This window comes from Streptomyces graminofaciens (assembly GCF_030294945.1).
GTDB classification, from domain to species: domain Bacteria; phylum Actinomycetota; class Actinomycetes; order Streptomycetales; family Streptomycetaceae; genus Streptomyces; species Streptomyces graminofaciens.
Genome location: NZ_AP018448.1, coordinates 1,312,045 through 1,368,546, shown reverse-complemented (window position 1 = coordinate 1,368,546; position 56,502 = coordinate 1,312,045). Strand labels below are relative to the sequence as shown.

Here is a 56,502-nt window from a genome sequence, read left to right as displayed (position 1 = left end):
GGAACCGTCAGGTCGTACTTCTTGAAGAGGTCCTCGCGGTAGTAGAACATCATCGGCCCGATGTCCTGCGGGATCGCGTAGACGGCGTCCGAGCCCAGCGTGGTCTGCTGCCAGACGCCGTCGGCGAACTTGCTCTTCGCGTCGCCCGCCTCCTTCGCGATGTCGGCGACCGCGTCATTGCTGACCAGCGTCGGCAGCGCCTGGTACTCGGCCTGCACCAGGTCCGGGCCCTTGCCCGCCTTGTGCGCCGTGAGGATCTTGGTCACGAGCGTGTCGCCGGAGGCCTGCTTCTTCACCGTGACGGTGATCTGCTGCTCCTTGCCGGGACCCTTGTTCCACAGGTCCACGACCTTGTCCATGCCCGGCGTCCAGGTCCAGTACGTCAGGCTCGCCGGCCCCGACTGGGCCTCGCTGTCGTCGTCGGACCCGCCACAGGCGGCAAGTGCGGTGGCGCCGAGCGTGACGGCGACGGCGGTGGCCACAAAGCGCCGGTGCTTGGTGATGTTGGGCATGGATCTTTCTCCCCTGACCTGGGTCCTCGCCTGCTGCGAAGACCATGCCATGCTTCTGTGAGCGTTCACAGGTACTGCGTCTGTGAGCGTTCACAGTAGAGAAACATCCCGGACACTTGTCAATGGTTGTTGCTGTGCGGTTATGTTGGGCTCGCACCGCCGCCGCAGTGTGTGAACGTTCCCAAATGATCGACTAAACGGGAGAAATCCATGCCGGAGACCACCCCCACGGGCCTCACCAGGCTCGCCTTCGGTGGGGACTACAACCCCGAGCAGTGGCCGGAAACCGTCTGGCACGAGGATGTCCGGCTGATGCGCGAGGCCGGCGTCACGATGGTGAGCGTCGGCATCTTCTCCTGGGCCCTGCTGGAGACCTCGCGCGGCGCGTACGACTTCGGCTGGCTGGACCGCCTGCTCGACCTGCTGCACGAGAACGGCATCCGCGCCGACCTGGGCACCCCCACCGTCGTACCGCCCGTCTGGTTCTACCGCGAGCACCCCGAGGCGCTGCCCGTCGCTGTCGACGGCACCCGCTACGAGTTCGGCTCGCGGGGCGCCATCTGCCACAGCAACGCCGACTACCGGGCCGCCGCCGCGAACATCACCACGAAGCTCGCCGAGCGCTACGCCGAGCACCCCGCGCTCGCCATGTGGCATGTGCACAACGAGTACGGGGTGCCCGTCTCGGCCTGCTACTGCGACTCCTGCGCCGCGCACTTCCGCCGCTGGCTGGAGCGCGCGTACGGCGACGTGGAGGCGGTCAACGAGGCCTGGGGCACCGCCTTCTGGGGCCAGCGCTACACCGACTTCGCGCAGATCAACCCGCCGCGCGTGGCGCCCACGGTCGGCAACCCCGGCCAGGCCCTCGACTACAAGCGGTTCGCCGACGAGACCATCCGCGAGAACTTCGTGATGGAGCGGGACATCCTGCACCGCCTGGCGCCCGGCATCCCGGTCACGACGAACTTCATGACCGCGCTCAGCCAGTGCGACTCCATCGACTACTGGGCCTGGGGCCGCGAGGTCGACATCGTCACCAACGACCACTACCTGATCACCGACGGCCGCCGCACCCATGTGAACCTCGCGATGGCCGCCGACATCACGCGCTCGGTCGGCGGCGGCGCCCCCTGGCTGCTGCTCGAACACTCCACGTCCGGGGTCAACTGGCAGGCCCGCAACCCCGCCAAGGCCCCCGGCCAGATGGCCCGCAACTCCCTCACCCATGTGGCGCGCGGCTCCGACGGCGCCATGTTCTTCCAGTGGCGGCAGTCCCGGCGCGGCGCCGAGAAGTTCCACTCGGCGATGCTGCCGCAGGCCGGCACCGAGTCGAGGGTCTGGCGCGAGGTCGTCGAGCTGGGCGCGTCCCTCGACTCGCTCAGCCAGATCCGCGACAGCCGGACGGTCGCCGACGTGGCCGTCGTGTGGGACTGGCACTCCTGGTGGGCGCAGAGCCTCGCCTGGCGCCCCAGCGAGGACCACGAGGCCCGCGAGCGCGCCGACGCGTTCTACGAAGCCCTCTACGACCGCCACCTCACGGTCGACTTCGCCCACCCGGAAGCCGACTTGTCGGCTTATCCCCTTGTCGTCGTCCCCGCGCTGTACCTGATGACGGAGGCGGCGGGGAGCAACCTCAAGCGGTATGTCGAGAACGGCGGCACCCTCGTCGTCTCCTACTTCTCCGGGATCGTCGACGAGCACGACGCCGTGCACGAGGGCCCCTACCCGGGTGCCCTGCGGGACGTGCTGGGCCTGACGGTCGAGGAGTTCAGCCCGCTGCTCGGCGGGGAGCGCGTGCGGATCACCGGGCCCGACGGCTCCGAGCTCACCGGTGACGTGTGGACGGAGTTCGTGGTGCCGCAAGGCGCCGAGACCGTGTGGACGTACGCCGACGGACTCGCCGCCGACCGGCCCGCCGTCACCCGGCACCGGCTCGGCGAGGGCTCCGCCTGGTATGTGTCGACCCGCCTCGACGCGTACGGCCTGGACGCCCTGCTCGGCTGGGCCGCCGACGACGCGGGCATCGCGCCTCGCGCCGATCTGCCGCGCGACATCGAAGTGGTGCGCCGGGCGGGGGAGTCGGGTGACTTCCTCTTCGCGATCAACCACACCGCGCTCGACACGAAGGTGCCGCTGGAGACGGACGGCACGGAACTCCTCACCGGTGAGCGGGCGGCGGGCCACCTGGCCGTGCCCGCCGGGGGTGTCAGGGTCGTACGGCTCGACGGCTGACCCGACGGACCCTCATGACCCGACGGATCGGTCGAACGGCCGATCGGCTGAACGGCCGATTGGTCGAACGCAGACGCGGTGGGCGGGGGCCCGGTCACAGAGTCGTACGACGTGACCGGGGCCGGTCCACCGGGCCGCACGGGGTGCGGCCGTACCGCAAGCCGGACTGCCCGACGGCCTTGCGGAACGGTCGCCCCACGTGGCGGCCGAGCGAGAAGGACGCCGTGAGCGGCGGTCGTGCGGCAGGGCCACCACCCGGTGTGGTGGCCCCGCGAATCGGCTGTCCCGAGCGGTGGCCCGGCAGGACGGCCGCATCGGACGGCCACGCGAGACGACCGTCCGGGGGACGGCTGTACCAAGTGGCCCTCCGGTGCGGCGGCCGCGCCGAGCAGGCGCCCGTCGCGGTGGCCGCGCAAGACGGTTGCCCGACGTGGCGGTCACGTAAGACGTCGTCCGACGCGGCCTTGAACGAGGGTCGCCCGTCGCGGTGGCCGCGCAAGACGGTCGCCGGTCGCGGCGGCCAAGCAAGAGGGCCGTCCGCCGCGACGACCGAACCCGGTCCGGAGTCGATCACTGACCTCGGACCACCGCGCCCGGGTCGGCCACCGACTCCCCGGCGCGGGCCCGGGGCCGACCACCGGCCCCGGGCCGCCCGCCCGAGGCTGTTCCCCCAGCCCCGGGTCACCCCCCGACCCCGGCCGGATTCCTGGGGACGTCCGGTCGGTCAGGGCGGTGCTGCGTCCATGACCTTCGGGCGCGGCGCCGCCGCCAGTACGGCTCCAACAAGGTCCCCGTCCTTGTCGAAGGGACGACGATGTTCCACGCGAGACGCGCCCTCAGGGCCCTGCTGATACCTCTGTTCGCAGGCCTGGCGCTCACCACTCTGCCCGCCACGTCGGCACAGGCCGCCTCCACGCTCACCAACGGAGGCTTCGAGTCCGACGGCACCGGGACCGCGACGCCGGCCGGCTGGTCGACGTACTCGGCGGCCGGCCAGAACTCCGCCTCCTTCACCGAGTCCGGTGGCCACGGCGGCAGTTACCGTCTCTCCCACTACTCGGCCTCGGCCTACAAGGTGGAGACGTACCAGTACCTGTCCGGGCTGACCAACGGGAACTACAAGCTCACCGCGTGGGTGCGCTCCGGCGGCGGCCAGAACTCCGCGTACATCGCGCTGAAGAACTGCGGCAGCGCCGAGCAGCGCACCGACATCCCGGTCTCCTCCAGCGGCTGGGTGCGGATCGTCACCTCCATCGCGGTGACGAACAACCAGTGCACCATCAGCATCAACTCCGATGCCAACGCCGGAAACTGGATCAACGTCGACGACCTGACCTTCGCGTCCGGTACGACGGGCCTGTCCATCAAGGGCTCCGACGTGTCCTCGCTCATCAAGAGCGAGGCCAAGGGCGGTGTCTACAAGAACAGCTCCGGCACGACCGGCGACGCGCTCGCCATCCTGAAGAGCGCCGGTCAGAACTACGCGCGCGTCAAGGTCTGGGTGAACCCCGCCGACGGCTACAACAACAAGACGCGCGTACTCGCCGCCGCCAAGCGCATCAAGGCGCAGGGCATGAAGCTGCTGGTGGACTTCCACTACTCGGACACCTGGGCCGACCCGGGCGCACAGACCGTGCCGTCCCCGTGGACCGGGCACTCCTACAGCCAGCTGAAGACGGACGTCTACAACCACACCTACGACGTCCTGAACGCCCTCAAGTCCCAGGGCACCACCGCCGACATGGTCCAGGTCGGCAACGAGATCAACGGCGGCATGCTGTGGTCCGCGGGCTCCACCTCCAACTGGTCGCAGCTCGCCGGTCTGCTCAACTCCGGCTACGACGCGGTCAAGGCGGTCAACTCCTCCACCCAGGTGGCGCTGCACCTCGCCAAGGGCGGTGACCTGTCCGGCACCCGCTGGTGGTTCGACAACGCGGTGTCCAACGGCGTGAAGTTCGACGTCATCGGCCTGTCGTACTACGGCTACTGGCACGGAACCCTCGCCGAGTTCCAGACGACCCTGGACGACGCGGCCTCCCGCTACAGCAAGCCGGTCTTCGTCGCCGAGACGGCCTACCCGTTCCGTCTCGACAGCGAGGACTCGCACGAGAACATCATCGACCTGAGCAGCGAACTCGTGTCCGGATACCCGGCCACGACCGCCGGTCAGACCCGCTGGATGAAGGACGTCGCGAGCATCGTCGAGGCCGTCCCGAACGGCCGTGGTCTCGGTGTCTTCTACTGGGAGTCCACCTGGACCGCCGTCAGCGGCAACGGCTGGGACCCGACCGACGCCTCCTCCGGCAACGGCTGGGAGAACCAGGCCCTGTTCGGCTACGACGACAGGGCGCTCCCGGCGATGGCGTGGTTCAGTCACCGCTGACCGATCGGGGAGTGTCGAGGAGGGCCCGTACGACTTGGCGTACGGGCCCTCCGGCCGTATCAAGCCTCGGCGGTGCTCAGGAAGCGGTGCAGCGAGGCGGCCATGGCCTCGACGAAGGCGTCCCGGACGGGCTCGGGCACCCGGTCCAGGGAGAGATAGGGATTGAGGTCCTCCAGCTCGACCAGCAGGAGATCACCGTCCCGGGTACGGCAGGCGTCCACCCGCTGGATGCCGTGGTCCAGGGTGTTCCAGTCGACGAACCGCCGGGCGAAGCCGAGGTCGGCGTCGGTGGGCTCGTAGGGCTCCAGGACCCAGCGCCGGTCGGGGTCGGGTGCGTACAGGGCGTACTGGAAGCCGTCGTCGACGAAGTAGAACGACACCTCGTAGCGGAAGTCGACACGCGGCTGGACCAGGACATCGCCGCCCCGGGCCAGGTCCGCCAGCCGCTCCCGGGGCACGAACTCCAGGCCGATCGAGTCCGCCCCGGCCTTCGGCTTGACCACGTACAGGTCGGCCCGCGGCAGCCGGTCCAGGTCCTCGGGCCGGTCGACCGTGGGGATCACCGGGTACCCGGCGTCGGTCAGGTCCACCAGATACTGCTTGCCCGCCATGTCGCCCCGGCCGATGAGGGGGTTGTAGACCGGGGTGCCCTGGGCCAGGGCCCGCGCGCGGAAGGCGTCGTACTCGCGCCGGTAGTGGATCACCGGGCCGCTGTTGCGTACGACCACGGCGTCGAAGGCGTCCATCAGCGCGGCGGCGTCCAGCGGGTGGCACAGGGCCGGGTCGAAGTCCGCGCGCAGCCGCGAGGTCAGGAAGATGTCCTCGTCGCAGTAGCGCCGGCCTCGCGCCGGGTAGGCGAGATCGGTCACGTACAGCAGGCGGGGACGGCCGGGCACGGGGCGACTCCTTGATCGACGGCCGTCAATGTAACCCAGGCTCCGGCGGGTGTGCCTGGGAGGATGGTGCGCCGTAGACGACGGGAGCACGGACATGACGTACGCGCAGGGCACCGGCCTCGCATCACACGCGTTCATCGGCATCGGCGGGCGCGGCCCCGAGGACGTGATCGCCGACGACCGGGGGCGGATCCTGACCGGCGTGGAGGACGGCCGAGTCCTGCGGTTGGACGGGATCGCGGATCCCGGGCGGGCCGGGGTCGAGACGATCGCCGACACGGGCGGCAGGCCACTCGGCCTCCAACTCCTCCCCGACGGCGACCTGTTGGTGTGCGACGCCCGCCGCGGACTGCTCCGCGTCACGACCGGCGACGGGACGGTACGCGTGCTCGCCGACGCGGTGGCCGGTGAGCCGCTGCGGTTCTGCAGCAACGTGGTGGCGCTCTCCGACGGGACGGTCTATTTCACGGTCTCCAGCCGCCGTCACCCTCTGGAGCACTGGCTCGGCGACCTCGTCGAACACACCGGCACCGGACGGCTGCTGCGTCTCGCGCCGGGGGACCGTGAGCCCGAGGTGGTCCTGGAGGGGCTTCAGTTCGCCAACGGCCTCGCGCCCTCGGCGGACGAGTCCTTCCTGGTCGTCGCCGAGACCGCCGACCGCCGCCTCACCCGCGTCCGGCTGAGCGGGACGAGGGCGGGGGAGCGCGAGCCGTTCGTGGCGGACCTGCCGGGCATGCCCGACAACATGTGGCGGGGCACGGACGGACTGATGTGGGTCGCGCTTGCCGGCCCACGCATCGGCGCCCTGGAACTGGTGCACCGGGCGGGCCCGTCGATCCGGCGCGCCGCGAGCCGTGTCGCGGTCCGGGCACCGTACCGTCCCCAGCGCTACGCCGGTGTCGTCGCCGTCGACGACGAGGGCGAAGTGGTCCACGACCTGGCGAACCGCCGCTTCCCGTTCCGCATGGTCACGAGTGCGTGCGTGGCGGAGGGGCGACTGGTCCTGGGCAGCCTGTGGGAGCGGGGGGTCGCGGTGTGCGAGCTGCCGGGGAAGGTGGGGTGACGATTCTGGCGGGGTGAGGGGTGAGGGGTGAGGGGTGAGGGGTGAGGGGTGAGCGTCGCGAGGTGAGGGGCGCGGGGCCAGGAGGCCTGAGGCCGCGGCCCGCAGCCGGGGCCTCACCGCGGGCCGGGAGCCGTGGGCCGGAAGGTGACGAGCCGGAAGGTGACGGGCAGGCACCGCCACCGACCAGGGGGCGCTCAAAGGCCGGCCCCTCGGGGCCGAGTACGACGCCCGTGCCCCCGGAGTTACCCTGTTGACCAGCCGCGATCCCGCACTCCGCGGGCTTTCGTGGCGCGGTGGTGGGGCCCGCCGCACACCGACCGCGGCAGCGCCGCCGCCAACGGTCCCTGCTTGCGAGAGCGTGCCCGGCAGGCGTCCGGGCCCGGCGAGTAGGAGACGTACACCCATGACAGTCCCGCACCCCGACCACCGGACCGAAGCCCCCGCCCCCGGTATCGGCGGCGCGGCGCCCCGCCCGTCGCCCTGGCACGGACAGGCCCCCGTCGTCGCCGTCGTCGCGCTCGGTGGCGGGATCGGCGCGGCGGCCCGCTACGGCGCCGCGCTGTCGTGGCCCGCGCAGCCCGGCGGCTTCCCCTGGACCACCTTCTGGGTGAACGTCGTCGGCTGCTTCGTGATCGGCCTCTTCATGGTCCTGATCACCGAGGTCTGGGCGGCCCACCGGCTCGTCCGGCCGTTCTTCGGTACAGGGGTGCTCGGCGGCTTCACCACCTTCTCCACCTACGCCGTCGACATCCAGCGCCTGGTCGACGACGGTCACCCCCGAACCGCCCTCGCCTATCTCGCCGCGACCCTTCTGGCCGCCCTCGCGGCGGTCTGGCTCGCGGTGACCACGGCACGCCGGACCCTGGCACGGAGGCGACGATGACACCGCGAACGACCCATGCCCTTCGCCTCACCGTCCTGATCGGCGAGCACGACACCTGGCACCACAGACCGCTCTACGCCGAGATCGTGCACCGGGCCCACGCCGCCGGTCTCGCGGGCGCCAGCGTCTTCCGGGGCGTCGAGGGCTTCGGCGCCTCGTCGATCGTCCACACCTCACGGCTGCTCTCGCTCAGCGAGGATCTGCCGGTCGCCGTGATCGTCGTCGACACCGAGGACCGCGTACGGGCCTTCCTCCCCCAGCTGGACGAACTGGTCAACGGCGGACTCGTCACCCTCGACCCCTGCGAGGTCGTCGCCACGAATGCGAACGGCAAATCGCCAACCGTGAAGGGCGGACCGACCCCGTGAACTGGCTCCTCGTCATCCTCGGCGGCATGGTCGGCGCCCCCCTCCGCTACCTCACCGACCGCGCCGTACAGTCCCGGCACGACACGGTCTTCCCCTGGGGCACCCTCGCCGTCAACGTCGTCGGCTGCCTGGTGCTGGGGGCCCTCACGGGGGCTGCGATGGCCGGTGCCGCAAGCTCCCACCTGCAACTTCTCCTCGGCACCGGACTGTGCGGTGCCCTCACCACGTACTCCACCTTCTCCTACGAGACGCTCCGCCTCGCCCAGGACGGCGCCCGCTTCCACGTCGTCGCCAATGTGGTCGTGAGCGTGACGGCGGGGCTGGGCGCGGCCTTCGCGGGAGTGGCGTTCGCGCAGGCCCTGTGGTCGTAGATCCACTGCGCGACCCCTTGACAGCCCCCTCTCGTCACCCGCAGGATCACCCCCGTGAACCTGTCAGACAGCCAGACAGGTGGTTCGGCACCTCGGCGCGTCAGCGCCATGGAAGCGGTGCTTCTCCACCTCCGCGCGGCCATCGAGCGCGGCGAGTACGCCATCGGCGACAAGCTCCCCTCCGAGGCGGAGCTGTGCCGGCAGCTCGAAGTGAGCCGGCCGGTGCTCCGTGAGGCGCTGCGCGCCCTGCAGGTGATGGGGCTGACCCAGTCCCGCACCGGCAAGGGCACCTTCGTGATCGCCAACGCCGTCGAGGACCCCACCTTCGGCGACTACGCGGCGAGCGACCTGCTCGAAGTGCGCCGGCATGTGGAGATCCCGGTCGCCGGGTACGCGGCGACGCGCCGCACCCCGGAGAACCTGGACCACCTGGCCCATCTGCTGGACCGGATGGAGCGGGAGACCGACACCACCGCGTGGGTCGCGATGGACACGCTCTTCCACCTGGCTGTGGCCGAAGCCGCCCAGAACCCGGTGTTCCGCCGGGTCATCGAGGAGATCCGGGACGCACTGGCGCGTCAGTCGGCCTTCCTCAACGAGCTGGGCGGCCGGCGCGAGCAGTCCAACCGCGAGCACCGGGCCATCGTCGAGGCGCTGATCGACGGTTCCGAACACGACGCGGTCGAGGCCATGTCCCACCACCTCGACCGCGTCGAGACCACCCTCACCCACATCGTGCGTTCCCCACGCGCGAACAGTTCCACGGAAGGCGGACCCGAGGCGTGAGCGAGCAGCACCTCAAAGAAGAGACGCGCACACCGGCCGCAGTACATGTCGACGCGGGCGACGAGGGGTACAGCAAGTCCCTCAAGGCCCGGCACGTGAACATGATCGCCATCGGCGGCGCCATCGGCACCGGCCTGTTCCTCGGTGCCGGCGGCCGGCTGGCCGACGCCGGGCCCTCCCTCTTCATCGCGTACGCCGTCTGCGGCGTCTTCGCCTTCCTCGTCGTCCGGGCCCTCGGTGAACTGGTCCTGTACCGGCCGTCCTCCGGTGCCTTCGTGTCCTACGCCCGGGAGTTCCTCGGCGAGAAGGGCGCGTACACGGCCGGCTGGATGTACTTCCTGAACTGGGCCACCACCGGTATCGCCGACATCACCGCCGTCGCCGTCTACACCCACTACTGGGGCATGTTCTCCGACGTACCGCAGTGGGTGATCGCGCTGATCGCGCTCGCGGTGGTCCTCACCGTGAACCTGATCTCGGTGAAGATGTTCGGCGAACTGGAGTTCTGGTTCGCGATCATCAAGGTCGGCGCGCTCGTCGTCTTCATGTGCATCGGTATCTTCCTGCTGGTCACCCAGCACGAGGTGGACGGCACCACCCCCGGCCCGGCCCTGATCACCGACAACGGCGGAGTCTTCCCCAACGGCATCCTGCCGATGCTGCTGATCATCCAGGGCGTCGTCTTCGCCTACGCCTCCGTCGAGCTGGTCGGCGTCGCCGCCGGTGAGACCGAGAACCCCGAGAAGATCATGCCGAAGGCGATCAACTCGATCATGTGGCGTGTGGGCCTGTTCTACGTCGGCTCGGTCGTCCTGCTCGCCATGCTGCTGCCCTGGTCCTCGTACAAGGCCGGCGAGAGCCCCTTCGTGACCGTGCTCTCCAACATCGGTGTCCCGGCGGCGGGCGGCGTGATGAACCTCGTCGTCCTCACGGCCGCCATGTCGTCGCTCAACTCGGGCTTGTACTCCACCGGCCGCATCCTGCGCTCGATGGCGATGTCCGGTTCCGCGCCGAAGTTCACCGGCGTGATGAGCCGCAGCCAGGTCCCGTACGGCGGCATCCTGCTCACCAGCGGTATCTGTGTCCTGGGCGTCGGCCTGAACTTCGTGGTCCCCGCCGAGGCCTTCGAGATCGTCCTCAACTTCGCGGCGATCGGCATCATCTCCACCTGGGGAATGATCATGATCTGTCACCTGTTGTTCTGGCAGAAGACCCAGAAGGGCGAACTGACCCGGCCGAGCTACCAGCTCCCGGGCTCCCCCTGGACCGAGCTCGTGACGCTGTTCTTCCTCGCGTCGGTTCTGGTCCTCATGTACGCCGACGGCGGCGCCGGCCGCACGACGGTGCTGTGCATCCCGCTGATCGCGGGAGCACTTGTGGCGGGCTGGTTCGGCATACGCCGCCGAGTCGCCCGGAAGTCGACCGGAGTGGATGCGTGAACCAGGCAGTGACGTACGACCCCTCGACCACCGGCGCCCCGGGTACCCCCGCGGCTCCGGTGGGCGCGGCCCCCGCGATCCGGGAGCCGCTCCACGCCCCCGTGGCCCACCTCGTACGAGGCGGTGTCATCGAGGGCATCCACTACGGCTCTGTCGTGGTGCTGGGCGCCGACGGGGAGGTGGAACTCCAACTCGGCGACATCGAGGCGGCGTTCTACCCCCGGTCGGCGCTCAAGCCGGTCCAGGCCGTGGCGATGCTGCGGGCCGGACTGCCGCTCGACGGCGACCTGCTGTCGCTGACCGCGGCCAGCCACTCCGGCGAGGAAGTCCACCTCGCCGGAACCCGGCGCATCCTCGACCTCGCCGGAGTCACCGAGGACGACCTGCGCAACGTCACCGACATGCCGTACGACCCGGCGGTCCGGGAGCAGTGGATACGCGAGGGGAGGCAGCCTTCCCGGCTCGCGCAGAACTGCTCCGGCAAGCACGCGGCCATGCTCTACACCTGCAAGCTCAACGGCTGGTCCCTGGACGACTACGTCGACCCGGCCCACCCGTTGCAGCAGGCCATCGCCGAGATCGTCGAGGACCTCACCGGGCAGGCCATCGCCCAGGTGACCGTCGACGGCTGCGGCGCCCCCCTCTTCTCCGTCTCCCTGCACGGCCTCGCCCGCGCCGCCGCCCGCATCACCACCGCCGCCGAGGGCACCCCCGAGCGCCTGGTGGCCGACGCGATGCGCGACCACGCCGAGATGGCGTCGGGCTCCGGGCGCGACGTGGCCGCGCTGATGCGGGCCGTGCCCGGACTGCTCAGCAAGGACGGCTTCGAGGGCGTCCAGATCGCCGCGCTCCCGGACGGCCGGACCGTCGCGGTGAAGATCGCCGACGGTGCCAACCGGGCCCGCATCCCGGTCACCGCGGCCGCGCTCGCCCGCGCCGGGGTCGACCCGGAGCTGCTCGCCGAGTTCGCGGGCGAGGCTCTGCTGGGCGGCGGCCGTGAGGTCGGACGTGTCCGACCGGTCCGCGCGCTCGATCCGGTCACGGACACGACAACTATGTGAACCCTTGCCCCGCGCAATCTCGTCTCTCCTGCAACCGCCTCACGAAGGCGCGGTCCCAAGAGGATCGCGGTCCGACGGGGGCGCACCCGCACCCACCTCAAAGAAGAGGACCCGTACCGCCATGACCGCCGCAGCCACCCGCAGCGAACACGACCTGCTCGGAGACCGCGACGTCCCCGCCGACGCGTACTGGGGCGTCCACACCCTGCGCGCCACGGAGAACTTCCCCATCACCGGCACCCCGATCTCCGCCTACCCGCATCTGATCGACGCCCTGGCCGCCGTGAAGGAGGCCACCGCCCGCGCCAACGAGGAACTCGGCCTGCTCGCCCCCGAGAAGGCCGCCGCGATCATCGAGGCCTGCCGCGAGATCCGCGAGGGCAAGCTGCACGACCAGTTCGTCGTCGACGTCATCCAGGGCGGCGCGGGCACGTCGACGAACATGAACGCCAACGAGGTCGTCGCCAACCGGGCGCTGGAGCTGCTGGGCCACGCCAAGGGCGAGTACGAGCACCTGCACCCCAACGAGGACGTCAACCTCGGCCAGTCCACCAACGACGTCTACCCGACCGCCGTCAAGATCGCGACCGTCTACGCGGTGCGCGAGCTCCTCAGGGCCATGGCCGTCCTCCAGGACTCCTTCGCCCGCAAGGCCGTCGAGTTCCGTGACGTGCTGAAGATGGGCCGCACCCAGCTCCAGGACGCGGTGCCCATGACGCTCGGCCAGGAGTTCTCGGCGTACGCCGTGATGCTGGACGAGGACCGCAGCCGCCTGGCCGAGGCCGTCGAGCTGATCCACGAGATCAACCTCGGCGCCACCGCCATCGGCACCGGCCTCAACGCCCCCGCCGGATACGCGGAGGCCGCGCGCCGCCACCTCGCCGACATCACCGGGCTGCCGCTGGTGACGGCCGCCAACCTGGTCGAGGCCACCCAGGACTGCGGCGCCTTCGTACAAATGTCCGGTGTGCTCAAGCGGATCGCGGTCAAGCTGTCGAAGAGCTGCAACGACCTGCGGCTGCTCTCCTCCGGGCCGCGCGCGGGTCTCAACGAGATCAACCTGCCGCCCGTACAGGCCGGTTCGAGCATCATGCCCGGCAAGGTGAACCCGGTGATCCCCGAGGTCGTCAACCAGGTCGCCTTCGAGGTCATCGGCAACGACGTCACCATCACCATGGCCGCCGAGGCCGGACAGCTCCAGCTCAACGCCTTCGAGCCGATCATCCTGCACTCCCTGTCGGAGTCCCTCACCCATCTGCGCGCCGCCTGCCTCACCCTCGCCGAGCGCTGCGTCGACGGCATCACCGCCAACGAGGAGGAACTGCGCGCGGCTGTGGAGAACTCCATCGGCCTCGTCACCGCTCTCAACCCGCACATCGGCTACACGGCCGCCACCGACATCGCCAAGGAGGCCCTCGCCACCGGCCGCGGAGTCGCCGAACTCGTCCTGGAGAAGGGCCTGTTGCCCGCCGAGCGACTCCAGCAGCTGCTGAAGCCCGAGGTGCTCGCCGGCAACGGCGCCCCCGTGGCCTGACTCGCCCGTGATCTGTGGCTGAGCGCCGGGACCGGCGCGGAGGGACAATGGTGATCATGACAACGACGTCTGCTCTCACCTTCCAGCCGGTCCTGGAGCGCATCGCCGAGGAGATCGCGCGAACCCCGGGCCGGGGCCGACCCGCCGACTACATACCGGCGCTCGCCTCCCGCGACCCCCGCAGCTTCGGCATGGCGGTCGCGGAGCTGGACGGCACGGTGTACGGGGTGGGGGACTGGCGGCAGCCGTTCTCCGCGCAGTCCATCACCAAGGTCTTCACCCTCGCCCTGGACCTGGCCCGCGAGGGCGACGACCTCTGGGAGCACGTCGGCCGCGAGCCCTCCGGCAACCCCTTCAACTCCCTGGTCCAACTGGAGTACGAGAACGGCATCCCGCGCAACCCGTTCATCAACGCGGGCGCCCTCGTCGTCACCGACCGCCTGCACACCCGTACCGGCGACGCTGCCGGCACCCTCCTGGACTTCCTGCGCGCGGAGAGCGGCAACCCGGCCCTCACCTTCGACGAGGAGGTCGCCGCCTCCGAGGCCGGGCACGGCGACCGCAACGCGGCCCTCGCCCACTTCATGACGTCGTACCGCAATATCGAGAACCCCGTCCCGGAGCTGCTGGACCAGTACTTCCGCCAGTGTTCCATCGAGGTCTCCTGCGCCGACCTCGCCCTCGCCACGAGCTTCCTGGCCCGCCACGGGGTCCGCGCCGACGGCACCCGCCTCCTCACCCGCAGCCAGGCGAAGCAGGTCAACGCGGTGATGCTGACCTGCGGGACGTACGACGCGGCGGGCGAGTTCGCCTACCGCGTGGGCCTGCCCGGCAAGAGCGGAGTCGGGGGAGGGATCATCGCGGTGGTACCGGGCAGATGCACGCTGTGCGTGTGGAGCCCCGGCCTGGACGAGCGGGGCAATTCGGTGGCGGGGGTGGCGGCCTTGGACCGCTTCACGACGCTGACGGGCTTGTCGGTCTTCTGAGCCGACGGGTCGGCACCGCCACGGTCGAGCAGGTTCACCTCCGGCAGGACCAGCACCACGATGCGACCGGTGCTCACCACGGCATGCTCGTTCCATCAGTGTGCGCCGTCCCGGGCCGGGGCGGGCGAGCTCTCGCGGTAGCCCTCCCGCAGCTCGGCTGCGGTCGGCCGGGGCATGGCCGAATCTCATCCCAGCCGCATCTACCGCAAGACCGGCGTCCCTTCGCGGGCCGCCCTCGCCGTCCTCCAGACCAGGTTCGAGCTGCGCCACATGACGACCGGGGCTACCGGGTCAGGGTAGGGCGGTGCGCGCCCCAGCCCTCGAAGAGGCCGGCTGCTGCGTTGCACGGACGTTGGCGGTGCAATCGTCCACTCCGAATCGGAAGTCGGCCATCGTTCCTCGTCTGGCTCTGGGCATGCCTTACGAAGGCATGCCTTACGAAGGCATGCCGATCGCCAACACCGTCTTGATGGCCGGTCAGTCAGTGAGCGTTTCAGCGGTGCCTCTCCAAATTCAGGCCTGCGGCCTCCTCGACCTTGGAGATCTGAGCGGACAGCACCTCATCAGGCAGCTCGGGTGTGTAGTGGCCGAAGGCCACCACCGTGGCGCCGCTGCGTACCACCGTGGTCCACATCGGCGTCGAGCCCGGCGCGGACGTTCTGTACGCCACCGCCTCGTCGCCCGCGTCCGGTGCGTCGGCAGCCGCGACTGCCTGGCGGCCGCCGTTCTCGTACCCCTCGCAATTCTTCGCCGCTGTTCTCAGCTCCGCGAGGACGTGCTCGGCACCGGCCTGGTCAAGGGCGAAGAGTTTGATCTCCACCCCGATCTGGTCGGCCGCTTGCCCCGACGCCGCAGACCCCACGGCAACGCTGTACCGGAACGCCTTCGCCTGGGGTTCGAGCTTGCCCACGGACATGTTCAGCAGCGGCTGGCACTTGGCCGGGGATGTCCTCTTGGCAGCGCCCTCGGGAGCGGGCATACCCGCCATCTCCTCCGACATCTGAAACTCGCTCAGATCCGCATCGACCAGGACAGCGGACTGCAACTGAGCGTCGCTCAGAGCCTTGGCCGACGTCTGGGGCTTCTCGCTCTCCGCCGATGCGGAACTCGACGCGGCCGCCCGGGAGGTCGTTTCCCCCGATGTGCCGCCGGGGTCCTCGGTCGCACCGCCGCACGCGCTCAGCAGCACCGTCATCGAAAACACCCACACAGACGCCGCAGCGCACCGTACTCGCACCATTCACCCGCGCTCTCTCCACTTGGCCACCCCGGAGGCGTCCGGGGCTCGGTGGCAACGCTTCCGCACTCTCGGTCCGAGGGGTTCGGTGAAAGTACGCAATCGCATACGTAACTCGTGAGCCAGGGACTCCTTGGGCCCCGGCCCGGATCCGCAGGCCGCCTAGCATGGGCCGATGCGCACCCCCACATCGCTGTTGCGGGCCTTTCGGCCCCAAGTCCAAGAGCGCCTCTACGACTTCTACGAGGAGCTGCGGAGCACCGACGAGCTCTTCTGGGACCGCAGCCTGGGCGCCTGGATCGCGACCGGGCACGCCGTGGTCAGCAGCGCCGCATCCAACCCCGGGCTGTCCTCCGTGCGCTATCCCGACATCGAGGCCGTCCCCGAGGAACTGCGGCCGCTGGCCCGGGTCCTGAGCCGGCAGATGCTCTACAGCGACGCCCCCGACCATCCCCGGCTACGGGCCCTGATCAGCAGGGCCTTCACTCCTCGGGCAGTGGAGACACTCCGCGGCCGGATCTTCGAAGCCGTCGACCGGATCATCACCGACGCGGCGCCGACCGGGCGGATGGACATCGTCGCGGACCTCGCCCGACCCCTGCCGCTCACCATCATCTGCGATCTCCTGGACGTGCCGCAGCAGGACCGCCCCGCCCTCGCCTCCTGGTCCGAGCCGATAGCCGAAGCCATAGGCAACTCCCGGCTCGACGCCGACCGCAACCGCGAGGCCTCGCAGAGCATGACGGACATGCTCGTCTACTTCCGCGAACTCCTCACCCGCCACGACACCCCGGCGGCCCCTCACACCCTGCGTGCCCTGGTGAGCGCACAGGCCGAGAACACCGGGCAGGACTTCGACGAACTCCTCGCCAACTGCGCCCTGTTGTTGATCGCCGGTCACGAGACCACCACCCACTTCATCGGCAACGCCACACTCGCTCTGCTCCGCCACCCGCACGCGGCCGACCAACTGCGCGGGCGGCCCGATCTGATGCCCGCAGCGGTCGAGGAACTCCTGCGTTACGACGCCCCGGTACAGCTGATGCTGCGCCGGGCGCGGCACGACCTGGACGTGGCGGGCCGCTCCATCGCCGAGGGGCAGACGGTGCTCCTGGTGTGCGGTGCCGCCAACCGGGATCCGGCCGTGTTTCCCGATCCCCATGTGCTGGACTTCGAACGGCCCGGCGGACGGCACATGGCGTTCGGGCACGGTCCGCACTTCTGCCTCGGCGCCGCGCTGGCCCGGCTGGAAGGCGCGATCGTCCTGGAGGCACTCCTCACCCGGCTCCCCGGCCTGCGGCTCGACGGCACCGCCCCGCAGTGGCAGCGCAGCCTCAACTTCCGCGGGCTCACCCGCCTGGACATCGCTTTCACCCCGCCTTCGGACGATCACGACAGCGGCACCCAGGCCATGCCGACCACCAGTTCCCCGTACAGCGTCGGCTCCGCGACGCATGCCGGAGCATGCCCCGCCCGGTCCGGGCCCGGCGGCGTCGCGGGCGCCTGACCGAGGCCCGGCGGTCGGACACACACCGACCGAGCGGATGCCCTTCTTGAGGAAGCGCCGCACGGACCGCTCATGCAGACCACCGTTGCAGTACTGAGGAGGGCGAGCAGGAGCGCTTTCAAGGGGGTGCGGGGAACTGCGCGACAAGCCACGACGAACCCGCAGCCGACGATTTACCAGTCACGTCGCTGTCTCTCCTCACGGCGAAGCCCACTTCGCTCGCATAGCCGCGGCGGCGCCGAACGGTCCCGTACGGCGCGGGGTCGTGGCCGCCGGCGCGGTCCTCGCACTCGCCGTACTGCCGAGCGGCGGCCCGCCCGACACCGAACAGACAGCCCTCGCGGTGTGCGGCGGCGCGCTCGCGCTGGTCGTCCTCTGGCAGGCCCACCAGGCGTCCCGGGCGCCGGTCCTGGAGCGGGCCGCGTGAGAAACCTCGTCGGCACCGACCGCGCACGCACCCTCCTCGCACTCGGCCTGACGACCGCCGTCGCCGTCTTCACCGCCACCGCCACCGTCCCGCTCCTGCGCGACTGGTTCGACCTGCGCGTCTACTACGGCACGGTCGGCACCTGGATCCACCACGGCGGCCGGATCTACGACTACCGGGTGCCGGACGACGTACGGCTTCACCTACCCGCCGTTCGCGGCCGTCGCCATGCTGCCGATGGCACTGGTCGGCTGGCACACTGCCGTGGCCCTCTGCCTGCTGCTCATCCTGGCCGCGCTGGCGGCGATCGCGTATCTGCTCGCCGGACCGCTGCTGCGCCGCCACGGCCGCTTCGGCGTCGTTCTCGGTGCTTGTGCGCTCGCGCTCCTCGAACCCGTCCGGGGCACCTTCAGCTTCGGCCAGGTGAACCTCCTGCTGCCGGCCCTTGTTCTCGTGGACGCCTGGCTGTTGTCCACCGGCCGAGGACGGTGGGCCGGTGTCGGCATCGGCCTGGCCGCCGCGGTGAAGCTGACGCCCGCGATCTTCATCGGGCTTCTCCTGCTCGCCCGGCGGTGGCGCGCCGCCGGGCTCGCGACGGCCGTAGCCGTGGCGCCACCGCGGCGGCGGCCCACATCGCCCCGGACGCGTCCCGCTTCTACTGGACCGAGGCGCTGTGGGACACGAGCCGCATCGGCCGCCTCGACGATGTCTCCAACCAGTCGCTGCAGGTGTCCTGGCCCGGCTCGCGGCACCGCACGAGCCGACCCGTGCCGTCTGGGCGCAGCCACGCCGTCTGGGCGCTGATCGTCCTCACGGTGCTGGGTGTGTGGGCGTGGCGGGCGCGGGCGGCGGTCCGCGCCGGGGACCGGGCCGCCGCGTTCGCCCTCACCGGACTGACCGCGTGCCTGGTCAGCCCCATCACCTGGGTCCACCACCTGGTCTGGCTGCTGCCGGCCTTCGCGGTACTGCTCCGCCACCGCCGTCTGCTGCCGCTCACGGTGGTGCCGTACGCGGTGATGTGCAGCAGTGTCGTCTGGCTGTGGTTCGACGACGCGTCCGGCGCCGACGGCTTCCTCGGCAGCAACACCTATGTGTGGATCACGCTCGGTCTGCTGCTGGGGCTGCCGGTCGGTCAGTCACGGGTGGGCCTGCCGCCCTTGAGCCGCAGTGTCAGCGCCACGGCCGCCGCCCCGAACCCGGCCGCGCCCGAGATCGCCCCCACCTCCCGCCAGCCGGGACCCGTGGCCGTCTCCTCCTCTGCCTCTTCGCGTGCGGGGAGCGCCTCCGGGCCGGCGGCCAGCAGTGCGGGCGCGGGGCGTGGTGGGAGGAGCGAACCCACGGGCTCCACGCGGCCGGCGGCCTGGAAACCCCAGTCGAGCAGCGACCGGGCCTCCTCGTACACGGTCAAGCCGCCGCCCGCCTGAGGGTTCATCACGGTGACGACGAGGGTGCGCCCGCCCCGACGGGCGGCGGCGACGAGGGTGTTGCCGGCGTTGGTGGTGTAGCCGTTCTTGATGCCGATGAGCCCCGGATAGGGGTCGACTCCGGCGCCGGTGAGCAGCCGGTTGGTGTTCTGGATGTCGTACGACCAGTCGCCCGCCGGGAACTTCGCCGTGGCCGTCGCGGCGTACGCGGCGAACTCCGGGTTGCGCAGCCCGGCGCGTCCGAACACCGCCAGGTCGAACGCCGACGACACCTGGCCGGGCGCGTCGTAGCCGTCGGGCGAGACGACCTTGGTGTCTCGGGCCCCCAGGGAGCGGGCCTTGGCCTGCATCCGCTCGGCGGTCGTACGCCAGCCGCCGTTCAGCGCGGCCAGTACGTGCACGGCGTCGTTGCCGGAGCTGAGGAAGACACCGCGCCACAGGTCGGCCACGCGGTAGGTGCCGTTCTCCCTGAGGCCGACGAGGCTGCTTCCTTCGCCGATGCCCGCCAGCTCCTCGCCCTTGACGGTGTGTCTGAGGCCCGCCGGGAGCGAGGGCAGCACGGTGAGCGCGAACAGGGTCTTCAGTGTGCTCGCGGGCGGCAGCTTGCGGTGGGCGTCGTGTGCGGCGAGCACCTCGCCGGTCCTTACGTCGGCCACCAGCCACGACAACGCGGAGACGTCACGGGGAACCCCGGGGGCCCCGGACCGAGGTCGCACCTGTGTGTCCCGCCCGTGCAGCGACGGCGGTTCCTGCGTGGCGCTGGGGCCGGGCCCGTCCTGGCGCTCGGCTCCCGCTCCGGCGCGGGCGTGCGCCGGGCCCGTCGAGGCGAGCGCGAGGACGCCGATCGCACAGACGGCGGAGCAGCAGATTGCGGTGCGGGATGAGAATCCGATGGTCATCCCGCAAACGTAGGAACGGACCGGCCCTACGCCGGGATGCCAGGGCCGGGTGGGCGGATCGAGCACCCGGATGCATCAAGAGGCGTTCGGCAGTGTGGGCTGCACCTGCCGCAGAAAGGCCGCGTTGTTCGGCGTGGCGCGCAGCCGCTCCAGCAGGGTCTCCATGTTCGCCTGGCCCTCGCGTGGGCGCAGGGCACGTCGCAGCCCTCGCACGGCCGTCAACTCGGGCGCGGACAGAAGGAGTTCCTCGCGGCGGGTGCCGGACGGGACGATGTCGACGGCGGGGAAGACGCGCCGGTCGGCGAGGGCCCGGTCGAGGCGGAGTTCCATGTTGCCGGTGCCCTTGAGTTCCTCGAAGAAGAAGTCGTCGGCGCGGGAGCCGGTCTCCACCAGGGCGGTGGCGAGGATGGTCAGCGAGCCGGCCTCCTCGGTCTCGCGCGCGGCACCGAAGAGCCGCTTGGGCCCGTGCAGCGCGGCGGCGTCGACTCCGCCGCTGAGGGTGCGGCCACCGGCGGCGGCCGCGTTGTTGTGGGCCCGGCACAGCCGGGTCAGCGAGTCGAGCAGGATGACGACGTCCTCGCCCTGTTCGACGAACCGCTTGGCGCGCTCCACGACGAGTTCGGCGAGCGCGATGTGCTGCTTCGGCGTCCGGTCGAACGTCGACGCGTACACCTCGCCGCGCACCGAGCGCCGCATGTCGGTCACCTCCTCGGGCCGCTCGTCGAGCAGCACCACCATCAGATGGCTTGCGGGGTGGTTGGCGGCGACCGCGGCGGCCAGCTGCTGGAGCAGGACCGTCTTGCCGGTCTTGGGCGGCGCCACGATCAGACCGCGCTGGCCCTTGCCGACGGGTGCGACCAGGTCGACGAGGCGTCCGGTCACTCCGCTCGCCGGGTGTTCGAGATGGAGCCGCTCGTGCGGGTGCAGCGGGGTGAGGTCACGGAAGTGCGGCCGGCCGCGCAGTTCCTCGGGCGTACGGCCGTTGATCCGCTCGACCTCGATGAGGCCGCGCTGTCCGAGGCGTACGCCGTGGACGGTGTCGCCCTTGCGCAGGCCGTACCGGCGGACGACGGCGGCCGGGACCTGCGGGTCGGCGGCGGTGGACTCGCCGCTGACGGCGCGCAGATGCCCCTGCCCGCCCTGGGCGATGTCGAGGACGCCGGTGACCGGCGTCGGGGCCTGCTGCCGGGAGGCGGGGGTGTGTTCGAGTGTGGTGCTGGTCATGGGAGGTCCTTTCATGGACTTCGCGAAAAGCGCGCGAGGCGCGTCAGGAAGGGGAGGGGAGAGGGAAAGGCACACACCTGTCGGGAGGGACGCATGAGCGCGAAGGAACCGCTCGCGGTCGTCCAGGAGAGGTGGTGCGGGAAAGCCGACGCATGGTTCATCGGCGGGGATCTCAAGTGGTGAGAGGAGACGGCACCGGCGTCCAGGACCGGACAAGCACACGTGCCAACGGCAGCGTACCACCAACTGTCATCAGATGTTAGGGATTTCCTAACCTGCGGCCCCTGAACTGGTGCGCTCGGCCCCCGTACAGAGGGAACGGCCGGTTGTCGCGCGGAAGGAACGTCGGGTGTCGCCTTTGAGGTTCGGGAAGTACGCGGAGGCGTTCCGGCGGAAGTACCCCGTGGCCGCGCGCGGTGTGTCGTGGGGGATCACGGCGCTGGCCGCCGCCCTGGTGCTTCTCGCGCTGCTGCTGCCCGGCAACCTGGCGTATTTCGAGGCTCGGTCCTTCGTGCGCGTCCCCGTCGAGCCGATCCTCGGCGCGGCCCTGCTGCTGGTCCTGCCGCGCAGACCGAGGCTGGTCGTGGCGGTGCTGATCGGGATGGGGCTCGCCGCGCTGGTGGTCGTGAAACTGCTGGACATCGGCTTCAACATGTTCCTCGGCCGAGGCTTCAACGTGGTCCTCGACTGGGGGCTGCTGGACGACGCCGAGTCGTATCTGAAGGACACCCTCGGCGGCGCGGGCGCGGTCGGTGCCGTCGTCGCCGTCGTGCTCCTCGTCCTGGCGGTGTTCGCCGTGATGGCACTGGCGGTGGTCCGGCTCACCCGCCTCATGGACCGGGACCGGGAGCGCGCGGTCCGGGGGACGGTCGTCGCAGGCACGGTGTGGCTCACCTGCTCCGCGCTCGGCCTGACGCTCCTCGGGGACACGCCCCTGGCCTCCCGGAACACGATCGGCTTCGTACAGGACCGCTGGGGGCGGGTCCAGGCGACCCTGAAGGACGAGGCGGCGTTCGCCGAGGACGTCAACAAGGACGCGTTCGCCGATGTTCCCGCCGATCGGCTGCTGACCGGGCTGCGCGGCAAGGACGTCATGATCACGTTCATCGAGAGCTACGGCCGCGCCGCCCTGGAGGACCCGGCGATCGCACCCGGCGTGGACGCGACGCTCGACGAGGAGGGCGAGGCGCTGCGCGAGGAGGGGTTCGCGGCGAAGAGCGGCTGGCTCACCTCGGCCACGTACGGCGGCAGCAGCTGGCTCGGCCACTCCACGTTCCTGACCGGCCTGTGGATCGACAACCAGAACCGCTACCGCACCGTCACCGCAGGCCGGCGGCTCACCCTGCCCGGCGCCTTCGCCAGGACAGGGGACTGGCGGACGGTCGGAGTCGTGCCGGGCGTGCAGTACAACTGGCCGGAGGGCGACTTCTACGGCTTCGACAAGGTCTACGACTCCCGTGACCTCGGCTACCGCGGCCCCAAGTTCAGCTGGTCGACCATGCCCGACCAGTACACCCTGACCGCGTTCGAACGACTGGAGGCCGCCAAGAAGGGCGGCAAACCGCTGATGTCGGAGATCGTCCTGACCTCCAGCCACCAGCCCTGGGCGCCCCTGCCGAAGACGATCGGCTGGGACGAGGTCGGCGACGGCTCCGTCTACAAGCCCATCCAGAAGGCGGGCAAGGACCCCGCGGACGTCTTCACCGACCCCGTCGAGGTGAAGGAGGAGTACGCCAAGTCGATCCGGTACTCGCTGCGCAGCCTCCTGGACTACGTGACGAAGTACGGCGACGAGGACACCGTGCTCGTCTTCCTCGGCGACCACCAGCCGATGGCCCGGGTCAGCGGAAACCGTGCCAGTCATGATGTGCCGGTGACGATCGTCGCCCATGACCCGAAGGTGCTCGACCGCATCGACGACTGGGGCTGGTCCGACGGACTGAAACCCGGCGCCGATGCCCCGGTCTGGCGAATGGACGCCTTCCGCGACCGCTTCCTGACCGCGTACGGTCAGGAGCCGAGTGCCGCCGAATCGCCCGCGCCGTAAGGAGATCCCAGGTGGACGACACCTCGCCGGTCGCCCAGCCTCATCGCATGGACCCGGCCGGCGGCTGTCCGCACGCCGCGAACGCCCGACTCCTCGCGCGAGGTTCCGTCACGTCGGTGGTGCTGCCGGGCGGGGTGGAGGGCGCGGCGGTTCTCGGCCACGACGCGCTCAGGGAGTTCCTCGCCCACGCCGAAGTCGCCAAGGACGCCCGGCACTTCACCGCCTTGCGGGACGGCCGGATCGCCCCCGGCTGGCCGCTGCGGACCTTCGCGACCGTACGCGGGATGACGACCGCCGACGGGGACGACCACCGGCGGCTGCGGTCACTCGTGAGCAAGGCGTTCACGGCTCGGCGGGTCGAGGAACTCCGGCCCTGGATCGAGGAGTTGACCGCACGGCTGCTCGACGATCTGGCGGAGGCGGCCGAGGCCGACGGCGGTGTCGCCGATCTGCGGCGGCACTTCGCCATGCCGTTGCCGATGGGCGTCATCGGCGAGTTGTTCGGAGTCGACGCCGAGCACCGCGACACGCTGCACCGTCTGTCCAACCAGGTGGTGGCCACCGACATCGCCCCCGAGGAGGCCATCGCGGCCAACCGCGACCTGCTGGCGCTGCTCGGCGCGATCGCCGCCGCCCGCGCCGAGCGGCCCGGTGACGACCTCACCAGCGCCCTCATCGCGGCCCGCGACGAGGGCGGCGACCGGCTGAGCCACGAGGAACTCATCGGCACCCTCGTGCTGATGATCGTCGCCGGGCACGAGACCACGCTGAACCTGATCACCAACGCCGTACGCGCCCTGTGCGGGCATCGGGACCAACTCGAACTCGTCCGGGACGCCAAGGCGAGCTGGGCGGACGTGGTCGAGGAGACCCTGCGCTGGGACGCGCCGGTCAGCTACTTTCCGTTCCGCTATCCCGTACGGGACCTGACCGTCGGCGGTGTGCTGATCCCCAAGGGGACGCCCGTACTGGCCGGTTACTCGGCGGCGGGGCGCGACCCGGCCGCGCACGGCCCGGACGCCGACCGCTTCGACATCACCCGGCCCGTACGTCCCGACGCCGTGCGGCATCTGTCGCTCGGGCACGGGGCCCACTACTGCCTGGGCGCCCCGCTGGCCCGCCTGGAGGCCGGCATCGCCCTGGAGCGGCTGTTCGCCCGTTTCCCGGACCTGGAGCTGGCCGTCCCCGAGGCCGGACTCGCCCGTCACGCGAGCTTCGTCGGCAACAGCGTGCGGGCGCTGCCTGTCCGCCTCTGAGCGATGGGTATGGCCGACGCCGGTCATGGTGAAAAAGCGCTCCGGAGCCGGCCCCGGCTTCCTGGCCTGTGCGGGGCGGACATCGATCTGTCGGCGGGGATGATCGCATCGGCCTGAGCGACTCTTCGCGCCAGTGCGTACGGGCCTTGCCGGGGTCGCCGTGGCATGCCCTGAGCCAGGGCTGTGGTCACTCTGTGTGAGTGATCTACTCCGTCTGCTCGTCGAACTCGAAGATCCCGTACCCGAAGCCCTCCGCCACGACCGTGCCACCGCCCTCGACCGCAACACCGGCGACCTCGACCGGCCGCAGGGCACGCGTTTCGCCGTACGCCCAACTCGCCGCGTTGCGCTGCGGGTTGACGACCACGAGATACCGCCCGCCCCGTACGTACACGAGCGGATATCCGGCGTGGAGGACCTCCACCGTGCCCCGGGAGCCGAGTTCGGGGGTGCGGGTGCGCAGGGCGACGAGGCGGCGTACGAGGTGGAGGAGGGAGGTGGCGTCGGCGTGCTGGGCGGCGACGGTCGGGCGGTCGGGGGCGGGGTCGACGGGGAGGTAGAGCCGGTCGGCGGGGGCCGTGGAGAAGCCCGCGTTCGGGGTGTCGTCCCACTGCATGGGGGTGCGGGAGCCCGCGCGGTTGTATCGGGGGCCGAGGACGCTGCCCTCCTTGTCGGGGAGGCCGGGGACGTAGCGCATGCCGATCTCGTCGCCGTAGTAGATCGCGGGGAGCGTCGGCCAGGTGAGCTGGAAGGCGAAGGCGGCGGGGAGCTGTGCGGCCGTGCGGAGGCCGCAGTTGAGGCGGGAGAAGTCGTGGTTGGCGGTGGGGAGGGAGACGAAGCCCCGGTCGTCGACGGCCGTGGACGCCTGCTGCCAGGCCTCGACGAAGGGGCGCGGTGAACCCCTGCCGTCGGGGTCGAAGAAGCAGTCGAGGGGGTCCCAGTTCTCGTGGACCGTGCCCGTGCCGTTGTTCCACAGCGAGCGCAGGGCCAGGCCGTCGGTGGGCCCGCCGAAATGGAGGAAGAAGTCGGCGTGGAAGCCCGCCGGGATCGACACCTCGGGCTCACCCCACTCCGCGAGCAGCACGGCGTCCGGGTGGGCGGAGTCCAGCCAGTGCCGCAGCTCGGTCCAGATACGGGCGGTTTCCGTCTTCCCGGGGTCGTCCTTGACGAGGGACGCGGCCATGTCGACACGGAAGCCGGAGATGCCGAGGCCCAGCCAGTGGTCCATGATCTCGCGGAGGGCCCGGCGGTTGGCGCGTGGCCCCTCGGCGTCGACCGGGAGCCGCCAGGGCTCGGCAGGGTTCTCGCGCGCGTATCCGAAGTTGAGGGCGGGCTGCGAGTCGAAGAAGTTCGGGAGATACGAGCCCGGGCGGCTGCCGGGGGAGGCGACGAAACCGTCGGGGCGGCCCTCGGACGTCCAGATGTAGCGGTGATCGTCGGGGTCGTCTGCGGAGGCCCTGAACCACGGGTGGTCGATCGAGGTGTGCCCGGCGACCAGGTCGAGCAGGATGCGGATGCCGTGGCGGCCCGCCTCCTCGACGAGCTTGGCGAGATCGTCGTTCGAGCCGTAGCGCGGGGCCACGTTCAGATAGTCGGCCACGTCGTACCCGGCGTCGCGGAACGGCGAGACGAAGCAGGGGTTCAGCCAGACGGCGTTGACGCCCAGCCGGGCCAGATGATCGAGGTGCTCGGTGATGCCGCCCAAGTCGCCGATGCCGTCATCGTCGGAGTCGGCGAAGGACTGCGGATAGATCTGGTAGAAGACGGCGTCGGCCAGCCAATTCGGGGCAGGACGGAACGAAGTCATGCAGTCGACGATAGACGGGGGCGTACGCCCGCCGCTGCCCCAAGCCAAGGCCTAAGCTGGCTGGATGTTCACCCCGCAAGGCCCCAGCCTCCGCGAACTCGCTGTTCAGGCGCTGTCGTCCGTCGAGCACGGATACGACCTCCTCGCGCCGAAATTCGACCACACCCCGTTCCGTACGCCCGACACGATCCTGGACGCGGTCGAGCGGGCGCTGGCCGGGCTGGGCCCGTTCGACGCCGGGCTCGACCTGTGCTGCGGCACGGGAGCCGGGATGGGAGTGCTGCGCGATCTGTGCCGGGAGAGCGTCACCGGGGTCGACATCAGCGCGGGCATGCTGGCGGTGGGGAGGGAGCGGGCCGGCGCGGGGAAGGAGGGGGCGGACAGCGCTGATGGTGAGCCGATTCCTGGAGGCCCCCGTGTCTCCTGGGTGCGCGGGGACGCCCGCGCGCTGCCCTTCGGCCCCGTCTTCGACCTGGCGGTGAGCTTCGGCGCGTTCGGGCACTTTCTGCCGGACGAGCTGCCGAGGCTGTTCGCCGAGGCGCACTCCGTGCTGCGGCCGGGCGGCCGGTTCGCGTTCCCGCTGCCGGCGCCCGCCCCGCCCGGCTCTCCCTGGTACTGGGCGGCCCTGGGCTTCGACACGGCGATGCGGGTGCGCAACGCGCTCTGGCGGCCGCCGTTCGTCATGTACTACCGGCCGTTCCGCCTCGGCGTCGTACGGGACGAGCTGGAGCGGGCCGGGTTCGAGGTCGAGCTCTTCGCACTACCGGAGTTCGGGCAGCGCCCCGACGGCAGCCCGCGCTGCCGGATGGTCGTGGCGACCCGCCCGAACACCTAGGGCACGGGTGTGGTCACAGTGCGCTGTAGAGCGCGTCCACGAGGGCCATCTTGCGCGGGTCGTCCGCGATGTGCGGGCCCATGCGGTTCATGACGTAGCCCAGCGAGACACCCGCCTCCGGGTCGGCGAGCCCGCACGAGCCGCCGTAGCCGTCATGGCCGAAAGCACGCGGATTCGGTCCGTACGAGCCGTGCGGTCCACTCAGCCACAGCCCGAGCGCGACCTCCGTGTCCCGGCCGAACCCGGCGCCCAGCACCAGGTCACGGCAGCGGCCCTGCCCCTCGCGCACCCGCTCGGCGGCCTCGGGCGACAGCACCTGACGGCCGCCCCAGGTGCCGCGCAGCGCGAGGACGCCATACAGGGAGGCGACCGCGCGGGCGGTGCCGTGACCGTTGGCGGCCGGGACCTCGGCCGCCCGCCACTCGGGGCTGTTGGCCTCGACGGCGCCGACCAGCGGGTTGGCTAGGGCGGCCAGCGCGGTGGGCGTCAACTGGGCGAAGACGGCGGCTTGTTCACTGGTCGTCGCGGTCTGCGGATGGACCAGCTCGGCCACCCTGCCCGTCTCCTTCTCCGGCAGCCCGACGGTGAAGTCGATCCCCAGCGGCCCCGTCACCTCCCGCTCCAGGAACGCGCCCGGCAGCAGCCCCGAGACCCGCCGGACCACCTCGCCCACCAGGAAACCGAACGTCATCGCGTGGTACCCCGACTGCGTGCCCGGCTCCCACCAGGGCTCCTGCGCCGCGAGCCGCTGCACGGTCAGCTCCCAGTCGCAGAGCTGCGCGAACGAGTGCGGCTCGCGCGGCCCCGCCAGCCCCGACCGGTGCGACAGCAGATGCCGTACGAGCACGTCCTGCTTGCCCGCCGCCGCGAACTCCGGCCAGTAGGCGGACACCGGGGCGTCCAGGTCGAGCAGGCCACGGTCGGCGAGGATGTGCGCGCACAGGGCCGTCGGCCCCTTGGACGTGGACCAGACATTGACCACGGTGTCCCGCTCCCAGGGGCGGCTACGGGCCTCGTCGGCCCAGCCGCCCCACAGATCCACGACGGTCTCCCCACCGAGCGTCACGGTCACCGCAGCGCCCAGCTCACCCCGCGCGCGGAAGTTCTCCTCGAACGCGACGCGCACGGCGCCGAACCGGTCGTCGCAGTGCCCCTGAATCCCGTACATGAACCCTCCACCGAACACAGCCACTCACCCCGGACGGGCGTCCCGGGACCCACGAACATACCGACTGGTCGGACAGTGGGGAACCTGTCTCACACGAGTCGTCCCGGGGCACGTACGTCGTCAGCGGGTCGGTGCCCCCGACCCCCCGGCGTCAGAGATATTTCTGCACCCACTCCAACTTGACCGCCTCCTGGAACGGCCCACCCCCCTCGTGGTCGTTGAACTCGTACACCTCGATCCGCTTGTCGTCCTGCCCCCACGCGTTGAACGCCGCGAACACCGTCGACGGCGGACACGTCTGATCCTCCAGCCCCGCCGAGAACAGCGCCGGCGCCCGCCCACGCGCGGCGAAGTGGACACCGTCGAAGTACGCGAGGGTGCGGCCGACATCCTCCGCGCGGCCCCGGTGCGTCTTGAGGTACTTGCCGATCTCGCGGTACGGATCGCGGTCCGTGACGGTCGTGGAGCGCGGGAAGTCGCAGAGGAACGGCACGTCGGGCGCGACCGCCGCCAGATCGGGGACGAGTCCGCCCACCGCGATGGAGATACCACCACCCTGGCTGGAGCCGAGGACCGCCGTGCGGGAGGCGTCGGCCAGCGGATGGGAGCGGGCGGCCTCGACGGCCCGCACGGCGTCCGTGTACACCCGGCGGTAGTAGTAGTTCTCGGGCGCGTCGATGCCCCGTGTCATGAAGCCGGGGAAGGCGGGCGCCCCGCCCACCGGGTCGGGGGTGTCGCCGCCCCCGCCCCACGCGCTGCCCTGACCCCGGGTGTCCATCACGAAGTGTGCGAAGCCCGCCGAGGCCCACAGGAGATGGGTGTGGGGCAGGCCCCGACCGCCGCCGTAGCCGATGAACTCGACGACCGTCGGGCGGGGTTCGTTCGCCCAGGCCGGGACGATCAGCCAGCCCTTGACGGGGTGGCCGCCGAACCCGGCGAAGGTGACGTCGTGGACCTTGACCGTCTTCAAGTGGGTCTCGACCGGCTCGAACCGGGCGTCGAGGTCGTGCTCGCGGGCCTCCTGGAGCGTCTTCGCCCAGAAGGCGTCGAAGTCCTCGGGCTCCGTTGAAGCGCTTCGATAATCACGGAGCTCGTCCAGGGGCAGGTCGAACAAGGCCATGAAGGACCACCTTTTGAGGTCTGAGGTGTGCCGACGGTGCGGATGATCACACCGTACGTGGGCCGTCGCACACCTGCCAGACCCTCCCCGGCGGGAGCCGCGACGGCCACCGCTCACCGCCGGCTCACCGTCCGACTCGGCTCCGTCCGCTCACTTCTGATCAGCGCCCACCAACGCACGGACCTCGAAGTCGTCGTACACGGACGCCTCCTGGGCCGGTGCGCGGAGCGAGCCGAGCCAGCCGAGCAGGAACCCGAAGGGGATGGAGACGATGCCCGGGTTCTGCAGGGGGAACCACGCGAAGTCCGACCCGGGGTACATCGAGTCGGGCGTGGAGGAGACGACCGGCGAGAACACCACGAGCAGCACCGAGCTGAGCAGACCGCCGTAGAGGCTGAGCAGCGCGCCGCGGGCCGTGAAGCGGCGCCAGAACAGGCTGTAGACGATCGTCGGCAGGATGGCGGACGCGGCGATCGCGAAGGCCAGGAAGGCGAGGGTGGCCGTGTTGGTGCCCCAGGCGAGCAGGGCCAGCATCATGCCGAGGACCCCCATGACCACCGCGGCGAGGCGTGCGACTCCCAACTCCTCGGTCTCCTTGGCCTTCCCCTTGCGGATCACCTCGCCGTACAGGTCGTGGGCGAGCGAGGAGGCCGCGGCGAGCGTGAGGCCGGCCGCGACGGCGAGCAGGGTGATGAAGGCCAGGGCGGAGACGATCGCGGTGAGGATCTCGCCGCCGAGCTCGTGGGCGAGCAGCAGCACGGCCGCGTCGCCCTTGTGGTCGATGTCCGAGATGGTCTCCCGGCCGACCACCGCGGTGGCGCCGAGCCCCAGCACCCCGGCCATCAGGCACACGAACCCGACCAGGCCCACGGCCCACACCACCGAGGCCCGTAGGACGTGCGTTCTGCGGGGTGCGAGCAGCCGCATCATCACATGGGGCAGCGCGGCGAGCCCGAGCACGATGGCCAGTTGCAGACTGAAGAAATCCAGCTTGCGGATCGGGCCGGCCCCGTAGCGCAGCCCCGGCTGGAGGAACGCGTCGCCGAGGCCGCTGCCCGCGGAGGCCGACGACAGGAGACCGTCGAAGTTCCAGTTGAAGCGGTGCAGCACCATCACGGCGACCACCGTGACTCCGGCGACGAGCATCACGGCCTTGATGACCTGCACGAACGTCGCCCCCGGCATACCGCCGATCGCCGCGTAGATCGTGACGACCGAGCCGATGATCACCACGATCATCGTCCGGGTGCTCGGGCTGGGTTCGCCCACGAACTGGGTCAACAGGGCGATACTGCCGACCAGTTGGGACACCAGATACAGCGTGCACACAGTGAGTGTGCAGATGGCGAGGGCCAGCCGGACCGACCGCTGGCCCACCGGCAGTCGGCGGGCGAGGGTGTCACCGAGCGTGAACTTCCCGGAGTTGCGCAGCGGTTCGGCGACGAGCAGCAGCACCATCATCCAGGCGACCACGGTGCCGCAGAGGTAGAGCAGACCGTCGTACCCGGTGAGGGCGACGAGCCCGGTGCTGCCGAGCAGCGTCGCGGCCGAGAGGTAGTCGCCGCACATCGCGAGGCCGTTGCGCAGCGGCGACATGTCACGGTTGCCGAGATAGAACTCGCTGATCTCGTCCCGCTGCGGAGCGGTCAGCAGGGCCGTGAACAGTGTGACCACGACGACGGACAGGAACAGCACGAAGGTCAGCCGCAGGCTGAGGGCGTCGGTCACACTCGCGGCCGTGGTCACGCCCCCGGACGCCGTCCCACCTCCGGGGGCCGTCATGCCTTCGTACGCCGTCATGCCTTCGTACGCCGTCGCAAGGACCGTCACGGAAGGGTTCACCACGCGCGGAACCGCCGTCCGGCCGGCACCCGGCGCTGCTGCTCGGCCTCACGCTCCTCGAGGTGGGAGCGGAGCCGGCGGGCGATCGGGTCGACGTTCTTGCGCATGTGCCGCACATACAGCCACGTCGTCAGCCCCATGACGGCGAACTGGGCGAGACCGAGGGCCAGTCCCAGCGTGAGATGACCGGCCAGCCGCTGATTCATCACGCCGGGCGCGAAACTCGACAGCAGGACGTACGACAGAAATGCGCCGACGGAGAGCGACGCCGCCCAGAGCCCGAATCGGCGATATGCGGTCCTCATTGAACGGAATTCAGGATGTGCGTGTACGGCCTGCCTGGCCGCCCGTGCGTCAAACGTGCGGGGTGTGGGGGAAAACGGGTCACCCCCTGCCTCGGGCGGGGGCGGATACGGGACGGAACTGTCGTACCGTGCCGTGTAGTTGGACATAATGCACCCTCTTTGCTGCCTTATGTCTCGCACTAGACCCTGACCGGTCGCGGAGGCGCTTCCTGGAGAATTCGACGGTCGCGGGAGTCAAGTCGCCGTGCGGAAACTGTGGGGGGAGAATGCGGATTATGGCAGCGCCGAGATTGAACTATCAACTGCCTTGCGGGGAGGGATTGTGTGGACCTTTCACGGCCGGTGAAAATTCTTCGTGCGGAGATTTAGCTGAGCGTTGTTCTTGTTTCCGTTCCGGTCTCCGCTCGCGTGCGATCCGACGCGGAACCCTCACGCGGGGCGGTGTCCCCAGTCCGGTCCCGTGCGCGCCCACTCCTGCTCCCATTCGTCGAGGCGGTGGCGGGCGGCGACCCTGCGCACGACGAAGTACGTCACCAGGACGGCGCCGACGACCCCGCCCGTGGCGCAGGTCCCCATGGCCAGCGTGTGCTGCCAGACGGCCGTGTCGGTCGGCGGCGGTTCGACGCTGCGGCCCCGTTCGTCGAGCCAGACGTCGGCCCGGTCCCCGCGCTCGGTGCCCGCCGGGACCAGCGCCTCGCCGGTCGTGGTGCCGCCGCCCGGCTCGGTCCAGCGCGCCGCCGTCCAGTACGTGGGCACCTTGCTGCTCTCCACCGAGGGCATCGAGGCGGGCGCGTCCTTCGTGATCACGGCGCTGACCCGGTCCAGCGCGGCCCGCCGTGCGTCGGCCTCGGCCTGCGCGCCCCCGTGTGCCGCCCAGCCCGCCAGGATGCCGGCGGCGGGAGCGCAGACGAACAGCAGGAGTGCGACGATCAGCACCGTCCACGCCTCGACGACATCCGAGCGGCGGCGCAGCGGATTGTGACGCCAACGCCAGCAGAACACCTGGCCTTGCATCTCGCCCTCCTAGCCGGCCCGGCTGGTACCCACTCGTACGAGTACACGCGAGGCCCCGGTAGGACTGGTCCGCACTTCCGGTGTACCCGAAACCAGCCGGGATGGCATGGTTTGGGGCAAAAAATCATGAAAGTCCACGTCAACCGAAGCGCTCGATACGGACGCGGTCCACGGGCTGTCCGGCCTCGACCAGCAGCCGAGAAGCGTGCTCCGCAAACCCGTTGGAGCCGCACACATACGCCTCCCAGCCGCCCGGCGGCCGCCCGGCCCCGGTCAGCAGCGGCGCCACGTGCGCGGCCGACAGTCGGCCCACCGGCACCCCCTCGGACGCCCGGCGCGTGAAGACGGCGGTCGTCTCGTCGCCGTACTCGCCCGCGTAGATCAGCTCCTCGGGGCCGCGCGCGGACACCAGCAGCCGCAGGGGTACGTCGAGGCCGCGCGCCCGGTGGTGGCGGACCATCGACATCAGCGGCACCACACCGGAACCGGCGCCGATCAGCAGCGCGGGCCGGTCCCCGGGCCAGGCGAAGAAACCGCTCAGCGGGCCGCGCACCTCGACCTGGTCACCGGGCCGGGCCTCGGTGTGGAACCAGCCGGAGACCTCGCCGCCCTCGACATGGTCCAGGGTCAGCTCGATGTGCCCGGTGTCGTCCGGCGCGGACGCCAGGGAGTAGTGGCGCTGGGCCGTGTAACCGTCATGAGCGGTTACACGGAGCATCAGATGCTGGCCCGGCAGATGCCCCGCCCAGCCGGGCACCGCGAAGCGGAACGTCGCCGCGTGCGGTGTCTCCCGGCGGATCTCGGAGAGTGTCGCGGTCTGCCACACGGCCGCCGCGCGATTGCTCACGGCGATCCGGCCGGGCACGGCGAAGCGGGTCGGGGGAGAAAAGGGGGACCGGGGTGCGGAAAAACCGGTCACGGTCGTGTCAGTCACCGGAGTACCTCTGCTCCTCCCACGGATTGCCCCGCGAGTGATAGCCGTTCTGCTCCCAGAAGCCGGGCTCGTCGTGGTCGAGGAGGTGGATGCCCGCGATCCACTTGGCGCTCTTCCAGAAGTACAGATGCGGCACCAGCAGCCGCGCCGGACCGCCGTGCTCGGCCGCCAGCGGCTTGCCGTCGTACTCCCAGGCGATCCAGGCACGCCCACCGGTGAGATCGCCGAGCGGAAGGTTCGTGGTGTAGCCGGTGTGCGAGTACGCGACCGCGTGCGTGGCAGACGCCTCGGGCCGGACCACCTCCAGGAACGCGTCCAGCGACACACCCCCGAACCGCACCCCGAACTTCGACCAGCTCGTCACACAGTGGATGTCGCCCTCGTACACCGAGCCGGGCAGCGCACGCGCCCCGTCCCAGTCCCACGTCCGGGGCTCCGCCACCAGACCGTCGATCCGGAACGCCCAGTCGGCGGGCGTCAGGTCCGGCGTGACCTCGGCGGACAGCACGGGCCAGTCGTCGCCCGCGTCGTACTGGCCCGGAGGCAGCCCCGGATTGTGGACGCGGGGGCGGCCGGCGAAGCCTCGGGTGACGTTCATACGGGCCCAACGTGACGGAAGTGATTGCTTACGCATTCAACCGTACGTGGCCGGTGGAGGCTGCTCGGCCCCTGGCCGAGGGCTGATCATTGCGGCCTCGTGAACACTTCCGTGCCCCGGGAACAAGCGCCCCCGTCCTGCTGCTTTCCTGCGGGTGTCGGCGTCGGCGGCACGCACGGCCGATGCCCCGGTGACAGCGTCAGAAGATCGAGGAGACCATGCCCGAGTACGTCAGCGAGATCAACGGTGTGGGGATCGCCCCGCACGTCCTCGACAACCCCGCCCTCGGCTCCCTCACCGGACCGCACGCCCACTTCGCCGAGCGGCGCGGCCGGGTGCTGCGCTACCCCGTCGACGTCTCGCCCTGGCTGGCCATGCCTCTGGAGCCGGAGGCCGAGGACTGGGCCGACCTCGCGGCACTGGCCGGACCCGGCGCGGAGGTCGCGGCCGCCGGCTACAGCGGGACCTTCCCGGACGGCTGGGAGGTGACCCTCGACCTGGAGGGCGTCCAACTCGTCGACGACGGCGTCGCGGGCGCCCCCGACACCGAGGCCGTACGGCTCGGCCCCGCCGACGTCCCCGAGATCCTCGGCCTGGTCGAACGCACCCGGCCCGGGCCCTTCCTGCCACGCACGATCGAACTCGGCACGTACCTCGGCATCCGCCGGGGCGGCGCCCTCATAGCGATGGCCGGTGAACGGCTGCACCCGCCGGGCTGGACCGAGATCAGCGCCGTCTGCACCGACCCGGCGTACCGCGGCGAGGGCCTCGCCACCCGGCTGATCCACGCCGTCGCCCACGGCATCCGCGAGCGCGGCGAGACCCCGTTCCTGCACACCGGCGCGGGCAACACCGACGCCATCCGGCTCTACGAGGCGCTGGGCTTCCGGCTGCGCCGCACCACGCGGTTCATGGTGGCGAGAACCCCCGTGTCCGTCTCATGACCGTGGGGTAGGGTGGCCGGGCCAGTCGCCATTGCGTACCGAGGAGGTGAGACCCATTACCGCTGTGTCAGGTCGGGTGCTCTCTCCTCAACACCACGCGGTGCACCGCCGACAGGCCGTCGGCTAGGCCACCTCGGGAGCGCCCTTCGGCCCACCGAAAGGCTCTCGGCTGTCATGCCACCACTTTCCACCGCCTCGGTCGTCACCACGCTGCGCGCCGCAGGGTGCGTCTTCGCCGAGGACGAGGCGGAGTTGATCCTCACCACCGCCCGCACCGCCGACGAGGCGGCCGCCATGGTCGACCGGCGGGTAGCCGGACTGCCCCTCGAACTCGTCCTCGGCTGGGCCGAGTTCGCGGGACTCCGCATCACCGTCGACCCCGGGGTGTTCGTGCCCCGCCGGCGTACCGAGTTCCTCGTCGAAGAGGCCCTCGCCGCCGCCCCCGGTGCGTCCGTCGTCGTGGACCTGTGCTGCGGCTCGGGCGCGGTCGGCGCGGCCCTGGCCGCCTCGCTCGACGGACCCGAACTGCACGCCGCCGACATCGACCCGGCGGCCGTGCGCTGCGCCCGCCGCAACCTCGCCCCGCACGGCGGCCACGCCCACGAGGGCGACCTCTTCGCGGCGCTGCCCGCCACCCTGCGGGGCCGTGTCGACATCCTCGCGGCGAACGTGCCCTACGTCCCCACCGACGAGGTCGGCTTCCTCCCTGCCGAGGCCCGCGACCACGAACCCCTCGTCGCCCTCGACGGCGGCACCGACGGCCTCGACGTGTTGCGCCGGGTCGCCGCCGAGGCCCCCGAGTGGCTCGCCCCCGGCGGCTGTCTCCTGGTCGAGACGAGCGAACGCCAGACCCCGCTCGCCCTCGCCGCCTTCCGCGCCTCTGGCCTCACCGCCCGGACGGCCGTCTCGGCGGAGATGTACGCCCATGTGGTGATCGGCACCCGGACCTGAGGCTTCCCAGGCCTCTGATGTGGCCTTGCCCCCATCCATTGTGCAACTAGTTGCATAAAGCGGGTGGCGTCGTCTACAACGGAGTGGACGACGCCACGCACGGAGGGCCCGATGAGCCGTTACCCGCACCTGCTGAGCCCGCTCGACCTGGGCTTCACCACGCTCCCCAACCGCGTGCTCATGGGCTCCATGCACGTGGGCCTGGAGGAGGCCGAGCGCGGCTTCGCGCGCATGGCCGAGTTCTACGCGGCCCGGGCGCGCGGGGGAGTGGGCCTCATCGTCACCGGCGGCATCGCACCCAACGAGGCCGGACGCCCGTACGAGGGCGGCGCCAAGCTCACCACCGACGCCGAGGCGGAACAGCACCGGGAGATCACCGAGGCCGTACACCGTGAGGGCGGCCGGATCGCGATGCAGATCCTGCACTTCGGGCGGTACGCCTACCACCGGGAGCTGGTCGCGCCGAGCGCGCTCCAGGCCCCGATCAGCCCGTACGTCCCGCACGCGCTCACCGACGCCGAGGTCGAGCAGACCATCGACGACTACGCGAACGCGGCCCGCCTCGCCCGGCGGGCCGGGTACGACGGCGTCGAGATCATGGGCTCCGAGGGCTATCTGATCAACGAGTTCATCGCCGCCGGGACCAACCACCGCGACGACCGCTGGGGCGGCTCGTACGAGAACCGGATGCGCTTCCCCGTCGAGATCGTGCGCCGGGTGCGTGAGGCGGTCGGCGAGGACTTCATCGTCGTCTACCGGCTGTCGATGCTCGACCTCGTGCCCGGCGGCTCCAGCTTCGACGAGGTGGTAACCCTGGCGAAGGCCGTGGAGGCGGCCGGGGCGACCATCATCAACACCGGCATCGGCTGGCACGAGGCACGCATCCCCACCATCGCGACCTCGGTGCCGCGCGGCGCGTACACCTGGGTGACGAAGAAGCTCATGGGCGCGGTCTCGGTGCCGCTCGTGACGACCAACCGCATCAACACCCCGGAACTCGCCGAGGAGTTGCTGGCCGACGGCCACGCCGACATGGTGTCCATGGCCCGCCCGATGCTCGCCGACCCGGACTTCGTCAACAAGGCCCGCGAGGGCCGCTCCGACGCCATCAACACCTGCATCGGCTGCAACCAGGCCTGCCTCGACCACACCTTCAGCGGCAAGATCACCTCCTGCCTGGTCAACCCGCGCGCCTGCCACGAGACGGAACTCGTCCTCTCCCCGACGCGGCTGCGCAAGCGGGTCGCCGTCGTCGGCGCGGGCCCGGCCGGCCTCGCCTGCGCCGTGAGCGCGGCCGAACGCGGCCACGAGGTCACGCTGTTCGACGCCGCGAGTGAGATCGGCGGCCAGCTGAACGTGGCCCGCAAGGTCCCCGGCAAGCAGGAGTTCGACGAGACCCTGCGCTACTTCCGCACACAACTCGACGCGCACGGCGTCGACGTACGGCTGGACACGCGCGTCGCGGCCGACGACCTCACGGCGTACGACGAGGTCGTCGTCGCCACCGGCGTCACCCCGCGCACCCCCGAACTCCCCGGCGTCGACCACCCCAAGGTCCTCGGCTACCTGGACGTCCTGCGCGACGGCGCGCCCGTCGGCGACCGCGTCGCGATCCTCGGCGCGGGCGGCATCGGCTTCGACGTCGCCGAGTACCTGACCGACGGCGGGGAGAAGACGAGCGAGGACCCGGCGGCGTACTTCCGGCAGTGGGGCGTCGACATGGACTACCGCGCCCCCGGCGGTCTCGCCGCCCCCGAGCGCCCCGCCCCGCCGCGCTCGGTCCACCTCCTCCAGCGCAAGACCTCCAAGGTCGGCGCCGGACTCGGCAAGACCACCGGCTGGATCCACCGCACCGAACTCAAGCACCGCGGGGTCGTCATGGTCCCCGGTGTCCAGTACGACCTGATCGACGACGCCGGACTGCACATCACCGTCGACGGCGTCCGCCAGCTGCTGGAGGTCGACACGGTCGTGCTCTGCACCGGGCAGGACCCGCGCCGCGGCCTCTATGACGACCTGGTCGCCGCCGGACGCTCCGCGCACCTCATCGGCGGCGCCGACGTGGCGGCCGAACTGGACGCCAAGCGGGCGATCAAGCAAGGGACGGAGCTGGCGGCGGAGCTGTAGGGGGACCGGTGCGGCCTTCGCGAGCGGTGGGCCTTCCTAGGATGAGCCCATGTCACTCCCGCACGCGATCCTCACCGCCCTGCTCGAAAAGCCCTCCTCGGGGCTCGAGCTGACCCGGCGGTTCGACCGGTCGATCGGCTACTTCTGGTCGGCGACGCACCAGCAGATCTATCGCGAGCTGGGAAAACTGGAGGCGGACGGGTACATCAGGGCCCTGCCGTCCGAAGCGCCGACACGCGGCCGGAAGAAGAGCTACGAAGTACTGGCGGCCGGGCGTGAGGAACTGGCCCGCTGGACCTCCGCACCCCAGGACCCCAGGCCGTGGCGTGACGCGCTGTTCGTACGGCTGCGCGCCTCGGCTGTGGTCGGTACTACCGGCATCGAGGACGATCTGCGGCGCCATCTCACCCTGCACCAGCGGCAGTTGAGGGAGTACGAGGAGATCGAGGAGCGGGACTTCGGGCCCGGCAAGGACGCCCCTCAGGACCGGCTGCAGCATCTGATCCTGCGGGCCGGTATCGACCTGGAGACCTTCTGGACCCAGTGGCTCACCAACGCCCTGACGGAGTTCGAGCGGCTGCCGGACGACGCGGAGAGCACGGGGGAACCACCCGCGCACGGATGAGGGCGGCCCACCCGTCGAGCTCGCTCACAGCCGGTACGGCTTGGCCCGGCGCCGCAGGTACCACACCGCCGCGACCGTGCCCGTGGCCACCAGTACCCCGCCGCCCACCAGAGTGGCCGTGCCGTACTGCTCGGTGGCACCGCCGAGGCCGCCCATCACACCCAGGGAGGGCGAGGCGGTCGCGGTGGCGGTGGCGGTGGGAGACGTGGTCGCGGAGATGGTGGGCGTGGCGGAGACGATGATCGACTGGGTGCCCGCCGTGGTGCCGTCCCTGCACACCACGATCACCGTGTACGTGCCGGAGTTGACGTTCGCCCAGGCGGCGGACTGGGTGACACTCGTCCCGGACAGCGTCGCCTGCCGCCCCTGGGAGAAGTTCGCCTGACCGATGGAGAGCAGCGAGGCGGTGCCGAAGGTGCCGTTGGCGCTGTTCGGGCACGCGCTGGTGGTGACGCTGACCGTGGAGCCGGTGGTGCTCACCGAGATCCCCGAGACCGCGGCGGCCGACTGGGCGGCTGCGGCGAGCGGCAGCGCCGCGGCGGCCACCACGGTCAGGCCGGAGCGGAGGAGTGGCTTGGACATACGCATAGGACTGCCCTCCGGCGGCACGGTCGGCGGTACATCCCTTGCGCCGCCGCGGATCGGGGAGCCCGTGCTGCCTAGGAGCGAGCCAACGTGCCCGTGGCCCCGCGCGCATGCGGACCGCCCCCGGGCAGGTGACGAATTCCCTCGCCCGGCGCACCGCCCGCCTCACCCGGCGGTGCTGACGGTCCGTTCCACGGTGTACCCGCCCCACGTCCCGTCCGGCAGCTTCGCCCGGATCCGCACCCGGTACGACACCCCTTTCTCCCGGCCCACATAGAAGTCGTACGCGGCCCTGTCCCGGGGCGGGACCCCACCCCAGACGAGGGTGGTGGCCAAGTGCCCGTCGAGCTGGATCTCGTACTCGGTGATCACCCCGTCGGCTCGCGGCGGGAGCCAGGACAGGGCGAGGGAGTACGCCCCGTCGGCGGCCCGGCGCGCGGCGGCCCGGAAACCGGTGGGCGCCGTTCCCCGGCCGTCGCCCGCTCCCCGCGCGGTGGTGAGCCGCACGGCCGCGCTCATGGCCGAGACGTTGTCCGCCGCGTCCCGCGCCCGCACTGTGAAGGAGTACCGGGTACCGGGCCGCAGCCCCGTGACGACCGCCGCCGTCTGTTCCCCGCCCACACTGTGGATCTTCGAGCCGCCCTGCAGGATGTCGTACGACACCACGTCCCGGTCGTCCGTCGACCTTCCCCAGGACAACTGGACGGCCCTGCTCCCGACCGCCCTCCCGGCGAGCCGCGTCGGCCGGCTCGGTGCCTGCCCGTCGGCGACGACTGCGGCCGGTGTGGTGGCCCGCACCCGCGCGCTCGGTGGCCCGAGGTCTCCGTCGGCGTCGCGGGCCCGGACCGTGAACACATACTTTGTGGCCGGTTCGAGCCGGGTGACGTCCACCATGTGCGTGTCGGCCGGAACCTCCGTCACCTTCTTCCGGCCGCGATACACCTCGTACGCGTCGACCTCGGTGCCCCCGGACGCCCGGTTCCACATGACGTGCACGCTGGTCGCGCTGCCCGCGTCCGCGGTGACACCCCGGGGAGCCGGCGGCGGACCCGGGCCCGGGCGCTCGTCCGCCCCGCAGGAGGCGACGAGGAGCAGCGAGCCGCAGAGCACCAGCACGGGAACGCGTCGCACGATCCTGCCCCCTCACTCCGATTGGTCCGTACCTATAGCCCATGTATGGCATGACAGGCGCAGTCGCATCAAGAGGGTGCGCACGTTGCGGGGCACGGATCCGGACTACGTATGCTGGAACTCTGACGCGATGTGAACTCGCCTCACTTGCACGGCAGTTCACGTCGTGCGGTGCGGGCCGCTGTCGTCGCCCATCCCGCACCGGCGAAAGCGGCCGAGTGGCCGGGGCCGAAACCTGCCCGGTCCTCGGCCGCACTTCCGCGAGGAGGGCGCCGTGCACCGTCCGGCCCCCTCCCAGTGGCCGACCTCTCCGACCCACCCCACCTTGGGTGAATGAGCAACCGTCAATGTCCCCCAGGAGAGGGTCCCTTATCGTGCGTGTCCAGACACTGACGCTGGTCGCGGCCGGTGCCGCCCTGCTCGCCCCCGCCACTATGCCCGCCGCCGCCCACCAGCAGGCGCCCACGTCCGTCCGGCGTGACAGCACGGTGGGTGCGGCCGATCTGCTGGCGAAGCTGCGTGGCTGCAAGCCGGTGTCGAAGGGCCGCTACCGCACCGACGCGGGCACCCCCGCCACCGTCCCCGTCTGCGGTGTGCCGGGCGCGGTGTTCTGGAAGGCCGACATGGACATCGACTGCGACGGCCGGCCCGGCCCGCACTGCAACGGCGACACGGACCCGTGGTTCCAGCCCACCACCGCCTTCCGGCAGTCCGACGGCCGCTATCCGAGCGCCGAGACCCTGCCCTCCATCGTCGTCCCCGCCCCGAGCCGCGTCTGGAACTACCGGGAGCACGGCATCCGAGGCGGCTCGGTCGCCGTCGTGATCCACGAGAACCGCGTCCAGTACGCCGTCGTCGGAGACACCGGCCCCCGGAAGATCATCGGCGAGGCGTCCTACGCCACGGCCGAGGCCCTCGGCATCCGCCCCGACCCGCGCACGGGCGGCACCAACTCCGGTGTCACGTACCTCGTCTTCAAGGACTCGAACGTCTCGGCGATCGAGGACCAGGAGGAGACTGCGGCGAAGGGGGAGGAACTGCTACGGCGGTTCGTGGGAAGTACCGATTAGAGCTGTGACCTGCCCAGGCGTACGCCTGTCCCGCCACCTCACGGGCGCGGGGCAAGCGGCGTCGAACGCTTTTCGGGCCTCACGCCTTCCGGTACGAGTACGCCTCCGTGGCCGCCGCCTCCACCGCCGCGAGGTCCGCGCCCGTCGAGGCCGTGACGACCGCGGCTACCGCGCCCTCGACGAAGGGCGCGTCGACCAGACGGGTGCCGGCCGGGAGCTCGTCTCCCTCGGCGAGCAGGGCCTTCACGGTGAGCACCGCGCTGCCGAGGTCGGCGAGCACCGCGACCCCGGCGCCCCGGTCCACGGAGGCGGCCGCCGCCGAGACCAGCTCGGCGCTGGTACCGAGGCCTCCGTCCTCCGTGCCGCCCGCCGGGGCGACCGCCACGTCGGCGCCCCCGCCCGTGAGCGACTTCGCCAGTGCGGCGACCGAGGCGGCGACGGCCGCGCTGTGCGAGACGAGCACGATGCCGACCAGCTTCTCCTCAGACATCGGCGTCTCCCGTGGTGCCCGTGGTGCCCATGGTGCCCGTGGTGCCGTGTGTCTCCGCCGTGCCTGTCGTGTCCGGGGCGTCCGCCGTGGCCGCCAGCGCCGCGATGAGCAGGGCTGCGGATGTGGCTCCCGGGTCCTGGTGTCCGATGCTCCGCTCGCCCAGATAGCTCGCCCGGCCCTTGCGTGCCTGCAACGGCGTGGTCGCGAGGGCGCCCTCCTCGGCGGCGGCCCGCGCCACCTCGAACGACTCACCGAGTGCCTCGACGGCCGGCACCAGCGCGTCGATCATCGTCTTGTCGCCGGGCGCCGCCCCGCCGAGCGTCATCACCGCGTCCACACCGGTGCGCAGCGCGGCCGTGAACTCGGCCTCGCTCACCTCGGCCGCGTCGCCGAGCGCCTTGCCGGTACGGCGCAGCAGGGTGCCGTACAGCGGACCGGACGCGCCACCCACGGTCGAGATCAGCTGCCGTCCGGCCAGTACGAGAACGGCGCCGGGCGTGTCCGGCGCCTCCTTCTCCAGAGCCGCCACCACGGCGGTGAACCCGCGCCGCAGATTGCTGCCGTGGTCGGCGTCCCCGATCGGCGAGTCGAGCGCGGTGAGCCGCTCGGCCTCATGCTCCACGGACACCGCGGCGGCGGTCATCCAACGGCGGAAGAAATCGGCGTCGAGCACATGATCTCCTTGCGTGGTACGGGAGTTGAGGGACTGGGGCGGCTGGGGCGGCTGGGGTGAGTGGGGCGGCGGGGTCTCTCACATCCCCCAGCGCAGTCCCGGCGTCCGCACCGGCGCGTCGTAGAGCCGCAGCAGCTCCTCATCGATCTGGCACAGCGTCACCGAGGCGCCGGCCATGTCGAGCGAGGTGACGTAGTTGCCGACGAGCGTGCGGGCCACGGCGACCCCGCGCTCGGCGAGGACGCGCTGGACCTCGGCGTTGAAGCCGTACAGCTCCAGCAGCGGGGTGGCGCCCATGCCGTTGACGAGCAGCAGGACCGGGTTGCGCGGGTGGAGGTCCTCCAGGATGGCGTTCACCGCGAAGTCGGCGATCTCGCCCGAGGTCATCATGGCGCGCCGCTCCCGCCCCGGCTCACCGTGGATACCGACCCCCAACTCCAGCTCCCCGGCCGGCAGATCGAAGGTGGGGCTCCCCTTGGCCGGTGTCGTACAGGCACTGAGCGCCACGCCGAAACTGCGGGAGTTCTCATTGACCTGCCGGGCCAGTGCCTCGACCTGCTCCAGCGTTTGGCCCTCCTCGGCGGCGGCGCCCGCGATCTTCTCCACGAACAGGGTGGCACCGGTGCCGCGCCGCCCGGCGGTGTAGAGGCTGTCGGTCACGGCCACGTCGTCGTTGACGAGCATCTTGGCGATCCGGATGCCCTCGTCCGCGGCGAGTTCGGCCGCCATGTCGAAGTTGAGCACGTCACCGGTGTAGTTCTTCACAATGAAGAGCACTCCGGCGCCGCTGTCCACGGCCGCCGCGGCGCGCACCATCTGATCCGGCACGGGGGACGTGAAAACCTCGCCCGGGCAGGCCGCCGACAGCATCCCCGGCCCCACGAACCCTCCGTGCAACGGCTCGTGCCCCGACCCCCCACCGGAGACGAGCCCCACCTTCCCGGCCACCGGCGCGTCCCGCCGCACGATCACACGGTTCTCCACGTCCACGGTCAACTCGGGATGAGCGGCGGCCATACCCCGCAGGGCGTCCGCGACGACGGTCTCCGCGACGTTGATGAGCATCTTCATGGGTACCTCCTGGTGAGATGAACAGACGAGCCTCTGACCTGCATTTCTTCAGGTCGACCTGGGTTTGGCCGGTTGTCGATCTTGGCGGTTCATGGCGGTTCATGGCGGTTCATGGCGGTCGTGGGCGGGCTCTGGCGGTACTGATGCTGACTTAACGCTGACGTTGATGACAGGGCGTCAGGTATCTGAAGTGGTCGGGCACAGGTAGGCGGGATCGCATCTGCTGGAAGTATCGACCTTGCAGCAACGAAGGTCACGCGCATGGGCGCTCGTATTGGCCTGATGGCACGTCAGGCCAAGGATCAGTCGGTCGCGCGCGACCTGGGGCCTCGCTCTACTGGCTGTTGACCTGGATGGTGGCCTTGCGGGCGGAGCTGCCGCCGTTGGCGTAGGTGATGTCCACCGGCTTGGTGTCGGCCGCGCCGGCGGTGACACCGGTGAAGGTGGGTGTGGTGGCGGTGGTGGTGTCCTCGTACGTCGAGCTGGACGCCTCGGTGCCGGAGAAGTTAGCAGCACCGCGGTGTTCGCCGGGACGGTGGTGGTGCAGCTGGTGGCGAAGGAGCCGGCGTCGGTGCGCGACCAGGTGCTGCGCACGGATGCGGATGCGGATGCGGATGCGGAGGCCGAGGGCAGGCCGAGGTCGGAGGTCGGCCCAGCGGATGGTCATCGGTGTGGAGGAGCCGGTGCGGTTGAGCAGGAGGACGGCGCGCTTGCCGGTGTCGGAGAGCGTGCCTGCCCCAGCCACGTCGATCCGTGAGGTGTACCCGGACCGGCCAGGACGCGCTGGGACCTTTCGATCCGGGCGACGGGCCGCGCGAACGGGTCTGGCGGACCTGGCTGATCATGTGCCCTTCCCGAACGTGGGCGCAGCACATGGGCAGTGCCGTACACGGACGACGAACCCGGCAGTGCAGCTGCCGCCTGGGCGGCCTACGCAGCGGCATCGTCCTGGTCGGTGACCGACGGGCGGCTGGACCGGGGCATGTGGGTCGGTGACGGCTGGGAGCCCAGCATGTCCAGGAGGACCAGGGCGTCGTGCTCGGGCGTGTTCGGTTCGGCGAAGTAGACGATCAGGCGGTGGCCGGGTGTGCCCTCCAGTTCCATGGACTGGTAGCCGAGGGTCACGTCGCCGACTTCGGGGTGGTGGAAGGTCTCGTGGCCGTGGGAGCGGCCCTTGACGTCGTAGCGTTCCCACAGGCGGGCGAAGGCCGGGCTCTTGACGAGGAGTTCACCGGCGAGGCGGGTGAGGTCGGGCGCGTCGGGGTCAGTGCCTCCGAGCGCTCTGAGGCGGGCGACGCAGCCGCGGACCTGGGTGCCCCAGTCGTCGAACAGGTCGCGGGCGGGCGGGGTGGAGAAAGACGTAGCGGGCGATGTTCCGGTCCTTGGCCGACCACTCCTCCATCCCCGAAAGCAGGCGCAGCCCGCCCGGGTTGTACGCGAGCACGTCGGTGGTGCGGCTGACCACGTGCGCGGGGTAGGGGCGCAGGCTCTCCAGCAACAGCCTGGTGCCCGCCCGGACCGTCCGTGACGGTGCGGTCCGGGGTTCCGGGACACTGCGGGCGGCCATGATCGCGAGGCTGCGCAGGTGCTCGTGCTCGTCGTCGTCCAGGCGGAGGGCTCGGGCGAGAGCGTCGACGACGGAGGCACTCGGGCGCGTCTCCTTGCCGCGTTCGAGACGGGTGTAGTAGTCGATGCTGATTCCGGCGAGGGTGGCCAGTTCCTCGCAGCGCAGCCCGGGCATGCGCCGCACACCGGAACCGGCGGGGAGCCCGGCCTCGGCGGGCTTCAGCGGAGTGCGCCGGGGCGCGCAGGAAGCGCCCCATGACGCCGCCAAGGCCGGGCGCCGGCTCCCCGCGGAGTCAGAGCTTGTCGTCGCCGACGTCACGCAGCCCGAGACCCTCGTCAAGGCCGTGGACGGCGTCGACGCCATCGTGCTGACCCTCGGATCCGACGGCGGCGCGCACTCCTCGCCGGAGAACGTCGACTACGCAGGCGTCCGCAACATCCTGGCCGCCTTGAACGGACAGACGCCCCGCATCGCACTGATGACGGCCATCGGCGTCACCGCCCGCGGCAGCGCGTACAACCACCTCCTCGACTGGAAGCGGACTGTTCGTGCGCTGTGTGCATCTCGTCATCTACACGCTGCTCGCCCGCGGTGACCGAGGGCTGCGGCGCCAACTCGCCGTGTCCTGGCCGCCGGTGCTGGGAGGCTCGGCCCTTCTCATCGTCGGCGCGGCGATCGGTGGCCGATGGCAGACGGCGCTGTACGCGGCGGCGATCGCGGTGGACTGGGGCGGCGTCTACCTCACCTCACGGCGCGGCAGCTGGCGCATCCACAGCGCCGGGTACTTCACCGAGCGGCATCAGCTGTTCGTCATCATCGCGATCGGCGAGTCGCTCATCGCCATGGCCGGGCGCCGCGGACCACCCGATCAGTGTGCCGCTGCTGGCAGCAGGAGTTCTGGGCGTGGCGGCGGCAGCGGGGCTGTGGTGGCTGTACTTCGACGTGGTGAGTCTGCTCGTGGAGCACCGGCTGGCCGAGACGCGGGGCCGGTCCCGCCTCAGTCTGGCGGTGCACGCCTTCGGCTACGGCCACTTCCCCATCGTGGCCGGCATCGTCCTGACCGCGCTCGGCGTCGAGGGGGTCGTGGCACACGCCGACAGCGGCGAGGGACTGGGCGGCTTCTACGCCGGAGCGCTGTGCGGCGGAGCCGCCACGTATCTCGCGGGCCTGCTGCTCTTCGGCCGTATCTCCGCCGGCGTGTGGGGACCGTTCCGCCTGGCCGCCGTCTGTCTGCTGCTCGCCTGGCTCCCGGCGGCGGTCGTCCTGCCGCCGCTGGTCGGGCTGTCGGGCGTCGTGGTGCTGCTGGCCGCGGTGGCAGCCGCCGAGACCTGGTGGTACGCCGAGCTGCGCCGGAGCGTCCGCGAGGAACCGGATGATGTCGTCAAATAACCGCAAAACGTCCCGCGTGTTCCTCGTTGGTGAAAGCCCGTACACCTCGGCGGTGTCGATGAACGTGACACCCAGGTCGATAGCTCGGTGGAGCGTACGGATCGACTCCGCGTCATCCGTACCCGCACCGGTATACGCGTGGGACATCGACATCGCGCCCAGACCGATCCGGGAGACCTCCAGGTCACCCAGCTTCATGTTTAGGGGGCACGGCTTCAACCCGATGTCCCCGCTCGGTTGGCGCCCCCAGCGCCCCCAGCGACCCCAGGGCCGCCGGGGCCCCACCCGGCCGGAGCATCTGGCTCGCGGCCAGCTCGCGGTAGAGAGCGTTGCCGGCCAGCAACTCCTCGTGGCGTCCGCCGGCGGCGGTGCGGCCGTCGTGCAGCACGACGATGTGGTCGGCGTGCTGCACGGTGGACAGACGGTGCGCGATCACCAGCAGGGCGCACTCCTGGGCGATGTCCTTCATGACGGTGGTGAGGGCCGACTCATTGATCGCGTCGAGGTGGGAGGTGGGCTCGTCCAGCAGGAGCAGCGAGGGGCGGGCCAGCAACGCGCGGGCGATGGCGACGCGTTGGCGTTCGCCACCGGAGAGGGTGCTGCCGCGTTCGCCGAGGACGGCGCCAAGGCCGCCGGGCAGACGGTCGACGACTTCTTCGAGTCGGGCCAGTTCCATGACGCGCCGGATCTCGGCTTCCGTGGCATCGGGCACGGCGTAGGCGATGTTGTCGCGCAGGGTGCCGTGGACGACGTGGGCGTTCTGGTCGACGACGGCTATGCGTCGGCGACATGCGTCACGGGTGAGTTGGTCTGCGGGCAGCCCGTCGAAGAGCACATGGCCCGCGTCCGGCTCGTAGAACCTCGCCACCAGGGCGAACACCGTGCTCTTGCCGGCTCCGGACCGCCCCACCAGGGCGACGTGCTGCCGGTGCGCGACGGAGAACGAGACGCCGCGGAGGACCGGCCGGTCCGGGGCGTAGCCGAAGCGGACGTCGCGCAGGGCGAGGGCGGGCTGTTCGAGGGTGCCGGACGGCCCGGTCGGCGGGGGTGTGGGGACGGGGACTCTCGGGATCCGCGGTGCGGTGGGCTCGACGGGCAGCCGGAGCGCCTGGTCGATGCGCTGGTAGGCGCCCATACCGCGTTGGATGAGGCCCACGGCATGGAAGACGGAGGACAGCGGCAGGACGAGGTACGAGGCGTACAGCAGGAAGGCGACGAGGTCGCCGAGGGAGCCGGCGTGGCCGTTGACGCGCAGGCCGCCGACGACCAGGACGATGAGGAAGGAGCCCTGGACGGCGAGTTCGACAGCGGGGCTCATGACAGAGGCGAGCTTCGCGGTGCGTACCCCCGCGCCGTAGGCCGCCTCCACGCGTGCGCCGATGCCCGCCGCCTCGCGCTCCTCGGCACAGTGCACGCGGACCATCGGCAGGGCACCGAGAGCGCGCTCAAGGTCGGCGGCGATGGCACCGACCGAGTTCTGCATGTGTTCGGACGCGCGTCGGATGCCCGTGAGCAGCGAGGCTACGACCAGGGCCGCCGCGGCCACGATGACGGCGACCAGGAGCAGCAGCAGGGGGTCGAGCCACGCCATGAGGATGATCGCCCCGGCCGCTACGAGGCTGCCCGTCACCAGATCGACGAGGGCCTGCGACACGACCTCCCGGAGCAGGGTGGTGTCGGCCGTCACCCGGGAGATGAGGTCCCCGCCCCGGTGGTGGTCGTATTCCCTCATCTCCAGCCGGAGCAGCCTTCCCACCAGTCCGTGCCGGAGCTGCCGTACGACACCTTCGCCCGTCCGTTCCAGGAGGAAGCGCCCTGCGGCTCCCGTCGCCGCCTCACTGACGAACAGCGCGCCGAGGAGTGCCAGGAGTGGCCAGATCACCTGCCCGCGGCCGCTCGCGTCCACGACGTGCTTGGCGACGAGCGGCTGGGCCAGTCCCAGGGCGGAGCCCACCAGGGTCAGTACGGTGGCGACGGCGACGGCGCTTCGGTGCCCGACGGTGAGCCGGTACATCGTGGCCACCGCCGCCCGGGTGGACTTGTCACCCTCGGCGACCGCGGACCGGCCGCTGTCCAGGACCGTCGTGCCGGTCATCGGTCCGTCGGCCGCGACAGCGGGGCGACGGCCACCAGCCGGGCGAAGTACCCCTCCGGGACACCCTCACCGACGGGACGGCCCTCCGCCTCGATCCAGGCGTGCGCGGTGAAGGGCGGGACGACGCGTACGCCGGTGCACCAGGTCGGCCATGTCCCGCCGAGCCGGCACAGCAGTGCCGCCCCCAGGGAGCGCGGCAGGCACCCCTTCGGTCCGGCGCAGTGCAGGCTGGCGGCGCACATGGCGTCGCGCGCGTTCTGCGCCTGTGCGGCGGTGGCGGGAGCGGCACCGCGTCGCAGGACGCCGAGTACGGACCGGATGCGGCGGGGCGGCAGGAGGGCGAGGCCGACGGCAGGGAGCAGGACGAGGCGGGCGGACAGGCGTCGGGCCAGGGGAACACCGGTCGGTCGTTCCAGCGCGCTGGGCGTCGTCATGAGGCGAGCCCCGAGCCACGCAGCTGCCCCACCAGCGTCTCGACGTCCTGCAGGGCCTGTGCCTGGTCGATGTCGAACTCCCGGACCAGGGCGGCGGCCGCGTCCGACTCCTCGCCGCCGTCGAGCAGTGTCCGTACGACCAGGGTGGCGGTCGGATTCAACTCCCAATAGGCGCCGGCCCGTTCGTCCAGAAGCACCGTGCCGTAGTCGGTCTCGGCCGTGGAGACGTTGTCGCCGAATCGCAGGGACATGTGGGGGCCTTTCTGGCGTGGGGAAGTGGTCAGGGGCGAGGGGAGCGGGTGTGGCTGCGGGCGACTCCCCGCAGCCACACCTCGGCGGCGATCGTGGAGTAGAGGATGGCGTCGGACAGTCCTGGGGAGGACGGCCGCCGGGCCAGGCGGCGGAGTTCGGTGCCGTCCACCAGGCCCAGCGCCTCCAGCCGCGAGTCCTCCCACAGGGCCAGCAGGTCGGCGCGGTGTTCCCGCAGTCCGTTGGACGCGTCCATGGAGGCCGTGGCCTTGTTGGCCCGCCGCAGGCACGCCTCGGGCACGATCCCGCGCATCGCGGCGCTCAGGACGGGCTTGTACGCCCAGGGCGTGACGCGCTCGCTCGGACGTACGGCGAGACACGCCTCGATGACGCGGTCGTCGAGGAAGGGAGAGGCCATCGGCAGGCCGGCCCGCGCCGCCATCCGGTCCCACTGCCGGATGATGCGGGTGCACGAGCGGATCTGCTCCAGGTCGGTGTGCAGACCACGGTCCGGATGCAGCGGCGAGATCGTCGCCGAGGCCGCGAGCAGTGCCCGCCGGGCCATCCGTTCGGCGTCGGGAGTCACCCAGTCGAACAGGCGCGGAGCCATGCCCCAGCCGAGACCCGTCGCGACGGACGGAGGCGACGGGCAGCGCAGGTGGTCGACGGCGTCGGCGAGCCACTTCCCGTACGGCCGGGAGTCGGCGAGCGCGCGGGCCGTGCCGGCGAGCGGCCATTGCCACAGTGCCCGGAACCCGCGCAACTGGCGCAGGGAGAAGAGCGGACGGGTACGCAGCAGCCGGTGGTAGTACGCCTCTGAGCACCATGCCACGTGGTCGCCGCCGATACCGGTCAGGTGCAACCGGCTGCCGCGTGCGGCGAGGCCGGGCAGGTGGTGCAGGACCCGGGAGCGGTCCATGACACCGATGGTGGGTTCGTCGAGGAGGTCGTCGATGTCGAGCAGGTTGTCGTAGACCAGCGGCGACGAGTCGGCGTCCCAGACCACGTGCTCGACGTCCGGGAGGTGCCCCATCGCCTGTTCGGCCCAGTACAGATCGGTGTCGGCCGGATCGCGTCCCGGCCACGTACTGGCCACCACGCGGGCGGGGGAGCGGTCGGCCAGGAAACAGACGGAGGTGGAGTCCAGGCCGCCGGACAGGTCGCAGCTGACCACGCCGCCCTGCCGGGTCCGCGCGCCGACGGCCTCCTCCAGTGCCGTCCGGATCAGGGGCGCCGCTTCGGCGAGCGGTTGCACCGGCTCCGGCGGTGTCCACCAACGGGTGTGCCGTACGGTGCGCCCGTCCGCCGCGACGACCATGGCGTCCTGCGGGGGAACGGCGGTGACGGTACGCCACAAGGACGTCTCGAACAGCGGATACGGGGCGGGCCACATCAGCCTTACCGCCAGCTCCTCCACGTCGGGCTCGAGGCCCAGGACGGCGGCGAGCGTGTCGGCGCGGGTGGCGGCCACCCGCACGCCGTTCATCTCCGCGTGGAAGACCAGTCGCAGTCCGGAGGCGGTGCCCTGGACCCTGATCTGTCCGTCGAGGGCGCCGACGAGGTGGAAACTGCCGGGGAGGGACCGGGCCAGTGCGTCGAGCTCCGCGAGATCGCGCAACCGTGCGGCCCGGCGCCGCAGGTCGCCGGCGTCGATGGGGCAGCAGCCGACGACGGCGACAGCGGCACCGCCGGCGTGCGCCGTGACCACCTCGTCGTCGTGCCAGTGGCCGACCAGCCAGGGCCGGCCCGACGCATGCGCGAGGGTCCGGCTTCCGGGGCGGGCGAAGGAGCGGGCCACGGCGGCCGCGTCCGCGTGGTCGGTGAAGACCGCGAAGTGCGCGTCGCCGGGGCCCGTCCCCGCACTTTCGTGCAGTTCAGTCATGACGTCGGGTCAAGTACCGCCGGTCGTCAGTTCTTGCTCAGGATCAGCCGGTCGTTGCCGGAGCGTCCCAGGAGCCCCGTCTCCTTGCGGAATGTGCCGAGCCGGACGAGAGTCGGTGCCTCGTATGCCTTCTTCATGACTACTCCTCACCTGCGGGTTTCCCGACCACTTCCCTGAGCGACGGCCCCGGGACTGCCCGGTGTGCCGCCGTTCTGCCCAGGGCTCATCGGGAACCCGGGCCAGGAAGTGGGCGCAGCACCTAGCTAGCTGCAGACCGTGAGCCCAGGGCAAGAGCGTTTACGAAGCTCAGCTAATATGGAGAATCCGAATTCCTCGGAATCTGCGCCCCTTTCCTTGCGATTGTTTTTGCGCTGCATTGTTCGAGGCTCAGGCGTTCGCCTGTTGAAAGAAGCCTTTTGACCTGTGTTGGTACAGGCGCCTGCCGCTCTTCTCGGACGCGCGGGACGACGACCATGGGCGGCGCCGCCGGGCGCACTCTTCGCTCCTGGACGTGCGCCGCTTCCCGTCGCTCCACCTTCGAACCGTCCCCGGCGATCTCACCGGCGGCCGAGCGCAGGCGAATTCGGCGGCGCCGTGCCGGGACGGAGACACGGCCCGCTGGACGTGACCGGACAGCTGAGGGCGTGGACCGTGGCCCGCGAGTGCGCGTTCCGCAACATGACGGCAAACGGTCCGCCGTACGGCACAGCGCACTGCACGGTCGTACGCCGAGCGCCGAGCGCCGAGTGCCCTGGTGCCGTTTACCGCGCGGTTCCGAAGTCCTGGGTCCAGTAGCTGCCGGACTGTGCCAGTCCGACGCCGATTTCCTTGAACGCACAGTTGAGGATGTTCGCCTTGTGGCCGGGACTGGTCATCCAGCCCGCCATGACCTGTTCGGGCGTGGCGTAACCGTAGGCGACGTTTTCGCCGTAGGTACTCCAGTCGTAGCCGGCACGTGTGATCCGGTCGCCGGGGGAAGACCCGTCGGACCCGGTGTGCGACATGTTCTGGTGAGCTGCCATGTCCGTGCTGTGCGCCTGTGCGGCCTTGGTCAGGACGGCGTTCAGCGTCACGGGCGAGCAACCGACCTTGTCGCGCTCGGCGTTGACGAGTTGCACGATGCGAGCGATGGCCCCGGACGCTGGGGCGGCGGCCTTCGAAGCACTGGGCGACGTGGGGGGCGTCGGTGCGGAGGTGGTCTTGGGAGCGCTCGAAGGTGTGGTGGTCTTGGGCTTGGCGGCCGTGTTCTTCCCGGTGCTGGAAGGTGTGGTGGTCTTGGGCTTGGCGGCCGTGTTCTTCCCGGTGCTGGAAGGTGTGGTGGTCTTGGGCTTGGCGGCCGTGCTCTTCCCAGTGCTCGAAGGTCTGGTGGTCTTGGGCTTCGGCGCGGTGGGCTTTGTAGTGCTCGCAGAGGCGGTCGGCGTCTGCGATCCAGCCGAACCGGGCTCGCTGTGCTCGGTGCCGTTTCCGCCGCGGCCCCAGCCGCCGTGCCCGGCGCGATCCCGGGCGACGTCGTTCCACCAAGCCCTGGAGGAGTTCTTCTCGGCGCTGTAGAGCTGATGTCCTGCGCTGTCCCGCCAGTCGGTACAGGCCAGTGCGACGGATGGCACGCCCAGGGTGCCCATAGCGACGGCAGCGATGACTATTCGCCGGTAATGTTCCTTTTTGCGATGCTTGCCCATGCGTGACCTCACTCGGTAATCGCTGAGCGCCCTCGTCCGGCTGACTCTGCGCGGACTCGGCTCCTGAACTGCGGAGACGCCCTGCGGGTCGTCATTCTCAGGACGGCTTCACGCGGAGAGCAAAGGCCCTTCGTACTACCTTGCTTCGTAGGCCTGGACGGCCCTTGCAATAGGTCTGGGGGCGTGCTGCTCCGGTTTCTGCGCATGCCGAGGAGGTCTGTCGCTCCGTCAGGAACGCTTCACCTTGCAGTGCGGTGAGGAAGGTGGCGAGCCGGTGGCATGCGCCAGGCCTGGCGCGGTACGCGCGTATGCCAAGTCAGACAAATCTCATATGTCGCCTGAGTGGTATCTACTATTGGGGACGCTTAGTTCTCCTGGCCGGTGTGACGGATGTCATGGAAGCGTGACTTTCGCTTCCGGCCGGCGCCTCTGGCGCCGCCCGTCAGGTTGCTTCGGCGCAGGATCGTGGCGCGCTCGCTGAGACCGGTCCGCGCCCCTGTTCGGTAGGTGACGGCGGCGGAATCGAGCGCGTCAGCGGCCTCGATGGGCCCAGACAGTTCGGTCGTACGCGGATAGGCGTGGGGTCAAGTGCATGGAGCGCACCGCTTTCGAGCACGCGGAGCAATGAGGCGGTGACGACACGTGTGCTGCGGCCGACGCATGGCACACGGCAGGGAAACTCGCCGCGAACGAACCAGGTCGTAGCGCTTCGCCCGCGAGAATTTGAGCTCCTGGATGCTCCCCGCTGCCCGTTCCTGCCAGTGGTCGAAACCCCCGGCAGCGACATCGAGAACCAGATTGACAAGCTCAGCACGGCCCTCGATGACGCCTTCACCCGCACTCGCGACCTGGAATACGCCACCGACCACGTACTCGCCACCTTGCTGCCCGATGCCGAGGGCCACGACGACGATGTCACCCTGCTCCTGGCCCGGCTCCCCGCCGCCCCGCTCAACGCCTCCCGGGTGGAGCTGTTGGCCACGGCCTCTGCTGTGTCCGCAGGCCGCTCCTTCGCGGTCGACACCCTCACCGCCTGGCACTGCGCCCACAAGGTCGACGACGCCAGACTCCTGGTCTCCGAACCTTCACCAACGCCGTTCAGAGGTCCTCGACGGCCATATCGTCGCCGACGTCCTCGCCGCGCAAGATCCTCTGAACACATCGCCATCGCTGTCGCCGCGATGGTGGCGATACTGGGGCGAGCAGTCCGGCCTCGTCGCAGGCCGGACTGCTCGCCGAGATCGACAAGCTGGGCACCAATCTGTTGAAGGTCACCCCGGGCCAGTCCCTGGGCGGCGGGGACGCGAAACTGCCCATCAAGGCACCAGGCATGATCTCCCGGGTCGGCCCGGTCGAGGCGGTGCAGAGCACCGGCAACACCGACGCCGAGGCCTACCGCAACCCGCACATTCCGAGCCTCAACACCAACTCCCTCTCGGTGACCACTGGCCTGCGTCTGCCGGAAGCGGTGCGCACCTCGATGGCCCACGGCAGATACCTCCACGCCGCCACCGCGCAGCAGCCGGTCGCCGTCCTCGGCCGGGACGCCGCGAGCCGGCTGGGCATTTCCCGTATCCACCCGGACATTCGCATCTGGGTCGGCGGGCAGTGGTTCTACGTCGCCGGGATCCTCAAGCCCGCGAAGCTCACGCCGGAGATCGACGCGGCGGTCCTGGTGGGCTATCGGCCGCGGAGAAGTACCTGGACTTCGACGGACACCCCCCACGGTGTACGTACGGTCCCGCGGAATCCCCCGCCGCGGTGCCGGGCTCTCGGCTGTCCGGGAGCGGGGTACGGTTGACATGTACGTCGCGGCTGCGCCGGGTGAACACCGCCGCCCGCGCAGCACCGTGCGCAGGGCCAGGTCTGTGGGCCCCCTTCCTGCTTGTGTCGGCAGGCTCCTGCTTCACGGTCGGCATGGTGCACACAGCCGCTCCGAAACCCCGTTCAGGTGTCCAAGTGCGCATTTCTGTCTGGCCGTTGGCTCCTCGAAAATGAGGTGGACCGGTGATGGGGGAGGGGTCATGCTGATCAGTAGTGGCGCGACGGATGGAACCATTCGGCAGGTGCTTGTCGGCCTTGCCGTGATGGTGCCCGCGGCGTTGTTGTGCGGCCGGATCGCCCAGCGCTTGCGGCAGCCGGCGGTGCTGGGGGAGATAGCTGCGGGACTGATGCTGGGACCGAGCCTGCTGGGTCTGCTCCCGGGAAATCCGACCGCGGTCCTGTTCCCGGCCGAGGCCCGGCCTTTTCTGCAGATACTGGCCCAACTGGGCCTCGTTCTCTTCATGTTCCAGGTGGGCTATCACCTGGACTTCGCTGATCTGCGCGGCCAGGGACGCCACGTAGTGGCGGTCTCGCTCAGCTCCGTTGCCCTGCCGTTCGCGCTGGGCACGGGTCTGGCCGTCGTGCTCGCGCCCTGGACCTTCTCGGAGCAGGAGCGGACCGGGCTGGTCGGCCCGGCGCTGTTCCTCGGGGCGGCCATGTCCATCACAGCCTTTCCGGTGTTGGCCCGTATCCTCTCCGACCACGGTCTGTCCCGGGAGCGCATCGGGCAGGTGGCGCTCGCCAGCGCTGCCCTGCAGGACTTGCTGGCGTGGGCCATGCTCGCCGTCGTGGTCGTGGTGGTGAATGCCACCGGCTCCTGGCCGCTGGCCCGGATGGCCATGCTGTCCGCCCTCTTCGTCCTCTGCATGATGTATGTGATCCGGCCCGGCCTGCGCTGGCTGCTGGCGCCCGAACGGTCCTGGAACCGGGACAGCACGCTGGTCTACGGGGTGGTCTTCAGCGGACTGCTGCTGTCCGCCTGGGCCACCGACGCGATGGGGCTGCACACGGTGTTCGGCGCCTTCATCTTCGGCGCCGTCGTACCGCGTCGGCACATCGACGCGTACGCCCCGGATGTGCCGGCGCGGCTGGAGCAGTCGAGCCTGTTGCTGCTGCCGGTGTTCTTCGTCGTCACCGGGCTGTCCGTCGATTTCCGTGGCCTCGGCGGACAGGGCTTGGTCATGCTGCTGGCCGTGCTCGTCGTGGCCTGCGCGGGCAAGTTCCTCGGCGCTACGGGCGCCGCCCGACTCACTGGGGCCACCGCCCGGCAGTCCGTCACGCTGGGCGTGCTGTTGAACGCGCGCGGGCTCACCGAGCTCGTCCTGCTCAACGTGGGCCTGGGCCTGGGCGTCATCGACGGCCGACTCTTCACCGTGATGGTGGCCATGGCCGTCATCACCACGATGATGGCCGGCCCGCTGGTGCAACGTTTGTGGCTGGCGCCCAGGTTGCGCACCGTCGACCGCGGAGGCGGGCTCGGCGGCGACGCCGCACCCTCAGCGGAAGATGCCGATGTGGCCAAGTGAGTACCACCCGGCTGGAGTTCGCGACGAGATCT

Annotated in this window: 51 protein-coding genes and 5 pseudogenes (1 of these 56 only partly in view); 28 read left to right on the top strand and 28 right to left on the bottom strand. The window is 70.8% G+C overall.

The window, feature by feature from the left end; genetic code table 11:
- Positions 1 to 512: the 5' portion of an extracellular solute-binding protein gene (locus SGFS_RS05980; RefSeq protein ID WP_286248200.1), read on the bottom strand. 811 nt of this gene lie to the left of the window's left edge; the window shows 512 of its 1,323 coding nt (coding positions 1-512); the start codon lies at positions 510 to 512; its stop codon lies beyond the left edge, outside the window.
- A 210-nt stretch (positions 513 to 722) separates the two neighbouring features.
- Here SGFS_RS05980 and SGFS_RS05975 point away from each other — a divergent pair, with 210 nt between their 5' ends.
- Positions 723 to 2,744, top strand: a complete 2,022-nt coding sequence (locus SGFS_RS05975) for a beta-galactosidase (RefSeq protein ID WP_286248199.1) — start codon at positions 723 to 725, stop codon at positions 2,742 to 2,744.
- Between the two features lie 814 nt (positions 2,745 to 3,558).
- Entirely contained in the window at positions 3,559 to 5,127 is a 1,569-nt protein-coding gene (locus SGFS_RS05970; protein WP_286248198.1) for a glycoside hydrolase family 53 protein, read from the top strand.
- A gap of 59 nt (positions 5,128 to 5,186) precedes the next feature.
- Here the strand turns inward: SGFS_RS05970 and SGFS_RS05965 are convergent, their stop codons facing one another.
- A complete protein-coding gene (locus tag SGFS_RS05965; protein ID WP_286248196.1) occupies positions 5,187 to 6,023 on the bottom strand; it encodes an ATP-grasp domain-containing protein in 837 nt (278 codons plus the stop codon).
- Positions 6,024 to 6,117: 94 nt separating this feature from the next.
- Between SGFS_RS05965 and SGFS_RS05960 the strand changes: the two genes are divergently transcribed.
- The 9 genes from SGFS_RS05960 to SGFS_RS05920 all read left to right on the top strand — a co-directional run bounded on the left by SGFS_RS05960 (position 6,118) and on the right by SGFS_RS05920 (position 14,514).
- Entirely contained in the window at positions 6,118 to 7,086 is a 969-nt protein-coding gene (locus SGFS_RS05960) for an SMP-30/gluconolactonase/LRE family protein (protein ID WP_286248194.1), read from the top strand.
- A 403-nt stretch (positions 7,087 to 7,489) separates the two neighbouring features.
- A complete protein-coding gene (gene crcB / locus SGFS_RS05955) occupies positions 7,490 to 7,969 on the top strand; it encodes a fluoride efflux transporter CrcB (protein ID WP_286248191.1) in 480 nt (159 codons plus the stop codon).
- The gene (locus SGFS_RS05950) at positions 7,966 to 8,337 is read left to right on the top strand and encodes a DUF190 domain-containing protein (protein ID WP_286248190.1); all 372 of its coding nucleotides are present in this window, start codon (positions 7,966 to 7,968) and stop codon (positions 8,335 to 8,337) included. The genes crcB (SGFS_RS05955) and SGFS_RS05950 overlap by 4 nt, the downstream gene beginning before the upstream one ends.
- Positions 8,334 to 8,708 (top strand): fluoride efflux transporter CrcB, encoded by a 375-nt coding sequence (crcB, locus tag SGFS_RS05945; RefSeq protein ID WP_286248188.1) that lies wholly within the window; start codon positions 8,334 to 8,336, stop codon positions 8,706 to 8,708. Before SGFS_RS05950 ends, crcB (SGFS_RS05945) begins: the two co-directional genes overlap by 4 nt.
- Before the next feature lie 108 nt (positions 8,709 to 8,816).
- A complete protein-coding gene (locus tag SGFS_RS05940; RefSeq protein WP_286259823.1) occupies positions 8,817 to 9,494 on the top strand; it encodes a FadR/GntR family transcriptional regulator in 678 nt (225 codons plus the stop codon).
- Positions 9,491 to 10,933, top strand: a complete 1,443-nt coding sequence (locus SGFS_RS05935; protein ID WP_286248186.1) for an amino acid permease — start codon at positions 9,491 to 9,493, stop codon at positions 10,931 to 10,933. The genes SGFS_RS05940 and SGFS_RS05935 overlap by 4 nt, the downstream gene beginning before the upstream one ends.
- Positions 10,934 to 10,941: 8 nt before the next feature.
- Positions 10,942 to 11,994 carry an asparaginase gene (locus tag SGFS_RS05930; RefSeq protein WP_286259821.1) on the top strand — a complete coding sequence of 351 codons (1,053 nt, stop codon included), beginning with the start codon at positions 10,942 to 10,944 and terminating at the stop codon, positions 11,992 to 11,994.
- Between the two features lie 121 nt (positions 11,995 to 12,115).
- Positions 12,116 to 13,528, top strand: coding sequence for an aspartate ammonia-lyase (gene aspA / locus SGFS_RS05925; RefSeq protein WP_286248184.1), 1,413 nt, complete (start codon positions 12,116 to 12,118; stop codon positions 13,526 to 13,528).
- A 47-nt stretch (positions 13,529 to 13,575) separates the two neighbouring features.
- On the top strand, positions 13,576 to 14,514 hold the full coding sequence (locus SGFS_RS05920; RefSeq protein ID WP_286248183.1) for a glutaminase: 939 nt from the start codon (positions 13,576 to 13,578) through the stop codon (positions 14,512 to 14,514).
- 493 nt (positions 14,515 to 15,007) lie between these two features.
- On the opposite strand, the gene SGFS_RS05915 is transcribed toward SGFS_RS05920, so the two are convergent.
- Positions 15,008 to 15,709, bottom strand: coding sequence for a hypothetical protein (locus SGFS_RS05915; protein WP_286248181.1), 702 nt, complete (start codon positions 15,707 to 15,709; stop codon positions 15,008 to 15,010).
- 217 nt (positions 15,710 to 15,926) lie between these two features.
- Between SGFS_RS05915 and SGFS_RS05910 the strand changes: the two genes are divergently transcribed.
- The 3 genes and pseudogenes from SGFS_RS05910 to SGFS_RS51350 form a co-directional block, all read left to right on the top strand.
- Entirely contained in the window at positions 15,927 to 17,258 is a 1,332-nt protein-coding gene (locus SGFS_RS05910) for a cytochrome P450 (protein WP_286248179.1), read from the top strand.
- 223 nt (positions 17,259 to 17,481) lie between these two features.
- Positions 17,482 to 17,685: pseudogene (locus SGFS_RS05905) on the top strand (polyprenol phosphomannose-dependent alpha 1,6 mannosyltransferase MptB); the annotation flags it as partial.
- A gap of 228 nt (positions 17,686 to 17,913) precedes the next feature.
- Positions 17,914 to 18,542 (top strand): annotated as a pseudogene (locus tag SGFS_RS51350) (glycosyltransferase family 87 protein); the annotation flags it as partial.
- Positions 18,543 to 18,817: 275 nt separating this feature from the next.
- Here SGFS_RS51350 and SGFS_RS05890 read toward each other — a convergent pair.
- Both SGFS_RS05890 and rho read right to left on the bottom strand, forming a co-directional pair.
- Positions 18,818 to 20,008 (bottom strand): D-alanyl-D-alanine carboxypeptidase family protein, encoded by a 1,191-nt coding sequence (locus SGFS_RS05890; RefSeq protein WP_286248177.1) that lies wholly within the window; start codon positions 20,006 to 20,008, stop codon positions 18,818 to 18,820.
- Between the two features lie 75 nt (positions 20,009 to 20,083).
- Positions 20,084 to 21,232 (bottom strand): transcription termination factor Rho, encoded by a 1,149-nt coding sequence (gene rho, locus SGFS_RS05885; protein WP_286248175.1) that lies wholly within the window; start codon positions 21,230 to 21,232, stop codon positions 20,084 to 20,086.
- A 349-nt stretch (positions 21,233 to 21,581) separates the two neighbouring features.
- Here rho and SGFS_RS05880 point away from each other — a divergent pair, with 349 nt between their 5' ends.
- Entirely contained in the window at positions 21,582 to 23,279 is a 1,698-nt protein-coding gene (locus tag SGFS_RS05880; protein WP_286248173.1) for a sulfatase-like hydrolase/transferase, read from the top strand.
- Positions 23,280 to 23,326: 47 nt separating this feature from the next.
- A complete protein-coding gene (locus SGFS_RS05875) occupies positions 23,327 to 24,535 on the top strand; it encodes a cytochrome P450 family protein (protein WP_286259819.1) in 1,209 nt (402 codons plus the stop codon).
- A gap of 205 nt (positions 24,536 to 24,740) precedes the next feature.
- Here the strand turns inward: SGFS_RS05875 and SGFS_RS05870 are convergent, their stop codons facing one another.
- Positions 24,741 to 26,342 (bottom strand): alpha-amylase family glycosyl hydrolase, encoded by a 1,602-nt coding sequence (locus tag SGFS_RS05870; RefSeq protein WP_286248171.1) that lies wholly within the window; start codon positions 26,340 to 26,342, stop codon positions 24,741 to 24,743.
- A 64-nt stretch (positions 26,343 to 26,406) separates the two neighbouring features.
- Here SGFS_RS05870 and SGFS_RS05865 point away from each other — a divergent pair, with 64 nt between their 5' ends.
- Positions 26,407 to 27,177 (top strand): class I SAM-dependent methyltransferase, encoded by a 771-nt coding sequence (locus tag SGFS_RS05865; RefSeq protein WP_286248169.1) that lies wholly within the window; start codon positions 26,407 to 26,409, stop codon positions 27,175 to 27,177.
- Positions 27,178 to 27,190: 13 nt separating this feature from the next.
- On the opposite strand, the gene SGFS_RS05860 is transcribed toward SGFS_RS05865, so the two are convergent.
- The 7 genes from SGFS_RS05860 to SGFS_RS05830 form a co-directional block, all read right to left on the bottom strand.
- Positions 27,191 to 28,345, bottom strand: a complete 1,155-nt coding sequence (locus SGFS_RS05860) for a serine hydrolase domain-containing protein (protein WP_286248168.1) — start codon at positions 28,343 to 28,345, stop codon at positions 27,191 to 27,193.
- Positions 28,346 to 28,496: 151 nt separating this feature from the next.
- The gene (locus SGFS_RS05855) at positions 28,497 to 29,465 is read right to left on the bottom strand and encodes an acetylxylan esterase (RefSeq protein WP_286248166.1); all 969 of its coding nucleotides are present in this window, start codon (positions 29,463 to 29,465) and stop codon (positions 28,497 to 28,499) included.
- 150 nt (positions 29,466 to 29,615) lie between these two features.
- Entirely contained in the window at positions 29,616 to 31,247 is a 1,632-nt protein-coding gene (locus SGFS_RS05850; protein ID WP_286259817.1) for a solute symporter family protein, read from the bottom strand.
- A 56-nt stretch (positions 31,248 to 31,303) separates the two neighbouring features.
- Positions 31,304 to 31,759 carry a DUF485 domain-containing protein gene (locus SGFS_RS05845; protein WP_286248164.1) on the bottom strand — a complete coding sequence of 152 codons (456 nt, stop codon included), beginning with the start codon at positions 31,757 to 31,759 and terminating at the stop codon, positions 31,304 to 31,306.
- Positions 31,760 to 32,041: 282 nt separating this feature from the next.
- Complete coding sequence (locus tag SGFS_RS05840) at positions 32,042 to 32,626, bottom strand: Rv1733c family protein (protein ID WP_286248162.1); 585 nt, start codon at positions 32,624 to 32,626, stop codon at positions 32,042 to 32,044.
- 139 nt (positions 32,627 to 32,765) lie between these two features.
- The gene (locus tag SGFS_RS05835) at positions 32,766 to 33,560 is read right to left on the bottom strand and encodes a ferredoxin reductase (RefSeq protein ID WP_286248161.1); all 795 of its coding nucleotides are present in this window, start codon (positions 33,558 to 33,560) and stop codon (positions 32,766 to 32,768) included.
- Positions 33,553 to 34,158, bottom strand: a complete 606-nt coding sequence (locus SGFS_RS05830; protein WP_286248160.1) for a sulfite oxidase-like oxidoreductase — start codon at positions 34,156 to 34,158, stop codon at positions 33,553 to 33,555. Before SGFS_RS05830 ends, SGFS_RS05835 begins: the two co-directional genes overlap by 8 nt.
- A 218-nt stretch (positions 34,159 to 34,376) precedes the next feature.
- On the opposite strand from SGFS_RS05830, the gene SGFS_RS05825 reads away from it, so the two are divergent.
- The 4 genes from SGFS_RS05825 (at position 34,377) to SGFS_RS05810 (ending at position 38,805) form a co-directional block, all read left to right on the top strand.
- A complete protein-coding gene (locus SGFS_RS05825) occupies positions 34,377 to 35,102 on the top strand; it encodes a GNAT family N-acetyltransferase (RefSeq protein WP_286248159.1) in 726 nt (241 codons plus the stop codon).
- Positions 35,103 to 35,276: 174 nt separating this feature from the next.
- Positions 35,277 to 36,053, top strand: coding sequence for a putative protein N(5)-glutamine methyltransferase (locus SGFS_RS05820; protein ID WP_286248157.1), 777 nt, complete (start codon positions 35,277 to 35,279; stop codon positions 36,051 to 36,053).
- Positions 36,054 to 36,164: 111 nt separating this feature from the next.
- Positions 36,165 to 38,180, top strand: a complete 2,016-nt coding sequence (locus SGFS_RS05815; RefSeq protein ID WP_286248156.1) for an NADPH-dependent 2,4-dienoyl-CoA reductase — start codon at positions 36,165 to 36,167, stop codon at positions 38,178 to 38,180.
- 49 nt (positions 38,181 to 38,229) lie between these two features.
- Positions 38,230 to 38,805: a PadR family transcriptional regulator gene (locus tag SGFS_RS05810; RefSeq protein ID WP_286248155.1), complete on the top strand. Its 576-nt coding sequence runs from the start codon at positions 38,230 to 38,232 to the stop codon at positions 38,803 to 38,805.
- 24 nt (positions 38,806 to 38,829) lie between these two features.
- Here SGFS_RS05810 and SGFS_RS05805 read toward each other — a convergent pair whose 3' ends face one another.
- Positions 38,830 to 39,393: a hypothetical protein gene (locus tag SGFS_RS05805; RefSeq protein ID WP_286248153.1), complete on the bottom strand. Its 564-nt coding sequence runs from the start codon at positions 39,391 to 39,393 to the stop codon at positions 38,830 to 38,832.
- 162 nt (positions 39,394 to 39,555) lie between these two features.
- Positions 39,556 to 40,521: a fibronectin type III domain-containing protein gene (locus SGFS_RS05800; RefSeq protein ID WP_286248152.1), complete on the bottom strand. Its 966-nt coding sequence runs from the start codon at positions 40,519 to 40,521 to the stop codon at positions 39,556 to 39,558.
- Between the two features lie 374 nt (positions 40,522 to 40,895).
- On the opposite strand from SGFS_RS05800, the gene SGFS_RS05795 reads away from it, so the two are divergent.
- Complete coding sequence (locus tag SGFS_RS05795; RefSeq protein ID WP_286248151.1) at positions 40,896 to 41,591, top strand: glycoside hydrolase family 75 protein; 696 nt, start codon at positions 40,896 to 40,898, stop codon at positions 41,589 to 41,591.
- A 79-nt stretch (positions 41,592 to 41,670) separates the two neighbouring features.
- Here the strand turns inward: SGFS_RS05795 and SGFS_RS05790 are convergent, their stop codons facing one another.
- The 6 genes and pseudogenes from SGFS_RS05790 to SGFS_RS05765 all read right to left on the bottom strand — a co-directional run.
- The gene (locus tag SGFS_RS05790; protein ID WP_286248150.1) at positions 41,671 to 42,081 is read right to left on the bottom strand and encodes a PTS-dependent dihydroxyacetone kinase phosphotransferase subunit DhaM; all 411 of its coding nucleotides are present in this window, start codon (positions 42,079 to 42,081) and stop codon (positions 41,671 to 41,673) included.
- Positions 42,074 to 42,754, bottom strand: a complete 681-nt coding sequence (dhaL, locus tag SGFS_RS05785; RefSeq protein WP_286248149.1) for a dihydroxyacetone kinase subunit DhaL — start codon at positions 42,752 to 42,754, stop codon at positions 42,074 to 42,076. The genes SGFS_RS05790 and dhaL overlap by 8 nt, the downstream gene beginning before the upstream one ends.
- A 78-nt stretch (positions 42,755 to 42,832) precedes the next feature.
- Entirely contained in the window at positions 42,833 to 43,825 is a 993-nt protein-coding gene (gene dhaK / locus SGFS_RS05780) for a dihydroxyacetone kinase subunit DhaK (RefSeq protein ID WP_286248148.1), read from the bottom strand.
- A 334-nt stretch (positions 43,826 to 44,159) separates the two neighbouring features.
- Complete coding sequence (locus SGFS_RS05775) at positions 44,160 to 44,570, bottom strand: carbohydrate-binding protein (protein ID WP_286248147.1); 411 nt, start codon at positions 44,568 to 44,570, stop codon at positions 44,160 to 44,162.
- A 185-nt stretch (positions 44,571 to 44,755) separates the two neighbouring features.
- The gene (locus SGFS_RS05770) at positions 44,756 to 45,379 is read right to left on the bottom strand and encodes an MmyB family transcriptional regulator (RefSeq protein WP_286248144.1); all 624 of its coding nucleotides are present in this window, start codon (positions 45,377 to 45,379) and stop codon (positions 44,756 to 44,758) included.
- Positions 45,300 to 45,566, bottom strand: a pseudogene (locus tag SGFS_RS05765) (helix-turn-helix domain-containing protein); the annotation flags it as partial. The pseudogene SGFS_RS05765 and the gene SGFS_RS05770, both read right to left, overlap by 80 nt.
- Here SGFS_RS05765 and SGFS_RS05760 point away from each other — a divergent pair.
- The 3 genes and pseudogenes from SGFS_RS05760 to SGFS_RS05755 all read left to right on the top strand — a co-directional run bounded on the left by SGFS_RS05760 (position 45,565) and on the right by SGFS_RS05755 (position 46,781).
- Positions 45,565 to 45,987, top strand: a complete 423-nt coding sequence (locus tag SGFS_RS05760; protein ID WP_286248142.1) for an NAD(P)H-binding protein — start codon at positions 45,565 to 45,567, stop codon at positions 45,985 to 45,987. The pseudogene SGFS_RS05765 and the gene SGFS_RS05760 sit on opposite strands and share 2 nt — an antisense overlap.
- Positions 45,941 to 46,180: pseudogene (locus SGFS_RS51345) on the top strand (low temperature requirement protein A); the annotation flags it as partial. The gene SGFS_RS05760 and the pseudogene SGFS_RS51345, both read left to right, overlap by 47 nt.
- Before the next feature lie 115 nt (positions 46,181 to 46,295).
- Entirely contained in the window at positions 46,296 to 46,781 is a 486-nt protein-coding gene (locus SGFS_RS05755) for a low temperature requirement protein A (RefSeq protein WP_286248140.1), read from the top strand.
- A 7-nt stretch (positions 46,782 to 46,788) separates the two neighbouring features.
- On the opposite strand, the pseudogene SGFS_RS05750 reads toward SGFS_RS05755, so the two are convergent.
- From SGFS_RS05750 to SGFS_RS51340, 7 genes and pseudogenes are all read right to left on the bottom strand, one after another.
- Positions 46,789 to 46,979, bottom strand: a pseudogene (locus tag SGFS_RS05750) (aldo/keto reductase); the annotation flags it as partial.
- Positions 46,966 to 48,876, bottom strand: a complete 1,911-nt coding sequence (locus SGFS_RS05745) for an ABC transporter ATP-binding protein (RefSeq protein WP_286248139.1) — start codon at positions 48,874 to 48,876, stop codon at positions 46,966 to 46,968. The gene SGFS_RS05745 and the pseudogene SGFS_RS05750, both read right to left, overlap by 14 nt.
- A complete protein-coding gene (locus SGFS_RS05740) occupies positions 48,873 to 49,310 on the bottom strand; it encodes a lasso peptide biosynthesis B2 protein (protein ID WP_286248137.1) in 438 nt (145 codons plus the stop codon). Before SGFS_RS05740 ends, SGFS_RS05745 begins: the two co-directional genes overlap by 4 nt.
- Complete coding sequence (locus tag SGFS_RS05735) at positions 49,307 to 49,561, bottom strand: lasso peptide biosynthesis PqqD family chaperone (protein WP_286248135.1); 255 nt, start codon at positions 49,559 to 49,561, stop codon at positions 49,307 to 49,309. Before SGFS_RS05735 ends, SGFS_RS05740 begins: the two co-directional genes overlap by 4 nt.
- Positions 49,562 to 49,590: 29 nt before the next feature.
- Positions 49,591 to 51,441, bottom strand: coding sequence for a lasso peptide isopeptide bond-forming cyclase (locus SGFS_RS05730; protein ID WP_286248133.1), 1,851 nt, complete (start codon positions 51,439 to 51,441; stop codon positions 49,591 to 49,593).
- A 26-nt stretch (positions 51,442 to 51,467) separates the two neighbouring features.
- Positions 51,468 to 51,578, bottom strand: a complete 111-nt coding sequence (locus tag SGFS_RS05725) for a keywimysin-related RiPP (RefSeq protein WP_107102704.1) — start codon at positions 51,576 to 51,578, stop codon at positions 51,468 to 51,470.
- A gap of 624 nt (positions 51,579 to 52,202) precedes the next feature.
- A complete protein-coding gene (locus SGFS_RS51340) occupies positions 52,203 to 52,559 on the bottom strand; it encodes a CAP domain-containing protein (protein WP_350283982.1) in 357 nt (118 codons plus the stop codon).
- Positions 52,560 to 52,569: 10 nt separating this feature from the next.
- Between SGFS_RS51340 and SGFS_RS51335 the strand changes: the two genes are divergently transcribed.
- From SGFS_RS51335 to SGFS_RS05710, 3 genes are all read left to right on the top strand, one after another.
- Positions 52,570 to 52,992 (top strand): hypothetical protein, encoded by a 423-nt coding sequence (locus SGFS_RS51335; RefSeq protein ID WP_350283981.1) that lies wholly within the window; start codon positions 52,570 to 52,572, stop codon positions 52,990 to 52,992.
- Between the two features lie 1,356 nt (positions 52,993 to 54,348).
- A complete protein-coding gene (locus tag SGFS_RS05715; RefSeq protein WP_286259815.1) occupies positions 54,349 to 54,921 on the top strand; it encodes an ABC transporter permease in 573 nt (190 codons plus the stop codon).
- Positions 54,922 to 55,144: 223 nt separating this feature from the next.
- Positions 55,145 to 56,470 carry a cation:proton antiporter gene (locus SGFS_RS05710; RefSeq protein ID WP_286248128.1) on the top strand — a complete coding sequence of 442 codons (1,326 nt, stop codon included), beginning with the start codon at positions 55,145 to 55,147 and terminating at the stop codon, positions 56,468 to 56,470.
- Positions 56,471 to 56,502: the final 32 nt, after the last annotated feature.

Coding starts and splice junctions, on each gene's coding strand:
- SGFS_RS05890 (WP_286248177.1), bottom strand. CDS start 20,008: ATGACCATCGGATTCTCATCCCGCACCGCAATCTGCTGCTCCGCCGTC.
- SGFS_RS05815 (WP_286248156.1), top strand. CDS start 36,165: ATGAGCCGTTACCCGCACCTGCTGAGCCCGCTCGACCTGGGCTTCACC.
- SGFS_RS05920 (WP_286248183.1), top strand. CDS start 13,576: ATGGTGATCATGACAACGACGTCTGCTCTCACCTTCCAGCCGGTCCTG.
- SGFS_RS05730 (WP_286248133.1), bottom strand. CDS start 51,441: ATGACTGAACTGCACGAAAGTGCGGGGACGGGCCCCGGCGACGCGCAC.
- SGFS_RS05810 (WP_286248155.1), top strand. CDS start 38,230: ATGTCACTCCCGCACGCGATCCTCACCGCCCTGCTCGAAAAGCCCTCC.
- aspA (WP_286248184.1), top strand. CDS start 12,116: ATGACCGCCGCAGCCACCCGCAGCGAACACGACCTGCTCGGAGACCGC.
- SGFS_RS05940 (WP_286259823.1), top strand. CDS start 8,817: ATGGAAGCGGTGCTTCTCCACCTCCGCGCGGCCATCGAGCGCGGCGAG.
- dhaK (WP_286248148.1), bottom strand. CDS start 43,825: ATGAAGATGCTCATCAACGTCGCGGAGACCGTCGTCGCGGACGCCCTG.
- SGFS_RS05950 (WP_286248190.1), top strand. CDS start 7,966: ATGACACCGCGAACGACCCATGCCCTTCGCCTCACCGTCCTGATCGGC.
- SGFS_RS05850 (WP_286259817.1), bottom strand. CDS start 31,247: ATGACGGCCCCCGGAGGTGGGACGGCGTCCGGGGGCGTGACCACGGCC.
- rho (WP_286248175.1), bottom strand. CDS start 21,232: ATGACCAGCACCACACTCGAACACACCCCCGCCTCCCGGCAGCAGGCC.
- SGFS_RS05825 (WP_286248159.1), top strand. CDS start 34,377: ATGCCCGAGTACGTCAGCGAGATCAACGGTGTGGGGATCGCCCCGCAC.
- SGFS_RS05860 (WP_286248168.1), bottom strand. CDS start 28,345: ATGTACGGGATTCAGGGGCACTGCGACGACCGGTTCGGCGCCGTGCGC.
- SGFS_RS05870 (WP_286248171.1), bottom strand. CDS start 26,342: ATGACTTCGTTCCGTCCTGCCCCGAATTGGCTGGCCGACGCCGTCTTC.
- SGFS_RS05760 (WP_286248142.1), top strand. CDS start 45,565: ATGCGCCGCACACCGGAACCGGCGGGGAGCCCGGCCTCGGCGGGCTTC.
- SGFS_RS05840 (WP_286248162.1), bottom strand. CDS start 32,626: ATGCAAGGCCAGGTGTTCTGCTGGCGTTGGCGTCACAATCCGCTGCGC.
- SGFS_RS05970 (WP_286248198.1), top strand. CDS start 3,559: ATGTTCCACGCGAGACGCGCCCTCAGGGCCCTGCTGATACCTCTGTTC.
- SGFS_RS05975 (WP_286248199.1), top strand. CDS start 723: ATGCCGGAGACCACCCCCACGGGCCTCACCAGGCTCGCCTTCGGTGGG.
- SGFS_RS05725 (WP_107102704.1), bottom strand. CDS start 51,578: ATGAAGAAGGCATACGAGGCACCGACTCTCGTCCGGCTCGGCACATTC.
- SGFS_RS05915 (WP_286248181.1), bottom strand. CDS start 15,709: ATGACGGTGCTGCTGAGCGCGTGCGGCGGTGCGACCGAGGACCCCGGC.
- SGFS_RS05735 (WP_286248135.1), bottom strand. CDS start 49,561: ATGTCCCTGCGATTCGGCGACAACGTCTCCACGGCCGAGACCGACTAC.
- SGFS_RS05745 (WP_286248139.1), bottom strand. CDS start 48,876: ATGACCGGCACGACGGTCCTGGACAGCGGCCGGTCCGCGGTCGCCGAG.
- crcB (WP_286248191.1), top strand. CDS start 7,490: ATGACAGTCCCGCACCCCGACCACCGGACCGAAGCCCCCGCCCCCGGT.
- SGFS_RS05740 (WP_286248137.1), bottom strand. CDS start 49,310: ATGACGACGCCCAGCGCGCTGGAACGACCGACCGGTGTTCCCCTGGCC.
- SGFS_RS05805 (WP_286248153.1), bottom strand. CDS start 39,393: ATGCGTATGTCCAAGCCACTCCTCCGCTCCGGCCTGACCGTGGTGGCC.
- SGFS_RS51335 (WP_350283981.1), top strand. CDS start 52,570: ATGGCCCCGGACGCTGGGGCGGCGGCCTTCGAAGCACTGGGCGACGTG.
- SGFS_RS05960 (WP_286248194.1), top strand. CDS start 6,118: ATGACGTACGCGCAGGGCACCGGCCTCGCATCACACGCGTTCATCGGC.
- SGFS_RS05830 (WP_286248160.1), bottom strand. CDS start 34,158: ATGAACGTCACCCGAGGCTTCGCCGGCCGCCCCCGCGTCCACAATCCG.
- SGFS_RS05845 (WP_286248164.1), bottom strand. CDS start 31,759: ATGTCCAACTACACGGCACGGTACGACAGTTCCGTCCCGTATCCGCCC.
- SGFS_RS05710 (WP_286248128.1), top strand. CDS start 55,145: ATGCTGATCAGTAGTGGCGCGACGGATGGAACCATTCGGCAGGTGCTT.
- SGFS_RS05820 (WP_286248157.1), top strand. CDS start 35,277: ATGCCACCACTTTCCACCGCCTCGGTCGTCACCACGCTGCGCGCCGCA.
- SGFS_RS05910 (WP_286248179.1), top strand. CDS start 15,927: ATGCGCACCCCCACATCGCTGTTGCGGGCCTTTCGGCCCCAAGTCCAA.
- SGFS_RS05855 (WP_286248166.1), bottom strand. CDS start 29,465: ATGGCCTTGTTCGACCTGCCCCTGGACGAGCTCCGTGATTATCGAAGC.
- SGFS_RS05865 (WP_286248169.1), top strand. CDS start 26,407: ATGTTCACCCCGCAAGGCCCCAGCCTCCGCGAACTCGCTGTTCAGGCG.
- SGFS_RS05875 (WP_286259819.1), top strand. CDS start 23,327: ATGGACCCGGCCGGCGGCTGTCCGCACGCCGCGAACGCCCGACTCCTC.
- SGFS_RS05790 (WP_286248150.1), bottom strand. CDS start 42,081: ATGTCTGAGGAGAAGCTGGTCGGCATCGTGCTCGTCTCGCACAGCGCG.